54 protein-coding genes, 4 tRNA genes and 1 pseudogene (1 of these 59 only partly in view) are annotated in these 56373 nt (G+C 72.0%); 45 read left to right on the top strand and 14 right to left on the bottom strand.

Annotation, left to right across the window (positions count from 1 at the left end; genetic code table 11):
* The 8 genes from ACSMHG_RS01630 to ACSMHG_RS01595 form a co-directional block, all read left to right on the top strand.
* On the top strand, positions 1–556 hold the 3' portion of the coding sequence (locus tag ACSMHG_RS01630) for an ABC transporter permease (protein ID WP_435741599.1). 248 nt of this gene lie to the left of the window's left edge; 556 of the gene's 804 nt are visible here — the last part of the coding sequence; the start codon falls outside the window, past its left edge; the stop codon is at positions 554–556.
* A gap of 67 nt (positions 557–623) precedes the next feature.
* Entirely contained in the window at positions 624–1232 is a 609-nt protein-coding gene (locus ACSMHG_RS01625; protein WP_435741598.1) for a DinB family protein, read from the top strand.
* 10 nt (positions 1233–1242) lie between these two features.
* On the top strand, positions 1243–1437 hold the full coding sequence (locus ACSMHG_RS01620) for a DUF3046 domain-containing protein (RefSeq protein ID WP_435741597.1): 195 nt from the start codon (positions 1243–1245) through the stop codon (positions 1435–1437).
* 182 nt (positions 1438–1619) lie between these two features.
* Positions 1620–2669 carry a recombinase RecA gene (gene recA / locus ACSMHG_RS01615; RefSeq protein ID WP_435741596.1) on the top strand — a complete coding sequence of 350 codons (1050 nt, stop codon included), beginning with the start codon at positions 1620–1622 and terminating at the stop codon, positions 2667–2669.
* A 54-nt stretch (positions 2670–2723) separates the two neighbouring features.
* A complete protein-coding gene (locus ACSMHG_RS01610) occupies positions 2724–3359 on the top strand; it encodes a regulatory protein RecX (protein WP_435741595.1) in 636 nt (211 codons plus the stop codon).
* A gap of 11 nt (positions 3360–3370) precedes the next feature.
* On the top strand, positions 3371–4252 hold the full coding sequence (locus ACSMHG_RS01605) for a polyphosphate kinase 2 family protein (protein ID WP_435741594.1): 882 nt from the start codon (positions 3371–3373) through the stop codon (positions 4250–4252).
* Positions 4249–5046: a HipA family kinase gene (locus tag ACSMHG_RS01600; RefSeq protein WP_435741593.1), complete on the top strand. Its 798-nt coding sequence runs from the start codon at positions 4249–4251 to the stop codon at positions 5044–5046. The genes ACSMHG_RS01605 and ACSMHG_RS01600 overlap by 4 nt, the downstream gene beginning before the upstream one ends.
* Positions 5043–5423: a DUF3037 domain-containing protein gene (locus ACSMHG_RS01595; protein ID WP_435741592.1), complete on the top strand. Its 381-nt coding sequence runs from the start codon at positions 5043–5045 to the stop codon at positions 5421–5423. The genes ACSMHG_RS01600 and ACSMHG_RS01595 overlap by 4 nt, the downstream gene beginning before the upstream one ends.
* Positions 5424–5441: 18 nt before the next feature.
* Here the strand turns inward: ACSMHG_RS01595 and ACSMHG_RS01590 are convergent, their stop codons facing one another.
* The 5 genes from ACSMHG_RS01590 to ACSMHG_RS01570 form a co-directional block, all read right to left on the bottom strand.
* A complete protein-coding gene (locus ACSMHG_RS01590; RefSeq protein ID WP_435741591.1) occupies positions 5442–6140 on the bottom strand; it encodes a hypothetical protein in 699 nt (232 codons plus the stop codon).
* A gap of 120 nt (positions 6141–6260) precedes the next feature.
* A complete protein-coding gene (locus ACSMHG_RS01585; RefSeq protein ID WP_435741590.1) occupies positions 6261–7004 on the bottom strand; it encodes a sirohydrochlorin chelatase in 744 nt (247 codons plus the stop codon).
* Positions 7005–7086: 82 nt separating this feature from the next.
* A complete protein-coding gene (locus tag ACSMHG_RS01580; protein WP_435741589.1) occupies positions 7087–7833 on the bottom strand; it encodes a phosphoadenylyl-sulfate reductase in 747 nt (248 codons plus the stop codon).
* The gene (locus ACSMHG_RS01575) at positions 7830–8030 is read right to left on the bottom strand and encodes a hypothetical protein (RefSeq protein ID WP_435741588.1); all 201 of its coding nucleotides are present in this window, start codon (positions 8028–8030) and stop codon (positions 7830–7832) included. Before ACSMHG_RS01575 ends, ACSMHG_RS01580 begins: the two co-directional genes overlap by 4 nt.
* A complete protein-coding gene (locus tag ACSMHG_RS01570; protein ID WP_435741586.1) occupies positions 8027–9733 on the bottom strand; it encodes a nitrite/sulfite reductase in 1707 nt (568 codons plus the stop codon). The genes ACSMHG_RS01575 and ACSMHG_RS01570 overlap by 4 nt, the downstream gene beginning before the upstream one ends.
* Before the next feature lie 349 nt (positions 9734–10082).
* Here ACSMHG_RS01570 and ACSMHG_RS01565 point away from each other — a divergent pair, with 349 nt between their 5' ends.
* Positions 10083–11525, top strand: a complete 1443-nt coding sequence (locus tag ACSMHG_RS01565) for a glycine hydroxymethyltransferase (RefSeq protein ID WP_435741585.1) — start codon at positions 10083–10085, stop codon at positions 11523–11525.
* A gap of 45 nt (positions 11526–11570) precedes the next feature.
* Here the strand turns inward: ACSMHG_RS01565 and ACSMHG_RS01560 are convergent, their stop codons facing one another.
* Both ACSMHG_RS01560 and ACSMHG_RS01555 read right to left on the bottom strand, forming a co-directional pair.
* Entirely contained in the window at positions 11571–12452 is an 882-nt protein-coding gene (locus ACSMHG_RS01560) for a DUF559 domain-containing protein (protein ID WP_435741584.1), read from the bottom strand.
* Positions 12453–12519: 67 nt separating this feature from the next.
* Complete coding sequence (locus tag ACSMHG_RS01555) at positions 12520–14169, bottom strand: acyl-CoA dehydrogenase family protein (RefSeq protein WP_435741583.1); 1650 nt, start codon at positions 14167–14169, stop codon at positions 12520–12522.
* Positions 14170–14186: 17 nt separating this feature from the next.
* Here ACSMHG_RS01555 and ACSMHG_RS01550 point away from each other — a divergent pair, with 17 nt between their 5' ends.
* From ACSMHG_RS01550 to ACSMHG_RS01535, 4 genes are all read left to right on the top strand, one after another.
* Positions 14187–15200 (top strand): YihY/virulence factor BrkB family protein, encoded by a 1014-nt coding sequence (locus ACSMHG_RS01550; RefSeq protein WP_435741582.1) that lies wholly within the window; start codon positions 14187–14189, stop codon positions 15198–15200.
* Positions 15201–15216: 16 nt separating this feature from the next.
* Positions 15217–16335, top strand: coding sequence for a potassium channel family protein (locus ACSMHG_RS01545; protein ID WP_435741744.1), 1119 nt, complete (start codon positions 15217–15219; stop codon positions 16333–16335).
* Positions 16336–16382: 47 nt separating this feature from the next.
* Positions 16383–16577, top strand: coding sequence for a hypothetical protein (locus ACSMHG_RS01540; protein ID WP_435741581.1), 195 nt, complete (start codon positions 16383–16385; stop codon positions 16575–16577).
* A gap of 1071 nt (positions 16578–17648) precedes the next feature.
* Complete coding sequence (locus tag ACSMHG_RS01535; protein ID WP_435741580.1) at positions 17649–18836, top strand: phospholipase D-like domain-containing protein; 1188 nt, start codon at positions 17649–17651, stop codon at positions 18834–18836.
* Positions 18837–18867: 31 nt separating this feature from the next.
* On the opposite strand, the gene ACSMHG_RS01530 is transcribed toward ACSMHG_RS01535, so the two are convergent.
* From ACSMHG_RS01530 to ACSMHG_RS01510, 5 genes are all read right to left on the bottom strand, one after another.
* Positions 18868–19146, bottom strand: a complete 279-nt coding sequence (locus tag ACSMHG_RS01530; RefSeq protein ID WP_435741579.1) for a hypothetical protein — start codon at positions 19144–19146, stop codon at positions 18868–18870.
* 42 nt (positions 19147–19188) lie between these two features.
* Positions 19189–19314 (bottom strand): hypothetical protein, encoded by a 126-nt coding sequence (locus ACSMHG_RS01525; RefSeq protein ID WP_435741578.1) that lies wholly within the window; start codon positions 19312–19314, stop codon positions 19189–19191.
* Between the two features lie 207 nt (positions 19315–19521).
* A tRNA-Val gene (locus ACSMHG_RS01520) sits at positions 19522–19596 on the bottom strand.
* A gap of 16 nt (positions 19597–19612) precedes the next feature.
* Positions 19613–19686 (bottom strand) — tRNA-Cys (locus ACSMHG_RS01515).
* A 43-nt stretch (positions 19687–19729) separates the two neighbouring features.
* Positions 19730–19802 (bottom strand) — tRNA-Gly (locus tag ACSMHG_RS01510).
* 148 nt (positions 19803–19950) lie between these two features.
* Between ACSMHG_RS01510 and ACSMHG_RS01505 the strand changes: the two genes are divergently transcribed.
* From ACSMHG_RS01505 to ACSMHG_RS01475, 7 genes are all read left to right on the top strand, one after another.
* Complete coding sequence (locus ACSMHG_RS01505; RefSeq protein ID WP_435741576.1) at positions 19951–20772, top strand: aminotransferase class IV; 822 nt, start codon at positions 19951–19953, stop codon at positions 20770–20772.
* A 92-nt stretch (positions 20773–20864) separates the two neighbouring features.
* A tRNA-Val gene (locus tag ACSMHG_RS01500) sits at positions 20865–20936 on the top strand.
* A gap of 199 nt (positions 20937–21135) precedes the next feature.
* Positions 21136–22281, top strand: a complete 1146-nt coding sequence (locus tag ACSMHG_RS01495) for an outer membrane protein assembly factor BamB family protein (protein WP_435741575.1) — start codon at positions 21136–21138, stop codon at positions 22279–22281.
* A 107-nt stretch (positions 22282–22388) separates the two neighbouring features.
* Positions 22389–24377, top strand: a complete 1989-nt coding sequence (gene thrS / locus ACSMHG_RS01490) for a threonine--tRNA ligase (protein WP_435741574.1) — start codon at positions 22389–22391, stop codon at positions 24375–24377.
* A gap of 21 nt (positions 24378–24398) precedes the next feature.
* Positions 24399–25388 (top strand): glycoside hydrolase family 25 domain-containing protein, encoded by a 990-nt coding sequence (locus ACSMHG_RS01485; protein ID WP_435741573.1) that lies wholly within the window; start codon positions 24399–24401, stop codon positions 25386–25388.
* Positions 25389–25483: 95 nt separating this feature from the next.
* Positions 25484–26455: an AurF N-oxygenase family protein gene (locus tag ACSMHG_RS01480; RefSeq protein ID WP_435741572.1), complete on the top strand. Its 972-nt coding sequence runs from the start codon at positions 25484–25486 to the stop codon at positions 26453–26455.
* An 11-nt stretch (positions 26456–26466) separates the two neighbouring features.
* Positions 26467–28167 (top strand): FAD-dependent oxidoreductase, encoded by a 1701-nt coding sequence (locus tag ACSMHG_RS01475; protein ID WP_435741571.1) that lies wholly within the window; start codon positions 26467–26469, stop codon positions 28165–28167.
* Here ACSMHG_RS01475 and ACSMHG_RS01470 read toward each other — a convergent pair.
* Positions 28148–28285 carry a hypothetical protein gene (locus tag ACSMHG_RS01470; protein WP_435741570.1) on the bottom strand — a complete coding sequence of 46 codons (138 nt, stop codon included), beginning with the start codon at positions 28283–28285 and terminating at the stop codon, positions 28148–28150. The two genes, ACSMHG_RS01475 and ACSMHG_RS01470, sit on opposite strands and share 20 nt — an antisense overlap.
* Before the next feature lie 114 nt (positions 28286–28399).
* Between ACSMHG_RS01470 and ACSMHG_RS01465 the strand changes: the two genes are divergently transcribed.
* From ACSMHG_RS01465 to ACSMHG_RS01365, 21 genes and pseudogenes are all read left to right on the top strand, one after another.
* Entirely contained in the window at positions 28400–29122 is a 723-nt protein-coding gene (locus ACSMHG_RS01465) for a TetR/AcrR family transcriptional regulator (RefSeq protein ID WP_435741569.1), read from the top strand.
* Entirely contained in the window at positions 29119–29688 is a 570-nt protein-coding gene (locus ACSMHG_RS01460) for an HIT family protein (protein ID WP_435741568.1), read from the top strand. The genes ACSMHG_RS01465 and ACSMHG_RS01460 overlap by 4 nt, the downstream gene beginning before the upstream one ends.
* Entirely contained in the window at positions 29685–30452 is a 768-nt protein-coding gene (locus tag ACSMHG_RS01455; protein WP_435741567.1) for an inositol monophosphatase family protein, read from the top strand. The genes ACSMHG_RS01460 and ACSMHG_RS01455 overlap by 4 nt, the downstream gene beginning before the upstream one ends.
* Positions 30453–30479: 27 nt before the next feature.
* Positions 30480–31106: a phosphatidylinositol phosphate synthase gene (gene pgsA, locus ACSMHG_RS01450; RefSeq protein ID WP_435741566.1), complete on the top strand. Its 627-nt coding sequence runs from the start codon at positions 30480–30482 to the stop codon at positions 31104–31106.
* A 40-nt stretch (positions 31107–31146) separates the two neighbouring features.
* Positions 31147–32055 carry a pyridoxal 5'-phosphate synthase lyase subunit PdxS gene (pdxS, locus tag ACSMHG_RS01445; protein ID WP_435741564.1) on the top strand — a complete coding sequence of 303 codons (909 nt, stop codon included), beginning with the start codon at positions 31147–31149 and terminating at the stop codon, positions 32053–32055.
* A 67-nt stretch (positions 32056–32122) separates the two neighbouring features.
* A complete protein-coding gene (locus ACSMHG_RS01440; protein WP_435741562.1) occupies positions 32123–33193 on the top strand; it encodes a metallophosphoesterase in 1071 nt (356 codons plus the stop codon).
* Positions 33194–33382: 189 nt separating this feature from the next.
* Positions 33383–33940: an alternate-type signal peptide domain-containing protein gene (locus ACSMHG_RS01435; RefSeq protein ID WP_435741561.1), complete on the top strand. Its 558-nt coding sequence runs from the start codon at positions 33383–33385 to the stop codon at positions 33938–33940.
* 67 nt (positions 33941–34007) lie between these two features.
* Positions 34008–34691, top strand: coding sequence for a signal peptidase I (locus ACSMHG_RS01430; protein ID WP_435741560.1), 684 nt, complete (start codon positions 34008–34010; stop codon positions 34689–34691).
* A gap of 34 nt (positions 34692–34725) precedes the next feature.
* Positions 34726–35322: a TasA family protein gene (locus ACSMHG_RS01425; protein ID WP_435741559.1), complete on the top strand. Its 597-nt coding sequence runs from the start codon at positions 34726–34728 to the stop codon at positions 35320–35322.
* Positions 35319–35849 carry a hypothetical protein gene (locus ACSMHG_RS01420; protein ID WP_435741558.1) on the top strand — a complete coding sequence of 177 codons (531 nt, stop codon included), beginning with the start codon at positions 35319–35321 and terminating at the stop codon, positions 35847–35849. The genes ACSMHG_RS01425 and ACSMHG_RS01420 overlap by 4 nt, the downstream gene beginning before the upstream one ends.
* Positions 35850–35903: 54 nt before the next feature.
* Positions 35904–36479, top strand: a complete 576-nt coding sequence (gene pdxT, locus ACSMHG_RS01415) for a pyridoxal 5'-phosphate synthase glutaminase subunit PdxT (RefSeq protein WP_435741557.1) — start codon at positions 35904–35906, stop codon at positions 36477–36479.
* A 117-nt stretch (positions 36480–36596) separates the two neighbouring features.
* Positions 36597–37367 carry a YebC/PmpR family DNA-binding transcriptional regulator gene (locus ACSMHG_RS01410; protein ID WP_435741556.1) on the top strand — a complete coding sequence of 257 codons (771 nt, stop codon included), beginning with the start codon at positions 36597–36599 and terminating at the stop codon, positions 37365–37367.
* Positions 37368–37527: 160 nt separating this feature from the next.
* Positions 37528–38540 (top strand): annotated as a pseudogene (locus tag ACSMHG_RS01405) (IS481 family transposase).
* A 1668-nt stretch (positions 38541–40208) separates the two neighbouring features.
* On the top strand, positions 40209–40760 hold the full coding sequence (gene ruvC, locus ACSMHG_RS01400; RefSeq protein ID WP_435741554.1) for a crossover junction endodeoxyribonuclease RuvC: 552 nt from the start codon (positions 40209–40211) through the stop codon (positions 40758–40760).
* Positions 40757–41368, top strand: coding sequence for a Holliday junction branch migration protein RuvA (gene ruvA / locus ACSMHG_RS01395; RefSeq protein WP_435741553.1), 612 nt, complete (start codon positions 40757–40759; stop codon positions 41366–41368). Before ruvC ends, ruvA begins: the two co-directional genes overlap by 4 nt.
* A 5-nt stretch (positions 41369–41373) precedes the next feature.
* The gene (gene ruvB / locus ACSMHG_RS01390) at positions 41374–42447 is read left to right on the top strand and encodes a Holliday junction branch migration DNA helicase RuvB (protein WP_435741552.1); all 1074 of its coding nucleotides are present in this window, start codon (positions 41374–41376) and stop codon (positions 42445–42447) included.
* A 124-nt stretch (positions 42448–42571) separates the two neighbouring features.
* Positions 42572–42865: a preprotein translocase subunit YajC gene (gene yajC, locus ACSMHG_RS01385; RefSeq protein WP_435741551.1), complete on the top strand. Its 294-nt coding sequence runs from the start codon at positions 42572–42574 to the stop codon at positions 42863–42865.
* 1 nt (position 42866) lies between these two features.
* Positions 42867–44669 (top strand): protein translocase subunit SecD, encoded by a 1803-nt coding sequence (secD, locus tag ACSMHG_RS01380; protein ID WP_435741550.1) that lies wholly within the window; start codon positions 42867–42869, stop codon positions 44667–44669.
* Positions 44669–45934, top strand: coding sequence for a protein translocase subunit SecF (gene secF / locus ACSMHG_RS01375; protein ID WP_435741549.1), 1266 nt, complete (start codon positions 44669–44671; stop codon positions 45932–45934). Before secD ends, secF begins: the two co-directional genes overlap by 1 nt.
* 49 nt (positions 45935–45983) lie before the next feature.
* Positions 45984–46502: an adenine phosphoribosyltransferase gene (locus ACSMHG_RS01370; RefSeq protein ID WP_435741743.1), complete on the top strand. Its 519-nt coding sequence runs from the start codon at positions 45984–45986 to the stop codon at positions 46500–46502.
* Positions 46503–46530: 28 nt separating this feature from the next.
* Entirely contained in the window at positions 46531–48891 is a 2361-nt protein-coding gene (locus ACSMHG_RS01365) for a RelA/SpoT family protein (RefSeq protein WP_435741548.1), read from the top strand.
* A 164-nt stretch (positions 48892–49055) separates the two neighbouring features.
* Here ACSMHG_RS01365 and ACSMHG_RS01360 read toward each other — a convergent pair whose 3' ends face one another.
* Entirely contained in the window at positions 49056–50285 is a 1230-nt protein-coding gene (locus ACSMHG_RS01360) for a DUF349 domain-containing protein (protein ID WP_435741547.1), read from the bottom strand.
* 112 nt (positions 50286–50397) lie between these two features.
* Between ACSMHG_RS01360 and ACSMHG_RS01355 the strand changes: the two genes are divergently transcribed.
* From ACSMHG_RS01355 to ACSMHG_RS01340, 4 genes are all read left to right on the top strand, one after another.
* Complete coding sequence (locus ACSMHG_RS01355; protein ID WP_435741546.1) at positions 50398–51132, top strand: MBL fold metallo-hydrolase; 735 nt, start codon at positions 50398–50400, stop codon at positions 51130–51132.
* Positions 51133–51135: 3 nt separating this feature from the next.
* Positions 51136–52512: a histidine--tRNA ligase gene (hisS, locus tag ACSMHG_RS01350; protein ID WP_435741545.1), complete on the top strand. Its 1377-nt coding sequence runs from the start codon at positions 51136–51138 to the stop codon at positions 52510–52512.
* Positions 52509–54296 carry an aspartate--tRNA ligase gene (gene aspS / locus ACSMHG_RS01345; RefSeq protein WP_435741544.1) on the top strand — a complete coding sequence of 596 codons (1788 nt, stop codon included), beginning with the start codon at positions 52509–52511 and terminating at the stop codon, positions 54294–54296. The genes hisS and aspS overlap by 4 nt, the downstream gene beginning before the upstream one ends.
* A 174-nt stretch (positions 54297–54470) precedes the next feature.
* A complete protein-coding gene (locus ACSMHG_RS01340; protein ID WP_435741543.1) occupies positions 54471–56126 on the top strand; it encodes a peptide ABC transporter substrate-binding protein in 1656 nt (551 codons plus the stop codon).
* Positions 56127–56373: the final 247 nt, after the last annotated feature.

The raw sequence follows: 56373 nt of genomic DNA, 5'->3' as shown, positions 1-56373 counted from the left end.
GGCGTTCAACGGCGCGTTGCTGGACTCGACGTACAACGTCTTCTTCAAGCTCAAGTACGACAAGCTCTACGACCAGATCCTCGCCACGCCGCTCACGACCGGCGACATCGCGCGCTCGGAGATCGTCTGGGGACAGCTGCGTGGGGGGTCGTACTCCGCGGCGTTCCTGCTCGTCATGCTGGCGATGGGGCTGGTCGACTCGTGGTGGGCGCTGCTGGCGCTGCCGGCGGCGCTGCTCATCGGGTTCGCCTTCAGCGCGGTCTGCATGGCGCTGACCACCTTCATGACGAGCTGGCAGGACTTCGACAAGGTCACGCTGGTGCAGGTGCCGCTGTTCCTCTTCTCGGCCACGTTCTTCCCGATCACGGCGCTGGACGGCTGGCTGCGGTGGGTCGTGGAGTGCACACCGCTCTACCGCGGCGTCGTCCTCTGCCGTGAGCTGACGACCGGCGCGGTGTCGTGGGCGTCGGTGGTCTCGGTGGTCTACCTGGTCGCCATGGGCGCGGTCGGCCTGCTGGTCGTGCGCCGGCGGCTCGACGCGCTGCTGCTGACCTGACCGTGCCTCACCGGCGATCGGCAGGATCCGTGCGGTGCCCGCGCCCGGGACGGTGGAGGATGGCGCCGTGGGCACCTCGAACGGCGTCGAGCCGGACACGAAGGACTGGACCTGGGTGCTGCGTCGCCCCTGCCCCGACTGCGGCTTCGCGGCCTCGGCCGTGGTGCGGGAGGAGATCGGTGCGCGTGTCCGTGAGAACGCCGCCGTCTGGGCAGCGGTCCTGGAGGACCAGGCGGCCACCCGGCGCCCCGCACCGGGCACGTGGTCGGTGAGCGAGTACGCCTGCCACGTCCGCGACGTCCACGGGGTCTTCGGCGAGCGCCTGGCGCTGATGCTGTCCGAGGACCGGCCACGGTTCCCGAACTGGGACCAGGACGCGACGGCGGTCGGCGCGCGCTACGACCTGCAGGAGCCCGGGACCGTGCGCGCCGAGCTGCTCGCCGCCGCCCGGACGGTCGCGGCCGCCTACGACGCCGTGCCCGCGGCCGGGTGGGCCCGGAGCGGCGTGCGCACGAACGGCAGCGAGTTCACGGTCGAGACCCTCGGCCAGTACCACCTCCACGACCTCGTCCACCACGTGTGGGACGTCCGTGATGCGGTTCGACGCTCCGGCCCCGTCCCGGCCCCCGGGGCCGGCGGCGACCCCGCGGGTGGGGCACGCCCGCCCCGGCGGTGATGATGGAGGCATGCGACACACGGAGTTCTGGGCGCGTCTCGAGCATGCCTTGGGCGCCACCTACTACCGCACCTGGGCGGACCAGTTCGTGATGGCCGACCTCGGTGGCCGGACCGCACGGGAGGCGCTCGACGCCGGGGTGCCACCGAAGCAGGTGTGGGCGGCGGTGTGGGCCGCGCTCGAGCTGCCTGCGTCGGAGCGCTGACGCTCGTTCGCGCCCGGCGTGGCGGCGCGGCTCGAACACGTGTTCGGGCTAGGTTGGTCGCACAGGCATGACGCGGGCCGAGGTGGTCCACAGGCGTCGACCGCGCTGACCAGGCGTTGTCGGTGGCTCGTCCTAGCGTCGTCGACGTGCCTGCAACCCGACGAGAGACAAGGAAGAACACCATGGCTGGTGGAGACCGCGACAAGGCGCTGGACGCAGCGCTCGTCAACATCGAGCGGCAGTTCGGCAAGGGCTCGGTCATGCGCCTGGGCGACGAGACCCGCGCGCCCCTCGAGGTGATCCCGACCGGGTCGATCGCGCTGGACGTCGCCCTCGGCCTGGGTGGGCTGCCGCGCGGCCGTGTGGTGGAGGTCTACGGCCCCGAGTCCTCCGGAAAGACCACGGTCGCCCTGCACGCGGTCGCCAACGCCCAGCGCGCCGGCGGCATCGTGGCGTTCATCGACGCCGAGCACGCGCTCGACCCGGAGTACGCCAAGGCACTCGGCGTCGACACCGACGCGCTCCTCGTCTCCCAGCCGGACTCCGGCGAGCAGGCCCTCGAGATCGCCGACATGCTGATCCGCTCCGGCGCGCTCGACCTGATCGTGATCGACTCGGTCGCCGCGCTGGTGCCCCGCGCCGAGATCGAGGGCGAGATGGGCGACAGCCACGTCGGCCTCCAGGCCCGCCTGATGAGCCAGGCGCTGCGCAAGATGACCGGTGCGCTGAACAACTCCAAGACGACCGCGATCTTCATCAACCAGCTCCGGGAGAAGATCGGCGTGATGTTCGGCTCGCCCGAGACCACGACCGGTGGCCGGGCGCTGAAGTTCTACTCCTCGGTCCGGCTCGACGTGCGGCGCATCGAGACCCTCAAGGACGGCACCGACATGGTCGGCAACCGCACCCGGGTCAAGGTGGTGAAGAACAAGGTCGCCCCGCCCTTCAAGCAGGCGGAGTTCGACATCATGTACGGCAAGGGCATCAGCCGCGAGGGCGGCCTGATCGATGTCGGTGTCGAGGCCGGTCTCGTCCGCAAGGCCGGTGCCTGGTACACCTACGAGGGCGACCAGCTCGGGCAAGGCAAGGAGAACGCGCGGAACTTCCTGCGCGACAACCCCGACCTGGCCAACGAGCTGGAGAAGAAGATCCTCGAGAAGCTCGGCGTCGGTCCGACGGTCGACCAGGAGGCCGACCTGCCGGCTGCGCCGGTCGGCGTCGAGGACTTCTAGATCTCGACAGGCTCGATCACCGAATCTCGACAGGCTCGATCACCGAGGTGACCGATGAGTGAGGCGTGCTCGGAGGACCGGCCGGCCCCCGACTGGCTGGGTGACGTCGGTGCCGGGGTGGACGCGTGGACCCGGCGCGCGTCCACGCCGGCACCACCGCCGGAGGACGCGGTCGCGGCCGGGCCCCCGGCGGATGCCGAGGCGGTCGCGCGCAAGATCCTGCTCGACCAGCTCACCGGGCAGGCCCGCTCCCGCAAGGAGCTCGCCGACAAGCTCGCCGCCAAGGACGTCCCGGTCGACCTCGCCACGCGGCTCCTGGACCGCTTCGAGGAGGTGGGGCTGGTCGACGACGCGGCCTTCGCCCGCGCCTGGGTGGGGAGCCGGCAGCCCGGCAAGAAGCTGGCCCGGCGAGCCCTGGCCCAGGAGTTGCGCCGCAAGGGTGTCGACGACGAGGTCGCCCGCGAGGCGCTCGACGAGATCGACCCGGCGGCCGAGGAGGAGGCTGCGCGCGCCCTGGTGCGCAAGAAGCTGCGCTCCCTGGCCCGCGTCGACGACGTCACCGCCACGCGTCGACTCGTCGGGATGCTCGCTCGCAAGGGCTACGGCTCCGGGCTCGCCTTCGCCGTCGTGCGTGAGGAGCTCAGCGCGGCCGGTCGCGACGAGGCAGAGGGGATCGACCCGGCGTCGTGAATGATGGGGCCATGTCCGACTCCAGCGCGCACCAGGTCCACCGGTCCGACCACCCGCTCCGAGTCTCGGCGGGCCGGGTCGACCTCCGGGCGTACCCCACCGACGCGACGCCGGACTTCACGGGCGGCAAGACGGAGGGCAAGGAAGCCCTCGCAGACCTCGGCTCTCCTCTCGCCGAGCTGCAGGAGCGGCTCTTCGCGCAAGGGCGGGCCGGCGCGCCGGCGCCGCAGCGGAGCATCCTGTTGGTGCTGCAGGGCATGGACACCTCGGGCAAGGGCGGCACGCTGCGGCACACGGTCGGGCTGATGGATCCGCAGGGGGTCCGCATCACCTCGTTCAAGGCGCCGACCGAGGAGGAGCAGGCCCACGACTTCCTGTGGCGCGTGCGGCGCGCACTGCCCGAGTGCGGCTACGTCGGGGTCTTCGACCGGTCGCACTACGAGGACGTCCTCATCCACCGCGTCCGCGAGCTGGCACCGGCGGAGGAGATCGAGCGTCGCTACGGCGCCATCGTCGATTTCGAGCGGGAGCTGGTCGACCGGGGCACGGTGGTCGTGAAGTGCCTGCTCCACATCTCGCCCGAGGAGCAGCGCGAGCGCCTGCTCGCGCGGCTCGACAAGCCGAGCAAGCACTGGAAGTACAACCCCGGTGACGTCGACGAGCGTGCTCTGTGGCCGGCCTACCGCGAGGCCTACGAGCTCGCCGTGGAGCGCACCCACAGCGACCACGCGCCGTGGTACGTCGTGCCGGCCGACCGCAAGTGGTACCGCAACCTCGCCGTCGGTCGCCTGCTGCTCGAGGTGCTGACCCGGTTGGACCCCCAGTGGCCCGCGGCCGACTTCGACCCGGAGTCCGAGCGCCGACGGCTGGTGGCGCAGGGACCGGTCACGTGACCGGTCTGCCGTTGGTCTCGGTGACCCGCTACGTCACGCCGCTGCGCGAGGGCGGGAGCCTGCCGGGCATCGTGGAGGGCGACGACCTCGGCACCTACGTCTGCAAGTTCCGCGGCGCGGGGCAGGGCCTGCGGGTGCTCGTCGCCGAGGTGCTCGCCGCCGAGCTGGCCCGCCGGATCGGCCTGCGCACGCCGCGACTGGTCGCGCTCGACCTGGACCCGGAGATCGCGCGGTACGAGGCCGACGAGGAGGTGCAGGAGCTCCTGGTCGCCAGCGTGGGGCTCAACCTCGGGGTGGACTTCCTGCCCGGCTCGTTCGGCTACGACGGCGAGGTCGGCGGCGCCGGCGCCGACCTGGCGGCGAAGGTGCTGTGGCTCGACGCGTTCTGCGCCAACGTGGACCGGAGCTGGCGCAATCCCAACCTGCTCGTGTGGCACGGTGAGCTCTGGGTCATCGACCACGGCGCCTCGCTGTACTTCCACCACGGCTGGCCCGGGGGTGCGCTGGAGCGGGACGGGGCGGCGGCGCGCTTCGCCGCTCAGCCGTGGAGCATGGACGACCACGTCCTGGCTGCGCACGCCGCCGCACTGCCGGCGGCGGACGCCGAGATCACGCGGCTGCTGCAACCGGAGGACCTGCCCGCCGTGGTGACTGCGGTGCCCGACGAGTGGCTCGAGCCGGTCCCCGGTGCGAGCACCCCGGAGGCGGTGCGTGCGGCGTACGTCGAGTTCCTCACGGCCCGCCTCGCGACCCGCACGTGGCTGCCGGCGCCGGCCGAGGGGATGGACCGATGAGTCGCCTGGCCTACCAGTACGTCGTGCTGCGGTGCGTGCCGCGCGTCGACCGGGAGGAGTTCGTCAACGTGGGCGTCGTCCTGTACTGCCAGTCGGCCGACTTCCTCCAGGCCTCGTGGCACGTCGACCGGGACCGGCTCCTGGCCCTCCACCCGCGCCTGGACGTCGACCAGGTCTGCGACGCGCTGGGTTTCGTGGAGGCGGTCTGCACGGGTGAGCCGCGCGGCGGCGCCGCTTCCGGCCATGCAGCCGGGCAGCGCTTCGGGTTCCTCAAGGCCCCCAAGAGCACCGTCGTCCAGCCGGGTCCGGTCCACGGCGGCCTCACGACCGACCCGGCCCGCCAGCTCGAGCACCTGAGGCAGGCGCTCGTGGGCTGACGGGCCGGGGGAGAGGCCTCAGTAGGCGCGCTTGGTGGCGATGTAGGTCGGGCTGGTGCTGGTGGCGAACCCGCCGCCCGCCGGCACGACGACGCGGTAGTGAATCTTGCCGCCGACCCTGGCGGGGGCCTTGACCCGTGCGGTGAAGGCGCTCTTGGCGTTGGTGCGGACCACGGAGAACTTGGTCCACTTCTTGCCGTTCTTGCGCTGGACGACGACCTTCTTCTTCTTGTAGCCGGGCTTGACCTTGCCCTCGATCAGCAGCTTGCCGCTCCGCTCGACCGGCTTGGTGCCCAGGTCGCGCTGGACCTTGAGGCCGGCGCTGTCCTCGGTGGGGGCGTAGGTCTCGTCGCCGGCGTAGAGCACGCGGTAGGTCGCGTTGCCCTTGGCCTTGATCGTCTCGTACAGGTAGGCCGAGTCCGAGGAGGCCACGGTCACCCAGCCGGACTTGCCGGCGAGCTTCCGCTGCACGGTCAGGCCGCCGTTGAAGACCCGCTCGCCGGAGGTCGTCTCGACGTTGATCTGCAGCGACACCGAGTCGTTGAACTTGGGCGCGCCGGGCTGGGTGCGGTAGCTGGAGGGCTCGAGCCAGGGCTCACCGGACGCCCCCACGATCCGGGTCGCCTCGGCCGCGGTGGCCGGCGTGGCGGTGAGGGCGCCCGCAGGGGCGAGGAGGGTGGCAGCGAGGGTGGCGGTCAGGAGGCGTCGTGCGCGCAAGGTCGTTCCCGTTCTAGGTCGTGGCGGTGCGCGACCCGAGCGGGTCGCGGACGGAACCTTCCCCGCTCGCCACGTCCCAAACGGGAGATGAGAGGTCTCTTTCCTCTCGCCCCGACCGGCCTAGACCGGGACCAGCTCGACGGCGCCCACGGCGTACCGCGCCAGGACCGTGCGGGCCACCTCCGGATGGGCGCCGAGCGGCTCCGAGACGGCCACGGCCCCGGCCTCGAGGGCCAGCTCGGCGGCCCGGTCGGGGAGGAAGCCGGGCGCGAGGAAGAGCGAGGCGACCGCGATGTGGCGGCGGCCCTCGGCGCGGAAGGCCCGCACCGCCTCCCCGGCCGCGGGAGGGGCGGCCGAGGCGAAGGCGGCGGTCACGGGGAGCTTGTGGTGGCTGCCCCACAGTCGGGCCATGCGGGCCACGGACTGGTTGGCCAGCGCGTCGCTCGAGCCGGCGGCCGCGAGCACGAGCGCGTCGAGCTCGCGGACCCGCGCACGCTTGAGCGCCTCGCGCATCCGCACGTCGAGGACCTCGAGGAAGCACGGCTCGAGGCCGAGGACGGAGGTGACCCGGACCTTGAGCTGGGGGTGGCGCTCGACGACCTCGGCGACCGCGCGGGGCACGTCGACGGTCGCGTGGTAGGCCTCGGTGAGCAGGAGGGGGACGACGACGATCTCGTCGTACCCGGCGCGGACCAGCTTGTCGACGACCTTGCCGAACGTCGGCCGCGACAGCTCGAGGAACGCCTGCTCGACGCGGAGGTCGGGGCGCATGGCGCGCACCTCGTCGACGAGGGCGGTGATGGTGGTTGCGGAGCGCGGGTCGCGACTTCCGTGGGCCAGCGCCACGAGGGCAGGAGCGGTCACGGTGTGGACCTCCTTGGGAGCGGTGCGGTGACGAGGTGGTGCCCGACCACGCTGTCGGGGAGGGTGCGAGGGGGGAGCGGGCTCACGAGTGGATCCCGCACTCGGTCTTGTTGGTCCCGGCCCAGCGGCCGCTGCGCGGGTCCTCGCCGGGCGCGACGCGCCGGGTGCACGGCGCGCACCCGATGGAGGGGTAGCCGTCGTAGACGAGCGGGTTGACGAGCACGCCGTTCTCGGCGATGTAGCGCTCCATCTGCTCGTCGCTCCACCGCGCGAGCGGCGAGACCTTGACCTTGCCCTTCTTGGCGTCCCAGCCGATGACCGGCGCGATCACGCGGTTGTGGGTCTCCGCGCGGCGCAGGCCGGTGGCCCAGGCGTCGTAGCCGCTCAGCCCCTCGGCGAGCGGTTGGACCTTCCGCAGCTTGCAGCACAGGTCGGGGTCGGTCTTGTAGAGGTCCTTGCCGTGCGCGGCGTCCTGCTCCGCGACGCTCTGCACGGGCGTGATCGTGAGCAGGTTGACGTCCATCGTCGCCGAGACGGCGTCGCGGGTGCCGATGGTCTCGACGAAGTGGTAGCCGGTGTCGAGGAAGACGACGTCGATGCCCGGCACGACCGTGGAGGCGAGGTGCGCCAGCGCCGCGTCGCCCATCGAGGAGGTGACGCAGAACCGTTCGCCGAAGGTGGCGGCGGCCCACTCGATGATCACCTCGGCCGGGGCGAGCTCGAGCTCGGCGCCCCAGTGCGAGACCAGCTCGCGCAGCTCCTCCGGGGTGCGGCCCTCGGTCTGGATGCCGCGGGAGTTGCGTGCGGTCGTGGTCGCTGCGGCGCTCATTCGGTCACTCCCGTGCTCGACGTGCCCGGCCGGACGAGGCCGAGCATCCGCAGGGAGAAGGCCCGCAGGCACGAGCGGCATTCCCAGGAGCCGTGCGGGGAGGTGACCTCGCCGTCCTCGCCGAGGACCTCGTGCGGGCGCAGGTCCTCGTCACCGCAGAACGGGCAGTGGTACGGCGTGCCGGCCCGCTCGGTCATGACGGGCTCGCCGCCAGGGTGCGGTCACCGCGCAGCAGGTCCTCCTCGGCCCGGTGCACCCAGGTGGAGAACGACTCACCCTCGGCGCGGTCGGCGAGGTAGTTCGTGACCACGCTCGCCACGTAGTCGTCGAGGCCGGCGCTGGTGACCTTGTGCGCGCGCAGCTTGCGCCCGAAGTTCGCCCCCAGGCCGGTCGCGCCGCCGAGGTGCACCTGGAAGCCCTCGACCTGCTCGCCCTCGTGCATGACCAGCTGGCCCTTGAGGCCGATGTCCCCGACCTGGGTGCGGGCGCACGCGTTGGGGCAGCCGTTGACGTTCACGGTGATCGGGGTGTCGAGGTCCGGGAAGCGCTGCTCGAGCTCGGCGACGAGCCGGCGGGCCCGCTCCTTGGTGTCGACGATGGCCAGCTTGCAGAACTCGATGCCGGTGCAGGCCATGGTGTTCCGGCGCCAGTTCGACGGGCGGGCGGAGAGGCCGATCTCGTCGAGCTCGGCGACCACCTGCTCGACGCGCTCGGGGTCGACCCCGATCAGGACGATCTTCTGGTACGGCGTGAGGCGGGCGCCGGCGACGCCGTGCTCGGCCATGAGGTCGGCGAGGCGGACGAGCATCGTGCCCGAGACCCGGCCGGCGGTCGGCGCGACGCCGACGTACTTCTTGCCGTCCTTCTGGTCGTGCACGCCGACGTGGTCGCGGTGCCCCACCGGTGACTCCGGCGAGGGGTTGGAGACGAGGGCCCGCTGGAGGTACTCGGTCTCGAGGACCTCACGGAACTTCTCCACGCCCCAGTCGGCGACCAGGAACTTCAGCCGGGCCCGCGAGCGCAGGCGGCGGTAGCCGTAGTCGCGGAAGATGGAGGCGACGCCCTCCCAGACGTCCGGGACGTCGTCGAGCGGGATCCACACCCCGAGCTTCTGGGCGAACATCGGGTTCGTCGACAGGCCGCCACCGACCCACAGGTCGAACCCGGGGCCGTGCTCGGGGTGCACCGTGCCGACGAAGGAGACGTCGTTGGTCTCGGGGGAGACGTCGTGGCCCGGGTGGCCGGTGACGGCCGTCTTGAACTTCCGGGGCAGGTTGGAGAAGTCGGGGTTGCCGATGTAGCGGCGGAAGATCTCGTCCAGTGCCGGGCTGCCGTCGATGATCTCGTCGGTGCTGACCCCGGCCACCGGCGAGCCCAGGAACGGGCGGGGGGAGTCGCCGCAGGCCTCCAGCGAGCTGAGCCCGGCCTCGTCGAGCCGCTCCCAGATGGTGGGCACGTCCTCGACGCGGATCCAGTGGTACTGGATGTTCGCGCGGTCGGTGACGTCGGCGGTGTCGCGGGCGAAGTCCTGCCCGATCGTGCCCAGCGCGCGGACGGCGGCGGGGGAGAGGAGCTGGCCGTCGGAGCGGACCCGCAGCATGAAGTAGCGGTCGTCGAGCTCCTCCTCCGGCACCGTGGCGGTCTTGCCGCCGTCGAAGCCGGGGGCGCGCTGGGTGTAGAGCCCCATCCAGCGGAAGCGCCCGCGCAGGTCGGCGGGGTCGATGGAGTCGAAGCCGCGCTTGGAGTAGATGTGGAGGATGCGCGCCCGCACGTTGAGCGGGTTGTCGTCCTTCTTGGACTGCTCGTTCTTGTTTAGCGGCTCGCGGTAGCCCAGGGCCCACTGGCCCTCACCGCGCTTGGGGCGGGGGCGGGGTGCCGGTCGGCTGGTGGTCTCGGTCACGGGCGTGTCCTTCGCGCTGGTCCGCGCAGGCCCTCGGGGCGGCGCGGGTGGGTGATCGGTCGGGCGTCGTCAGCGCTGGCGACACATCATGCTGCGGGTGCGCCCGAGGTCCACGTGGCGGCGGACCACGAGGTAGGCGTGCGTTGCAGCGGAGACCATGACGTGGAGTCTCAGTCCTCGGACGGCCGTCCCACAAGACGAAATCCCATGATGTGGACTCGCTGTCCGACATGTGGACGACGACGCCGCGTTCCCCGCCTGCGCCGGGGTGCGATGGGGTGCACGTCACACCTGTCCAGCGCGGCCCGACGAGTGGGGCGCGGCCCACGGCGTCACTAGGGTGGTGCCCATGACGGACGCCTCCCGACTCGCCAGCAGCGCCTACTCGCAAGCCCTCGAGCTGATCGCCTCGGTCGAGCCGCGGATCGCCGAGGCGACCCGTCAGGAGCTGGTGGACCAGCGCGCGTCGCTCAAGCTCATCGCGAGCGAGAACTACGCCTCGCCGGCCGTCCTGATGACGATGGGCACCTGGTTCAGCGACAAGTACGCCGAGGGCACGGTCGGCCACCGGTTCTACGCCGGCTGCCAGAACGTCGACACCGTCGAGGCGCTGGCCGCCGAGCACGCTCGCGAGCTGTTCGGGGCCGAGCACGCCTACGTGCAGCCGCACTCGGGCATCGACGCGAACCTCGTCGCCTTCTGGTCGATCCTGGCCCACCGGGTGGAGGGCCCCTGGCTGGAGCGGGCGGAGAAGAAGAACGTCAGCGAGCTCACCGAGGAGGACTGGGAGGCGCTGCGCAAGGAGCTCGGCAACCAGCGGCTGCTCGGCATGAGCCTCGACGCCGGGGGCCACCTGACGCACGGCTTCCGTCCGAACATCAGCGGCAAGATGTTCCACCAGCAGCAGTACGGCACCGACCCGACCACCGGTCTCCTCGACTACGACGCGGTCGCGGCGAAGGCCCGCGAGTTCAAGCCGCTGGTGCTGGTGGCCGGCTACTCGGCGTACCCGCGGCGGGTGAACTTCGCGAAGATGCGCGAGATCGCCGACGAGGTGGGCGCGACCCTCATGGTCGACATGGCCCACTTCGCGGGCCTGGTCGCGGGCAAGGTCTTCACCGGCGACGAGGACCCGGTGCCGCACGCGCACGTCGTCACCACGACCACCCACAAGTCGCTGCGCGGCCCGCGCGGCGGCATGGTGCTGGCCACGGCGGAGTACGCCCCGAGCGTCGACCGCGGCTGCCCGATGGTCCTCGGTGGCCCGCTCTCCCACGTGATGGCCGCCAAGGCCGTCGCGCTCGCCGAGGCACGCCAGGACTCCTTCCGCGGCTACGCCCAGCAGGTCGCCGACAACGCGAAGTCGCTGGCCGAGGGCTTCCTCACCCGCGGGGCGGACCTGGTCACCGGTGGCACCGACAACCACCTCGTCCTGCTCGACGTCTCTTCGTTCGGACTCACCGGCCGGCAGGCGGAGTCGGCCCTCCTCGACGCAGGGGTCGTGACCAACCGCAACTCCGTCCCGAACGACCCGAACGGCGCCTGGTACACCTCCGGCATCCGGCTCGGCACGCCGGCGCTCACCACGCGCGGCTTCGGGCACGACGAGTTCGACCGGGTCGCGGAGCTGATCGTCGACGTGCTGCGCAACACCGAGGCCGGCACCACCAAGGCCGGCGGCCCGTCGAAGGCGTCGTACGCCCTCGGTGACGGGGTGGCGGACCGGGTCAAGGCCGCCTCCGCCGAGATGCTGGACAAGCACCCGCTGTACCCGGGCCTCGAGCTGAGCTGAGCTGACGGTCTGCGGGCGTACCGACCTGCGCAGCCGCCCTGTGCCTCAGGCGGCGGGGCAGCGCGAGCAGCCCACTTCGGTACGTCGGGCGGTCACCGCGCGGAGGACCGCCCGCACGTGGTCGGGGTCGTGCATCACGTCCTCCCAGGCGAACCGGAGCACGACCCAGCCGTCAGCGACGAGAAGGTTGTAGCGACGGGCGTCGCGACGCAGCGCCGCGCGGTCCCCGTGCCACTCGAAGGAGTCCGCCTCGAGCACGATCCGGAGTCGGCGGTCGACGAGGTCGGGGCGCGCCCACGGCGTCACCGAGGTGATCAGTCGCTGGGGTTCGACCTCCAGTCCGTCGATGCCGAGGGCGATGGACCGGAGCACCGACTCGAACGGGTTGGCTGCCTCCGCCCGTGCCTGCGCCGCGAGGGCGCGGACCCGCGCTGCCCCGGTGCCGCGGGCGAGTCGGCCTGCGCGGCGCAGCGCCGCGAGGTCGCCGGCGCGAGCGGCGGAGTCTGCGACGGCCAACGCCTCGTCGTGCGGCAGCGAGCGAAGGCACTGGACGAGGGTGACGTCCTTGGTCGTGGCGAGCCCGTCGACGACGTCGTCCGGGGGGTGGGTGGCCCGGTGGATCACGGCGGACCCGCGCTGCTCGGCGGAGAGCCTTCGGTTCTTCGGGACGGCGACGTGGGGGCGTTGCGGCACCGTCTTGACCGCCCATCCGTGGTGGAGGGCGGCGCTTGTCAGGCAGAGGACGCCGCTCAACGCGTGAGCGGTGGCGACCGCGGTGTCGGTCGAGGAGAGGGCGTACCTGTCGCGCGCCATCCGGACGACGGCGCCGGTCCGTAGCGCACGGTCCAGCTCCGACCGGCTGACGACGGCGAGGAGCTGCGCCCGGGTGGCGACTCCGCCGAGCGCGGTCAGGACGTCCTCGAGCACCCTGCCAGACTGACGCAGGAGCCGACTCGGCGTCGGCGGTCATCCACAGGGGTCGCCCGCCCCGCGCTCAGGGGGCCGGCGTCGTCCGCTCGACGAGGGCGCGCAGGTCACCGCCGGTGAGCGCGCCGTAGGTGCCGTCGTAGGACCCGCCGAGGCGCGAGGCGCAGAAGACGTCGGCCACCTCGGCCGGTGCGAACCGGACCAGCAGCGAGCCCTGCAGCACCGCGGCCATCCGGCCGGCCAGGCGGCGGGCGCCGACCTCGAGCTGGGCCGGGTCCCCGAGCAGCGAGCCCAGCATGTCGAGCACCTGGTCGATCGACCGGTCCAGCCGGCTGTCGGCGCCGCGGGCGAGCCCCACCTCGGTGATCCAGGCGTCGAGGGCCTCGGGCTCACGGCCGAGCGCGCGGAGCACGTCGAGCGCGTTGACGTTGCCCGAGCCCTCCCACACCGAGTTCAGCGGCGCCTCGCGGTAGAGCAGCGGCATGACCGACTCCTCGACGTAGCCGTTCCCGCCGAGGCACTCCAGGGCCTCGGCGACCATGCCCGGGGTTCGCTTGCAGACCCAGAACTTCGCCAGCGGCAGCGCGATGCGCCGCAGCGCCGCCTCGTGGGGGTCGTGCGGCGCGTCGACGGCGGTGGCGAGCCGCAGGGCGAGCGCGGTGGCCGCTTCCGACTCGACCGCCAGGTCGGCCAGGACGTTCTGCATGAGCGGCTTCTCGGCGAGGGTGGAGCCGAAGGCGGAGCGGTGGGCGGCGTGCCACGACGCCTCCGAGACCGCTCGGCGCATCAGCCCTGCCGAGCCGAGCACGCAGTCGAGCCGGGTCGCGGCGACCATCTCGATGATGGTGCGGACGCCTCGCCCCTCGTCGCCCAGCCGGATGGCGACGGTCCCGTCCAGCTCCAGCTCCGAAGAGGCGTTGGAGCGGTTGCCCAGCTTGTCCTTGAGCCGCACGACGTCGAGCTGGTTGCGGGTGCCGTCGGGGAGGACCCGCGGCACGACGAAGCAGGTCACGCCGCCCTCGGCCTGGGCGAGCACGAGGAAGACGTCGTTCATGGGGGCAGAGGTGAACCACTTGTGGCCGTGCAGCGTGTAGCTGCCGTCCGACGTGGGCCGCGCCTGGGTGATGTTGGCCCGGACGTCGGACCCGCCCTGCTTCTCGGTCATCCCCATGCCGGCGAGCGCGCCGAGCTTCTCCGACGGTGCGCGGAGGCGGGGGTCGTACGTCGTGGAGGCCAGCAGCGGCGTCCACTCCTTGGCGAGCGCGTCGTCGGCCCGGAGCGCCGGCACCGCGGCGTACGTCATCGAGATCGGGCAGCCGTGACCGGGCTCGGTGTGCGACCACGCGAGGAAGCCGGCCGCGCGGCGCAGGTGCGCGTGCGCGGCCCCGGCCTCCTGCTGCTCCCAGGGGGCGGCGCCGAGGCCGTGGCCCACGGCGCGCTCCATCAGCCAGTGCCACGACGGGTGGAAGGCGACCTCGTCGATCCGGTTGCCGTACCGGTCATAGGGGGTCAGCCGCGGGTGGAACTCGTTCGCGAGCTGCCCGTGCTCGCGCGCCTCGGCGGAGCCCGCCTCGGCGCCCAGGGGGAGGAGGTCGTCGAGGACCTCCTGCGAGCCGTGCCGGACGACGGCCTCGGTCAGGGCGCGGTCGGCCGCGACGACGTTGTGACCCACCAGCGGCGGCGCCTGGTTCGTGGTGACCCGGATCTCGGTACGCATGTGGTTACCGTAGGCCCATGGACCCGTCGACCGGGCCTCGGACGTCGGGGCGGCGGGCACGCCCCGCGGCGGGCCACCACCCCGGGGGCAGGGGTGGCGCCGGTACGGGCGCGGGCTGGCTCGGCCGCGCCCGGGACACCGTGTGGCGCCTGCTCGTGACGACGGTCGGGTCGTGCCTGCGCTACCGGGTCACCGGGCTGGCCGCCGAGGGCGCGTTCTTCGCCGTGCTGTCGGTCCCGCCGCTGATCTTCGCGATGGCCGGCGCCATCGGCTACGTCACCGACCGCTTCACCGCCGCGCAGATCGAGGACGTGCGACAGGCGGTGCTCGACCTCTCCCGCGAGCTGCTGACCGAGCAGGCGGTCACGAGCATCATCGAGCCGACCATGGAGGACGTGCTCGAGGGCGGTCGCTTCGACGTCATCTCGCTCGGCTTCGTCCTGGCGCTGTGGTCCGGGTCGCGGGCGCTCAACGTCTTCGTCGACACCATCACGATCATGCACGGGCTCGGGGGGCACCGCGGGATCATCAAGACCCGGGCGCTGTCGTTCGTGCTCTACGTCCTGGCGTTGCTGACCGGGATGTTCTCCATCCCGCTGATGGTGGCCGGACCGTCCCTCGTCGCCGACGCGCTGCCCCCTGCGCTGGACTTCCTCCTGCGCTTCTACTGGCCGGCCGTGTGCATCGTCTGCATCTGCTTCCTCGCGACGCTCTACCACGTCTCCGTGCCGGTCCGGACCAGCTGGAGCTTCAACCTGCCGGGTGCGACCTTCTCGCTCGTCGCGTGGATCCTCGGCTCCTACGCCCTGCGCTGGGTGCTGACCGTCACGGCCGCGGACTCCAAGTCGATCTACGGCCCCCTCGCCGCGCCCATCGCGGTGCTGCTGTGGCTCTACATCGTCGCGATCGCCGTGCTGATCGGCGCGGCCGTGAACGCCGCCTTCGACGCCGTCTTCCCCCAGAAGGCGACCGCCCGCGCCCGGCTCGAGCTGGTGACCCGCCTGCGCCACCTCGCGGCCAAGGAGAGGTAGGTTGCCCCGCGTGCCGATGGACCCCGAGCCCGCACCGGGCGTTCCCCGGTCGCCGGACCCCTCGGCGCAGCACCGCGGTCGCAGCAGCCACGTGTCGCTGCCGGAGCGGAACCGGTCGCCGTGGTGGGAGCTCGGGCGGCGCCTGCTGGCTGCCCTCGGGATCCTGGTCGGCACGGTGCTGATCGTCTACCTGGACCGCGACGGCTACCAGGACGGCAACGACCCGGACAACGTCATCAGCGTCATCGACGCGATCTACTACACCACCGTCACGCTCTCGACGACCGGGTACGGCGACATCGCGCCGGTCACCGACACGGCCCGGATGATCAACGCGTTCGTCATCACCCCGGCCCGGATCGCGTTCCTGGTGCTGCTCATCGGCACCACCCTCGAGGTCCTGGCCTCGCAGGGGCGCGAGCAGTTCCGGGTCGCCCGCTGGAGGAGGAAGATGGGACACCACGTCGTCGTCGTCGGCTACGGCACGAAGGGCCGCAGCGCGGTCGACACGCTCGTCAACAACGGCCTGTCGCGGGACAGCGTGGTGGTCGTCGACCCCAGCCCGCTGGCGTTGCAGGACGCCCACGCCGACGGTCTCGCGGTGGTCACCGGCGACGCCACCCGCCGCGAGGTGCTCCGTCGCGCCGGGGTCGCGGAGGCGGAGCAGGTCATCATCACCACCGACCGCGACGACTCCAACGTCCTCGCCACGCTCACGGTCCGGCAGCTCAACCCCGACGCCTGGATCGTCACGGCGGTGCGGGAGCAGGAGAACGCCCCGCTGATGAAGCAGTCCGGGGCGAACTCGGTGATCACCTCCTCCGACGCCGTCGGGCGGCTGCTCGGGCTCTCGACCGTGTCGCCGGCGCTGGGCTCGGTCCTCGAGGACCTGCTGTCCTACGGTGACGGGCTGGAGGTGGCCGAGCGCGACCTCCTCGTCTCCGAGGTGGGCCGGCAGCCGCAGTCGCTCCCGGACCAGGTGATCGCAGTGGTCCGCGACGAGAAGGTCTACCGGTACTTCGACCCGGTGGTCACGCTCCTCGCCCGCGGGGACCGGCTCATCGTCGTCCGGCCCGCGAGGGAGCTGCCGTGGGCGCCGCGGCCGGGCACGCACAACGAGGACGTCGCCGAGTAGGCCCCTGCGGGTCGAACACCTGTTCGATCCTCGCCTATCATCGGGGCATGTCCACTCCGTCGCGCCACTGCTGGGTGGCGGACGGCTCCGGCGGTGGCGCCCGGCGGCCGGGCCTGCTCGTCGAGTGGCGGCAGACGCCCTCGGGCTGGGAGGGCCGGGTGGTGTACGGCGCGCTGCTGCGGCCCGGCGTCTGGGGCCTGGTCGAGGAGTGGCTCCCCGCGGCCCGGCTCACGCCGCTGTGAACGGCGACCCGTCACGGGTGGCCGCGCGAGCGGACGTGGACATGGGTCGAGCCGCCGGCGTCTCGGGTCGCCAGCGGCTCGACGAGCTCGACAGTACCGCCGCCGCCCAGGCGGCGGGCGCGGAACGGCGGAGACGGCCGGCTTCCGCCGGAGGTGGACTGGACCGGTGCGGCACGCCGGCGCGGGGGACGTCCGCGGCGACGGCCCGATCGACCATGCGCATGGCCCGTTCGGGCCATGGAGGTCGACCTCGTCGGTGGTGTCGCAGGTCACAGGCGCTCGTCACCATGGACGGACTGCCTCGGTTCGTTGGGGGAGGGCGGGGCTGTGGGTCCCGGGACGCCATCATCACGTGAATGGCGTCCCGGGAGACCCGCGTCGGCGGCCGGGGCGGTGGCTGCGGCCAGGCCGGTCCAGACCGGCGCCGCTGTGAGCAGGACCGCACGGAGCCGCCGTACCCCCGGCGCGTCGGGCTCGTTGGACACGACAACGCACCGTGCGTCTATGGGGGTCGCACGGTACGTGGGACCTTCCGAGCAGCATCGCTGCAGCACCAACCCCGGGGACCGGCCGAACACGGAACGGCCGCCTCCGGGACCGCTGCGTCGTGGTGCCGCGCGATGGATGGTGCCGGGCGACCGGTCGGGGTGGCCGGACGACCAGCACCGCGTCATCGTTGAAGGTGGACCGGCCCGGGGACGCCGCTGCCCCCGGGCCGGTTCCGTTTTCCCGTGAGCCGGCCGGGGAACCGGACCCCCATGCCCGACATCGGCCTCCCCGCGATCCTCCTGCTCCTGATCGGCCTCCCGCTCGTCGTGTGGGCGGGGGTCTCCGTGCTGCGGCGGCGCTGAGCCGGACGCCCCACCCGGCGCGAGCCCGCAGGGTCCTCGCTCCCTCCGGCCGTCGGCGCCGGGCACGGCACGAGCGGCTGAAGGGCTGAAGGGCGGCGGTGGGTCACCGAACCCGTCCACGGAACGTGAGGAGCCCTTCACCCGCGTGTCATCCGGCTCCCATCCGGGCTCCCTAGGTTCGGCCCGAGGGTCGCAGGTCGCGGCCCCGTGAAGGAGACCCGTGAGTCGAGTCGCCCGTGCCGTCCTGCCCGCCGTCGTGGGAGTCGTCCTCGCAGCCGCCGCGGTGCTCGCCGGCTCGGTCGTCGCGCCGGCGCCCGCGGGGCCGACCGCCGACGCTCCGCCGTCCGAGGCTCCGGTGCAGGCGGCCGTCGAGCGCCGTACGGCGGAGCCCGCGCCGACGGCAGAACCGGTCTTCTCGACCCCCGGTGACGGGGCGGTGCGCGCGAGGATCACCCGCCTGCTGAGGCGTACGCCGCCGGGCGGCACCGTGCGGGCCGTGACCTGGACCTACGACGACCCGCACTGGACCCGTGAGCTGCTCCGGGCCCACCGCCGCGGGGTGACGGTCCGGCTGCTGGTCGGTGGGATCGCCTGCGGCGAGCCGGAGCTGCGTCGCCTGCGGGCCCGGCTCGACCGGCCGTCCTACGCCCGATGCGTGCGGGCCGCCGCGCGGGGGGCGTCGAGGTTCGGCGGTGCCCCGACCAACCTGCACCAGAAGTCCTGGACGTTCACCCGCTCCGGGGATGACCGCTGGGTGAGCGTGGTGACCTCCGCGAACCTGGCCCGCGGCGCCCAGCGGGCCCAGTTCAACGACGCGGTCGTCCTCCGCGGGCGGCGCGACCTGCACGACCGGCTCGCTCGGATCTTCGAGCGCCAGGCGCGCGACCGTGCGGTGGGGCGGCCCTTCCGCCACTACCGGCTCGCCGACGCGGCGCTGATCTTCGGGCCCTGGAACTCGCCCCGGCAGACCGATCCCGTGCTCCGGCGGATCGCGGCGCTCCCGGCGCGGGGGACCACCATCCGGGTGGCGATGTCGAACTGGCAGGACCCACGGGGCGTGCGGATCGCCCGGGTCCTGGCCCGCAAGGAGGAGCGGGGCGCCGAGGTCCGGGTGCTGGCGAGCCGCCCATTCGACCACCGCGTCCGGGTGACGCTGAGGGAGGCGGGCATCACCGTGCGCCGCGGCCACTTCGGCCCGGACCGCTACCACCACCTCAAGGTGATGACCGCCGCGTACGACGTCGACGGCAGGCGGCACCACCGGGTGTGGACCGGCTCGGAGAACTGGTGGTCGCCCTCGCGGGGCCACGACGAGGTCGTCCTGCGGCTCGACGGCCGTGCCGTCCACGACGCCTACAGCTCGTTCCTGGACGGCATCGGCCGTGAGGAGGGGAGACAGCGGGGCTGAGGACGACCTCAGCCGCGGTCGCCCGCCGCGGTCAGCGGTTGACCAGCTTGAAGAAGGTGGAGTCCTCGCCGCTGGCCTTCTGCGCCTGGTAGAGGAAGGCCAGGTCGTTGTCGTCGAAGGTCTCGAACCACTCCTCCCAGCCGATGTGCTCGAGCTGGTCCTCACCGGCGCCGCCGGGGAAGTCGATGCGCAGCACGCCGGTGCCCTCGCCGCCCTCGGTGCCGCGGACCCGGGCGGGCTTGCCGTCGTGCTCCTCGACCCAGCTGCGGATCTCGTCGTGGTCGGTGGTGGTGTGGCTCTCGGAAGCCATGGGTGCTCCTCTCGGTCGGTGTTGCGTGGTGGGTGGTGGTCGTCAGGCGGCCTCGCGGACCGGGCGGGCGGTCCCGCCTACGGCGTACGGCGCCGGGAGCCGCGGCAGGGTGGCCACGACGTCGGGTCGACGGTCGCGGCCGATCACGACGACGGAGGGCGGGACCACGACACAGCGCGGGTACCCGGCTGTGCGCCCTCCATGCGGCGGGGTCGGCGGCGCACCGCGTCGACCGGCTGGTCCATCGGACTGGTGGCCACGTCCATCGGACTGGTGGCCAGTGGGCCCGGGGGCGTCCAGTCCCGCCAAGCACCCATCAGGCGGGCAACGACAAAACGGTCCCTCGCCTGCATCGCAGGTGAGGGACCGTCTCCATGGTGGGCGATACTGGGTTTGAACCAGTGACCTCTTCCGTGTCAAGGAAGCGCGCTACCACTGCGCCAATCGCCCGGGTCTGGAGTTGTGATGGAGGTGGGTACGGGATTTGAACCCGTGTAGACGGATTTGCAGTCCGTTGCCTCGCCTCTCGGCCAACCCACCGTGGAGGTCCTCCATGGAAGGACCCGGTGGAAAGACCTCTCCGAGCGGACGACGAGGCTCGAACTCGCGACCTCAACCTTGGCAAGGTTGCGCTCTACCAACTGAGCTACGTCCGCTTGCTTCCGGCCGGGGCCGGCGTGCGACAGGAACAGTAGCCGATGCCCACGGGGCCGCAAAATCCGGGTGTCCGGGGCGTGGCGCGGGGGCGTCGGGGCCGCCACCACGGCGGCCGTCCGCCCCGCTCGCCTCCCTAGAGTGACGCCCATGCACGCCTGGATCGACGGTCACCTGCTGCCCGACCCGACCGCTCCCGCGGTGGCGGTGAGCGACCACGGCTTCACCGTCGGCGACGGTGTCTTCGAGGCGGTCAAGGTCGTCGACGGGCAGCCGTTCGCACTCGAGCGGCACCTCCAGCGCCTGGTGCGCAGCGCCGAGGGGCTCGGCCTGCCCGACGTCGACCTCGAGGCCGTACGCCGGGGGGTCGCGGCGGTGCTGTCGCCCGAGCGGCTGCCGCTCGGCCGCCTGCGGATCACCTACACGGGTGGCCCGGCGCCGCTGGGTTCCGGTCGGGTCGACGGGCGGCCGACGCTGGTCGTGGTGGCCGACGAGCTGGCGCCGAGCCCGGCGACCACCCGGGTGGCGACGGTGCCGTGGCCGCGCAACGAGCGCGGGGCGCTGGCCGGCCTCAAGACCACGTCGTACGCGGAGAACGTCGTCGCCCTGGCCGAGGCCCGCCGTCGCGGCGCCACCGAGGCGGTCTTCGCCAACGTCGCGGGGAACCTCTGCGAGGGCACCGGCTCCAACGTGTTCTACGTGGTCGACGGCGAGCTCCGGACCCCCACGCTGGCCAGCGGGTGCCTCGCAGGGGTGACCCGGGGCCTCGTGCTCGAGTGGTGCGGCGGTCGCGAGGTCGACGAGCCGGTGGAGACCGTGCAGCGGGCCAGCGAGGTCTTCCTCGTCTCCACGACCCGCGACGTCCAGGCCGTGTCGCACTGGGACGACCGCGAGCTCCCGGCCCCGGGACCCGTGACGAGGGAGGCGGCCCGGGTGTGGCGCGAGCGGGAGCCGGAGCTGCTCGGCCGCTGAACGGGTCGGCGCGGATCGGCCCGGATCGGCCGGTTGGGACCCGCGGGCGGGCATGGGCTACAGTTTCCGCCGCACCTGATGGGTGCAGGCACGGGCGATTGGCGCAGTGGTAGCGCGCTTCGTTCACACCGAAGAGGTCACTGGTTCGAACCCAGTATCGCCCACCGTCGACGAGCGGCGCCCGGTCCGGGCGCCGCTCGCGCTGTCTCGGGGCGGGCGGTCTCGGGGCGCCGCCTGCCATTCCTTGTCCGTCGGCTCGGTTTCTTGTCCTTCGGCCCCGTTTGTGGGTCGTGCGCGCCGGGCAGGGGTGGGAACCACCCCCCCCGCGGCACGATGCGCGCACGGAATCACTGGAGTCGACCCTTGAAGCTCTTCCGCACGGCCCTCCTGCTCCCGTTGGTGACCGCCCTGGTCCTCGCCGTCCTGGCGCCACCGGCCCATGCTCGGGCCCTCCGTCCGACGCCGGACCGCTCGGTCTCGTTCGACGGCGCGGTGGAGGCGATGGCGGTCCGCGGGTCGACCGTCTACGTCGCCGGCATCTTCCGGCACGCCCTCCGCGGTTCCGAGAAGGTCGCCCGCAGGCACGTCGCGGCGGTCGACGCCCGGACCGGCCGGCTGTTGCCGTGGCGGGTGCGGGTCAACGGCCCTGTGCACACCGTCGCCGTCTCCCGCGGCCACGTCTACCTCGGCGGCGAGTTCACCAGGGTCGGGCGTCGGGCCGTGGCCGGCGTGGCCCGCGTCTCCGCGGAGACCGGGAAGGTCGACCGCCGGTTCCGCCCGCGGGTGAGCGGCGCGGTCCACGCCTTCGCCTTCGTCAAGCACCGTGTCTTCCTCGGCGGCGAGTTCAACGCCGTCAACGGGCAGCACCGCACCCGGCTGGCGGCCGTCACCCGCAAGGGGGCCTTGAAGGCCTGGTCCCCGCGTGCCGACAACACGGTCCAGGTCCTCCGTGCGCGCGACGGGCGGGTCTACGCCGGTGGCCTGTTCGGCGCGATCAACGGGAACGACGCGCACGGCTACCTGGTGGCGCTGAGCAAGCGCACCGGCGGCGTGGTGCGGGCCTTCGACGCCGAGCTGCCCGTGCCGGCCCTCGACTTCCGCTTCGCCGGGCGACGGCTCGTCGTCGCGGGCGGGGGGCGGGGCGGTCGCCTCACCGTCCTCGGCGGCAACGGTGCGCACCGGTGGACCACCACCTTCGACGGCGACGCCGCTGCGGTGCAGGTCTTCGACCGGAGGATCTACGTCGGCGGCCACTGGGAGTACCTGTGCTCCTCCAACCGCGTGGCCGAGTCGAACGGCGACTGCCTCGACGGCAAGGTGCACCGGCCGCGGCTGGCCGCGTTCCGGATGAACGGGGAGCGGACCCAGTGGGCGCCGCACCCGGACTCGGTGGAGGGCGTGTGGGCGCTGGGCTCCTCGGCCGGCCGGCTCGTCGTGGGCGGGAACTTCGACCACTTCCGCGACGGGGCCGTCACGCAGCGCAAGCTCGCGTTCTTCTCGCGCGGCTGACCGTCCGCGGCCGCCGGGTCGATATCGGCGAGAGGCCGAGGGGTTGCGGTCGATACGATCGAGCGCCCGGCCGCCGCGGCCGGGACCCCGACGCCCAAGGAGCAGCCGTGCCCGACATCCAGGTCGTCCTCGTCCACGCCGACGCGCGTGAGGAGCGGACGACCACGACGGGCACCAAGGCCTGGGAGCTCTTCGCCGAGGACCCGGCGGTCATCGTCGCGCGCGTCAACGGCGAGCTCCGCGACCTCTCCCACGAGCTCGCCGACGGCGACGAGGTCGAGGGCGTGGCCATCGACAGCCCCGACGGCCTCGACGTGCTGCGCCACTCCACCGCCCACGTGCTGGCCCAGGCCGTCCAGGAGCTCTTCCCGCAGGCCAGGCTCGGCATCGGGCCGCCGGTGACCGACGGCTTCTACTACGACTTCGACGTCGAGACGCCGTTCGTGCCGGACGACCTCGAGAAGATCGAGTCCCGGATGCGCAAGATCATCAAGGAGGGCCAGAAGTTCTCGCGCCGGGTCACCAGCGACGCCGACGCGATCAACGAGCTGGCCGAGGAGCCCTACAAGATCGAGCTGATCGGGCTCAAGGGGTCCGGGAAGTCCGACGACGCCGCCGAGGGTGCCTCCGTCGAGGTCGGCGCCGGCGAGCTGACGATCTACGACAACGTCCGCCGCAACGGCGACGTGGCGTGGAGCGACCTCTGCCGCGGCCCCCACCTGCCGACCACCAAGCGGATCCCGGCCTTCAAGCTGATGCGCACCGCCGCGGCGTACTGGCGCGGGGACGAGAAGAACAAGCAGCTCCAGCGTGTCTACGGCACCGCCTGGCCCTCCAAGGAGGACCTCGAGGCCTACCTGCACCGCCTGGAGGAGGCCGAGCGGCGCGACCACCGCAAGCTCGGCCGCGACCTCGACCTCTTCTCCTTCCCCGACGAGCTCGGCTCCGGCCTGCCGGTCTTCCACCCCAAGGGTGGCGTCATCAAGCGGGAGATGGAGGACTACGTCCGCCGCCGGCACATCGAGGAGGGGTTCGACTACGTCGGCACGCCGCACATCAGCAAGGACGGCCTGTTCCACACCTCGGGCCACCTGCCGTACTACGCCGACACGATGTTCCCGCCGATGGAGCTCGAGGGCGCGAAGTACCAGCTCAAGGCGATGAACTGCCCGATGCACAACCTCATCTACGCCTCGCGCGGGCGCTCCTACCGCGAGCTGCCGCTGCGGCTCTTCGAGTTCGGCCACGTCTACCGCTACGAGAAGTCCGGCGTCGTGCACGGCCTCACCCGCGTCCGCGGCTTCGCGCAGGACGACTCGCACTCCTACGTGACCCCCGAGCAGGCGCCCGGCGAGATCAAGCACCTGCTCGACTTCGTGCTCGGCCTGCTGCGCGACTTCGGGCTCGACGACTTCTACCTCGAGATGTCCACGCGCGACGACTCCAAGCCGGAGAAGTTCATCGGCTCCGACGAGCAGTGGGAGACCGCCACCACCGTGCTCCGGCAGGTCTGCGAGGACTCCGGCCTCGACCTCGTGCCCGACCCGGGCGGCGCTGCGTTCTACGGGCCCAAGGTGTCGGTCCAGGCACGCGACGCCATCGGGCGGACCTGGCAGATGTCGACGATCCAGTACGACTTCAACCAGCCGCACCGGTTCGGGCTGGAGTACCAGGCCGCCGACGGCAGCCGGCAGGAGCCGGTGATGATCCACTCGGCGAAGTTCGGCTCGATCGAGCGCTTCCTCGGCGTGCTGGTCGAGCACTACGCCGGCGCGTTCCCCCCGTGGCTCGCGCCGGTGCAGGTGCAGGCGATCCCGATCGCCGAGCGGCACGAGGAGTACCTGTGGGACCTCGCCAAGCGGATGCGCACCGAGGGCCTCCGGGTCGAGGTCGACGACTCGACCGACCGGATGCAGAAGAAGATCCGCAACGCGCAGCTGCAGAAGGTGCCGTTCATGCTGATCGCGGGCGACGACGACCTCGCGGCCGGCGCGGTCTCCTTCCGCTACCGCGACGGGCGCCAGGACAACGGCGTGCCGGTCGAGGAGGCGATCGCCCGGGTCCGGGAGGCCGTCGCCTCGCGCGAGCAGGTCTGAGGACCGCCGGGGGAGAGGCTGATGGCGCCGCGCACGACGGTCGGGTCGCTCGTCCTCCTGGTGTCCCTGGCGCTGCTCGCGGGCTGCGGCGGCACGCCCGACCGGCCGGCACCGTCCGCCGAGGAGACCCCGGCCTCCTCGGGCGGTCCGGGGCGCGGTGCGCGGACGCCTGACCAGGAGCCGACGTCGCTGCCGGTGCTCCCCGACGACCTCGAGGACGAGGCGGCGATGGCCGATCTCGCCGCGCGGGCCGAGCAGGAGGCGGGGCGGGCGCCGGAGGCCCCGGAGGGCCCGATCGAGGGCGGCGACATCAGCTGGCCGCAGTGCCCGCGGGGGATGGGGATTCCCGAGCGGCGGACACTGGGCCTGCCCATGCCGCTGCCGAGCGCCGAGTTCGTGATCATGGGACTCACCAACGGGCCGGCGTTCTTCCCCAACCCGTGCCTGGCCGACCAGGTCGCCTGGGTGCGCGAGCGGGGCCTGCTGGCCGGGGCCTACGCGGTCGCGAGCTACCCCGACGACCGTACGCTGGCGGCGTACGGCGACGAGGGTCCGTTCGACGGGGCCGCCGACCACGACGACCTGCGCAACGTGGGCTACCAGCAGGCGCTGTTCAACATCACGCAGATGCGCGAGGCCGGCCTGCCGTCGCCGATGATCTGGATCGACGTCGAGCCGGTGCGCGACTGGGAGTGGTCCGCCGACCTCGAGGCGAACGCCGCGGTGGTGGAGGGGCTGCGTCGCGGCTACCTCGACAAGGGCTACCGGATCGGCATCTACTCCACGCCTGCGCTGTGGGCCGCCGCCGTCGGCGACCTCGCCCTCGGGGTGCCCGAGTGGCGGGCGGCCGGACCGACCTCGCGGGCCGAGGCCCTCGAGCGGTGCGGTCCCGCGTGGGTGGTCCAGGGCGGCCGCGCCGCGATCGGCCAGTGGGTGGAGGGCAACCGCGACCTCAACGTCACGTGCCCCGGCGCGGAGGGGGAGGTGCTCGGCTGGTTCCACCGCTTCTGATCCCGGCCCGCGCACCGGCTGTCCGACGGCGTTACCCGCGACACGCGGTCGCAGACACTATTTACACGGACGTGGTGTCGCACTAACGTCGGGGCATGACCACGACGGACCCGCGGACCAGCTCGTACGACGACACCCTCCGGACCCTGTCCGAGGCGTCGGTGCACCAGCACTTCGACGCGTTCCTCGACATCCCGTGGGACGACCCGGCCTACGCGGTCGACCGGCAGGACCCGCGCTGGGTGCTGCCCGGCCACGACGTCCTGGGCCGCCACCCGTGGTACCGCTCGCTGCCGCACGAGCGCCAGGTCGAGATCGGGCTCTACCGCCAGGCCAACATCACCAAGGTGGGCCTGCAGTTCGAGCAGATCCTGATCAGCGGCCTGATGAACTACGCCTTCGGCCTGCGCAACGGCAGCCCCGAGTTCCGGTACTCCACGCACGAGGCGACCGAGGAGTGCCACCACACGCAGATGTTCCAGGAGTTCGTGAACCGCTCCGGGCAGGACGTCGCCGGCGGTACCTGGACGTTCCGGGCGGTCGCGCCGTTCCTCCCGCTGTTCGCGAAGTGGGTGCCGTTCGGGTTCTTCTACGGCGTCCTCGCCGGCGAGGAGCCCATCGACCACGTGCAGAAGTCGATCCTGCGCGCCGGTGACGACATGCACCCGCTGCTGCGCCGGATCATGCAGATCCACGTCGCCGAGGAGGCCCGCCACATCGGCTTCGCCCACCAGTACCTCGAGCACACCGCCCCGCGGCTGCGCCGCTTCGACCGGCTCGTGCTGTCGTTCGTGGTGCCGCTCATCATGCGCTGGCTCTGCGACCAGATCCTCAAGCCCGGCCGCAAGGCGCGGCGCGACATGGGGATCCCGCGCAGCGTCGTCCGCGACATCTGGTGGCGCCAGCCGGAGTCCCGCAAGTTCCTGCGCGACCTCTTCGCCGACGTCCGGATGCTCGCCGAGCGCACCGGCATGATGAACCCGGCCTCGCGCGCGCTCTGGCGGCTGCTGGGGATCGACGGCCGCAGCTCCCGCTTCCGCAGCGAGCCCGCCTCCGCGGCGTCCTGAGCAGGACAGCCGTGCCCTACGTCGTCACGCAGTCCTGCTGCGCCGACGCCTCGTGCGTCGTCGCCTGCCCGGTCAACTGCATCCACCCCGCGCCCGGCGAGCCCGGTTTCGCGACCGCGGAGATGCTCTACGTCGACCCGCGCTCCTGCGTGGGCTGCGGCGCGTGCACGACCGCGTGCCCGGTCGGGGCGATCGTGCCGGACACCGCCCTCACCCCCGAGCAGGAGCCCTTCCGCGCGATCAACGCGGCCTACTACGACGTCTTCCCGCACGCGGACCGGACTCCACTGGCCCTCGTGCCGGCGCAGCGCCGACTGCGCCGCCCGCGCGAGGTGCGCGTGGCCGTCGTCGGCGCCGGACCGGCGGGCCTCTACACCGCCGACGAGCTGTTGAAGCACCCGGAGATCGCGGTGGACGTGCTCGACCGGCTGCCGGTGCCGTACGGGCTCCTGCGCGCCGGCGTCGCGCCGGACCACCAGCAGACCAAGGGGGCTGAGCGGCTGTTCCGCGCCATCGAGTCGCAGCCCCGCTTCTCCTACCTGCTCGGCGTCGAGGTGGGCCGCGACGTCAGCCACGCCGAGCTCGCCGAGCGGTACGACGCCGTGGTGCACGCCGTCGGCGCCTCGGGCGACCGGCGGCTCGACGTGCCGGGGGAGGACCTGCCGGGTTCGTGCTCGGCCACGGCGCTCGTCGGCTGGTACAACGGCCACCCCGACCACGCCGACCTCGCGGTCGACCTGTCGCACGAGCGCGTCGTGGTCGTCGGCAACGGCAACGTGGCGCTCGACGTGGCCCGCGTCCTCACCGCCGACCCCGACGAGCTGGCGCGCACCGACATCGCCGACCACGCCCTCGCCGCCCTGCGCGGCAGCCGGGTGCGGGAGGTCGTGGTGGTCGGTCGCCGCGGGCCGGCCGAGGCGTCGTTCACGACCCCGGAGCTGATCGGGCTCGCGGGCCTGGCCCAACGTGGGGCCCAGCGCGGGGCCCAGCCGGGCGGGGTCGACGTCCTGGTCGACACCGGCGGTGCGGAGATCCGGGGCGACGACACCCGGGCGCAGGTCCTGCGGCGGCTGGCGTCCGCGACCCCGCACCCGGGCCGGCGTCGCATCGTGCTGCGCTTCCTCGCCTCGCCCGTCCGGGTCCTGGGAGCCGAGCGCGCGGAGGGCGTCGAGCTGGTGCGCAACGAGCTGGAGCCGGACGCCGACGGGGTCCCGCGCGCCCGGCCGACCGGCGACCGCGCGGTCCTGCCCGCAGGCATGGTGCTGCGCTCGGTGGGCTACCGCGGCACCCCCGTCGACGGGCTGCCGCACGACCCGGTGACCGGCACCGTCCCGAACGATCGCGGGCGCGTGGCGCCCGGCAGCTACGTCGTGGGCTGGGCCAAGCGCGGGCCCTCCGGCTACCTGGGCACGAACAAGTCCTGTGCCCAGGAGACCGTGGACCGGATCCTCGACGACCTCGACGCCGGCCTGCTCGACCTCCCGGCCGGCAGCAGCGTCGGCCGGGATGCCGGGCAGGGGGACCTCCGCGCCCTCCTGGCGGACCGCGGCGTCCGGGTCGTCGACCGCGACGGGTGGCAGGCGATCGACCGCGAGGAGCGCCGTCGCGGGGAGGCCGCGGGTCGGCCCCGCGCGAAGATCAGCGGGCTCGAGGAGCTGAGATCGGTGGCCGACCGTCGCGGTCGGCGGTTGCTCAGCGCTTCTTCTCGCTGAGCTTCTCCATCGAGCTGCTGGCGTCGGAGGCTACCTTCGCCCGCTTCTCGCCCCGCTTCTCCTTGATGGACTTGCCGGACTTTTTCGACATGGCTTGGCGCGGCGACTTGTCGCTCATGGCAGATCCCTCGATGGGGGGCCTGGGTGGCCCCGTCCTGTGACTGTACGCCTGTGGCCGCCGGTTAGTCTGACCCCGGCCAGGTCAGTGCGACGGATACGGAGCGAGGTCGAGATGGCGTCCAGCGAGCAGCCTCGTCCGGACGGACGGCAGGCGCGCTGGGACCGGCACAACCAGGAGCGGCGCCAGAAGATCCTCGACGCGGCCATCGCGGTGATCGAGGCCGGTGAGCCGGGGGCCGAGCTGCACGTCCAGCAGATCGCCGACCGTGCGGGGCTGAGCCGCACGGTGGTCTATCGGCACTTCGCCGACCGGGGCGACCTGGACCGGGCGGTGCAGGCGGAGATCCTCGACGGCCTCTGGGCCGAGCTGCTGCCCTCGGTCACCCTCGACGGCACCATCCCGCAGATCGTCGAGCGCATCGTCGCCACCTACGTCGGCTGGGCCGTCGCCCACCCGGCGCTGCACCGGATCGCCGAGGACGGTGACGACTCCCACGGTGCCCTCCAGCAGGGTCTCGCCCACATCGCGGCCCAGGTCTGCGAGCTGATCACCACGGCCGTGGAGATCCTCGACCTCGAGATCAGCGACGAGGAGCGCGCGGCGATCGACCCGCTGGTCTTCGGTCTGGTCGGCGCGGTCTTCGGCGCCGTACGCCGGTGGATGGCCCGGCCCGAGCGGGTCCCGGCCGCCCCCAAGCTGGTCGAGCTCGTGACCCGGTCGGTGTGGTTCATCCTCGAGGGCCACGGCCGCGCGCTCGGCGTCGAGCTCGACCCCGAGCAGCCGGTCGAGGAGCTCCTCGCCTCGGCCGCCTCCGGCGCGGAGGTCACCGGGTGATCGAGGACGCGCAGGCGGGGGCGGACCCCCTCCGGCAGGACGGGATCGGCCGCCCCGACGAGCTGGACCGGCTCTGGACGCCGCACCGGATGGCCTACATCCGCGGCGAGAACAAGCCGGCCGACGCCTCGTCGGGGGAGTGCCCGTTCTGCCGGGTGCCCTCGCTCACCGACGACGAGGGCCTGCTGGTCCACCGCGGGCGGCTCGCCTTCGTGGTGCTCAACCTCTACCCCTACGCGCCCGGGCACCTCATGGTCTGCCCCTACCGCCACATCGCCGACTACACCGAGACGACCGACGAGGAGGCCGCCGAGATCGCCGACCTCACCCGGGACGCGATGCGGGTCGTCCGGTCGGTCTCGGGCGCGGGCGGGTTCAACATCGGCATGAACCAGGGCCACATCGCCGGCGCCGGCATCGCCGCGCACCTGCACCAGCACGTCGTGCCGCGCTGGCCAGGCGACCAGAACTTCATGCCGATCATCGGGCGCACCAAGACGCTCCCCGAGCTCCTCGGCGACACGCGGGCGCTCCTCGCCGATGCCTGGCCCGGCGACCGGTCATGAGCCTCGAGGACGACGCCCGGCTGGCCGCGACGCTGGTCCGCGACGCCGCGGCGCTCGCCGGCCGGATGCGCCGCGACGGGCTGCAGCTGGACTACAAGACGTCGGTCTCCGACGTGGTGACGGCCGCCGACCGCGCGGCCGAGGAGCTCGTGACCGGGCGGCTGCGGGCGGACCGCCCCGGCGACGCGGTGCTCGGCGAGGAGCACGGGGCGGTGGCCACGAGCAGCACGGGCCGCTCGTGGGTGGTCGACCCGGTCGACGGCACGTACAACTTCGTCAACGACCTGCCCTGGTGGTGCTCGGCGGTGGGCCTGCGCGACACCGACGACCTGCTGCTCGGCGCCGTCCACGACCCCCTGGCCGACCACACCTACGTCGGCGGGCCGTCCCTGCCCAGCACCTGCGACGGCCGGCCGCTGGCGCCGCTCGAGGACCGGCCGCTCGGCGAGCTCGGCGTGGCGACGTACCTCCACCCGCCGTTCCTCGAGGGGGAGGTCGGCGCCGCCTGGCGCCGGGCCGCCGCCGGAGCCGCGGCGCTGCGCTGGCTGGGCTCGATGAGCATGGACCAGGTCGGCGTCGCGACCGGCCGGATCGGCCTGGTCTTCCAGCACTCCGTCGCGCCGTGGGACGAGCTGCCGGGCGGCGCCATCATCCGGGGCGCCGGGGGAGTGACGCGCCACGTGCAGGTGGCCGGCAAGGACTGGTACGTCGCCGGACCTCCCACCGCGGTCGCGGAGGTCTGCGCGCGGCTGCGCGACCAGTAGCGGGCGTGCCTTAACCTGCTCCTCGCCATGCTGGAACGTTTCCGCGCCTTCTGGACGCGCCTCCTCGACCCCGTCGCCCGCCTGCTGCTGAGGCTGGGGGTGAGCCCCGACGCCGTCACCCTCGTCGGCACCGTGGGCGTGAGCGTGGGTGCGCTGGTCTTCTTCCCCCAGGGGGAGCTGCTCATCGGGGTCCTGGTGATCACGGCCTTCGTCTTCAGCGACCTCGTCGACGGGCACATGGCCCGCCTGACCGGCCGCTCGAGCAAGTTCGGTGCGTTCCTCGACTCCACCCTCGACCGGATCGGTGACGGCGCCATCTTCGCCGGGCTGGCCCTCTACTTCGCCGGGGAGGGCGACAGCACCCTCTATCTCTCCCTCTCGCTGGTCTGCCTGGTGATGGGCGCGGTGACGTCCTACGCCCGGGCGCGCGCCGAGGGCCTGGGCTTCAGCGCCAAGGTCGGCATCGCCGAGCGCGCCGACCGCCTCGTGACCATCCTGGTGATGACCGGCCTCGGCGCGATCTTCGACCTGCCGGTGCTCATGCACGTCGCGCTGTGGGCGCTGGCGATCGCCTCGACGGTGACGGTGGTCCAGCGGATCTGGGTCGTGCGCCAGCAGGCCCTGGCGCTGCCGCCGGAGTCCGCGGCGCCGTAGCCGAATCGGCAGCACGGGTAAACCCTCGTACGCTCCGCCCATGACCGACGAGACAACCACCAGCGCTCCTGCCACCGGCACCACCCGCGTCAAGCGCGGCATGGCCGAGATGCTCAAGGGCGGCGTCATCATGGACGTGGTCACCCCCGAGCAGGCGAAGATCGCCGAGGACGCCGGTGCCGTCGCGGTGATGGCGCTCGAGCGGGTGCCGGCCGACATCCGCGCCCAGGGCGGGGTCTCGCGGATGTCGGACCCGGACATGATCGACGGGATCATCGAGGCCGTCTCGATCCCGGTGATGGCCAAGGCGCGCATCGGGCACTTCGCCGAGGCGCAGGTGCTCCAGGCGCTGGGCGTCGACTACGTCGACGAGTCCGAGGTGCTCACCCCGGCCGACTACGCCCACCACATCGACAAGTGGGCGTTCACGGTGCCGTTCGTGTGCGGCGCGACCAACCTCGGGGAGGCGCTGCGCCGGATCACCGAGGGCGCGGCGATGATCCGGTCCAAGGGCGAGGCCGGCACCGGTGACGTGTCGAACGCGGTGACGCACATGCGGGCCATCCGCGCCGAGATCCGCCGGCTGGGGTCGTTGAGCCGCGACGAGCTGTACGTCGCCGCGAAGGAGCTGCAGGCGCCGTACGACCTGGTGGTGGAGGTGGCGGAGACGGGCAAGCTCCCGGTGGTGCTCTTCAGTGCCGGCGGGATCGCGACGCCCGCGGACGCGGCGCTGATGCGACAGCTGGGCGCGGAGGGCGTCTTCGTCGGCTCGGGCATCTTCAAGTCCGGCAACCCGGCCCAGCGGGCCGAGGCCATCGTCAAGGCGGCCACCTTCCACGACGACCCGGCCATGGTCGCCAAGGTCTCCCGCGGGCTCGGCGAGGCGATGGTCGGCATCAACGTCGAGGAGATCCCGCAGCCGCACCGGCTCGCCGAGCGCGGGTGGTGAACCGCTGACCCGGGCGCCGGACGTCCTCGCGCTGCTGCTCCTGCTGGCCCTGGTCGGCGGGTGGGCGGTGTGGCTGCACCGCCGGTTGACCGTCGTCACCCGCGCCCCCCGATGGGCGAGGTGGACGTCGCTCGCCGTCGTCGGTGGCGGTCTGCTGCTGTACGCCGCGGCCAACGCCGCCTACCGCACCCTCGACCCGGCGCCGCTGCGGCCGGCGCTCTGGCTCGGCCTGGCCTGGCTCAGCGTGGCGTGGTACCTCAGCCTCGGATGCCTGCTCCTCGCGGCGGCCGCGCTCGTCCTGCGCCTGCTGGGCCGGCCTGCCGCCCGGGCGCGGCTCCTGGCGGGGGGCACCCCGCTGGTGGTCGTCGCCTCGCTCGCGGTCACCGCCGTCGGCGCCTACGTCGCCCAGCGGCCCGGCGTCGCGTCGTACACGGTGTCGGCGGAGGTAGTGCCCGACGGCTGGGACGGCGCCCGGGTCGTCCTGGTCACCGACCTCCACGTCGGCGTGGTGCACGGTCGCTCGTGGACCGAGCGCGTCGTCGCGCTCGTGGAGGCGCAGCAGCCCGACCTGGTGGTGCTCGGCGGCGACCTCGTCGACGGCCGCGAGCGCTTCACCGGCCCCGACCTCGCCCCGTTCGCCGCGCTCGACCCGCCGCTGGGGGTGGTCGCGGTCTCCGGCAACCACGAGGTCGAGTCCGGCGACGCCGAGGCGTACCTCGGCCGCCTGGAGTCGCTGGGGATCGACGTGCTGCGGAACGAGGCCGTCGTGCTGCGCCGCGGCGGGGACCCGCTGACCGTCGCCGGCGTGCACGACGCGACCGGCAGCGCCTCCCTCGAGCCGGACCCCGACGCTGCGCTCGCCGGCACCGCACCCGGTGACTTCGTCGTCTACGTCGCGCACCAGCCGCGGCAGGTCGAGCCGGGCCGGGGCGTGGACCTCCAGCTCTCCGGGCACACCCACGGCGGCCAGCTGTGGCCCTTCGAGTGGGCGGTCCCCCTGGAGCAGCCCACGGTCGGTGGGGTGGACGTCGTCGACGGCGTCACGATCGTGACGTCACGAGGCGTCGGCACCTCGGGGCCGCCGGTGCGCACGGGTGCGCTGCCGGAAGTCGTCGTGGTCACGCTCCGCACGCCTTGAGAGCTGCCCCGCTCAGGTCCGTTCCTCCCCCCGGTCCAGCGGTGGGCGGTCCGACGCCAGGCTGCTCCCTCCAGCAACTTGAGCCACTCTTGCAGGGGTAAGAGGGTTCCTCAGACCAGTCCTTCGGGTCGCTGCGGGTGCACTGGGTTCATCGCCAACGTCCGACCCCCACGAACGGAGGAAACGTCGATGAACAAGACCGCCAAGGGTGCTCTCGCCGCCGGAACCGCTGTCGTCCTCCTCATGGGTGGCGCCGGGTCGCTCGCCTACTGGACCACCACCACCGAGAACGGCACCGGCGGCTTCAGCTCCGGCAGCCTGACCCTGGACTCCTCGTCCTGCACCGCGGCCACGTGGATGCGGGCCAACACTCTCCAGCAGGCGTCCCCGGTCGTGCATGCCGAGGGCGACGTGATCGTCCCGGGGGACTCGCTGACGAAGACGTGCACGGTCACCGTCGGTGCGACCGGCAAGAACCTGCGTGCGGCGCTCGCGGTGACCGACGGGGAGCTGACCGTCACCGACACGACAGCGACTGCCGGATCGGGCTACACCGTCACCAGCTCGTTCACCCGGGGCGACCAGCCGCTGGCGTTCATCACGGACGAGGACGCCGACAAGACCATCGACGTCGTCATCACGGTCACCCTTCCGGGCGGATCCGGCAACGACACGATGACCGACCAGATCACGCTGTCGGACTTCGTCGTGACGGCGACCCAGGAGTCGGCGCCGGCCGCCGCTTAGGCCACCCCGGCCACCGCGGCCACCCCCGTGGAGTGCCGACACCCGGAACCGACAGGACGGACTGACCATGAGCAGCTACGTGTGGGACGCCACGCTCCTGCGCGGCACCCCGCCCCGGCCCGCACGCAGGCTCGGTGTGGTGGTCCCCGCCGCTCCGGACGTCCCCCAGGAGCCGGGCCGTGGACCCCGCTGGCGCGCAGCCGTCGGGTTCGCGGCCCAGGTGGTCGGCTGGGTGCTGATCCTGGCGCTGCTCGGAGTGCTGGCCGCTGCGGTGCTCGTGCCGCGGGCCGTGGGCGGCACGCCGTTCACCGTGCTCACCGGTTCGATGCAACCCGGGCTGCCACCCGGCACCCTGATCGTCACGCGGCCGGCCGACCCCGAGGACATCCGGATCGGCGAGGTCGTGACCTTCCAGGTCGAGTCCGGCGAGCCGCAGGTGGTCACCCACCGCGTCATCGCGGTCCGGACCGGGGGAGCGGGCACGCCGGAGTTCCTCACCCAGGGGGATGCGAACCAGGTCCCCGACGAAGGCTGGCGGCCGGCCGGGTCGGTCCGCGGCGTGCTCTGGTACGCACTGCCGAAGGTCGGCTACGCCAACCACGTTCTCACCGGCGACCAGCGGCAGCTGGCCGTGCACGTCGTCGCCGGCGGTCTCCTCCTCTACGCGCTCGGCCTGTTCGCGGGTGACGCCCGCGGCCGTCGCCGCAGCCGGCAGCAACCGCACCACCACGTCGCGCGCCACGCGCGGTGACCATGCACGCCCCTCCACCCCCAGAGGAGACCCCGTGAAGCACGCAGCCCGACGAGCAGAGCGGCAGCCCCGCCGCCACGCGCGTCTCGCGGCCGGTGTCGCGGCACTCCTCGGCGCGGTCGTGGTGCTGATGGGCGGCCAGGGAACGTTCGCGTTCTGGACCGACCAGGCGTCGGTGACGGGCGGCAGCTTCGTCGCCGGCAAGCTCGACCTCACGGTCGACGGCCAGCAGGGTGCGTCCGCACCCCATGTCAAGGCCGACCTCGCGATGGGCAGCATGCTGCCCGGGGAGAGCGTGGCCCGGGTGATCACCGTCGCCAACGTCGGCGACGCCCCGCTGACGTGGGTGCCCCAGGTCACCAAGGGCGGCGGCCTCGGCCCGGCGCTCACGGTGGAGATGACGGTCGGCCCGAGCACGTCCGTCACCAACTCCACGACCTACCCGCGGGTGGGGACGTGCTCCGGCGGCACCGTGATGAACGCCGGTGCCACCTCGGGGCGCCTCTCGAGGGGGGAGTCGCGACAGCTCTGCGTCCGGGTGGCGCTACCGGCCGACACCGGCAACGGGTTCCAGGGTGCGAGCGGCGGTTCGGTGACGATCTCGTTGAACGCCAGCCAGGTGCTTCCATGATGCCCGCGAGGGCCGGTCTCCTCGAGCGCGGCGCGCTGCTCGTGCTGGTGACGGGGGCGCTCGTCCTCGTGCTGACGGGCCTGCCGCGCACGACCGCTGCCTTCACCGACTCGGCATCGATCCGGTCGGGGACCTTCGCGTCCGGCGCGGTGCAGCCGGTGACCGGCGCGAGGTGCGCCGACCCCTCCGGCACCAGTGCTGTCGTCCGGTGGACGAACGTCGACACCCGGTACAGCTACCTCCTCGAGGCCGTCCGTGCCGACGGGACGGTGCTGGGATCGACCCTGGTCCTCAACAACGGCACGTCCGGCACGGTGCAGCAGCTCGAGATCTCTCCCGGCGACCTGGATCTGCCCCCCGCCACGAGCTACCGACTGACCGACTTCGTCGTGCGGGTGCGCAGCCAGCTGACCGCAACCAACGCCAGCCCGTCGCCTTGGCGCGGGAGCGTGGTCGAGGTGCCCATCGCCGTCAGCCTGGTCAACATCCTGCTGCTGTTCCCCACCACGCACGTGCAGTGCGGGTGAGGTCGCTCCCAGGCTCCGGTGTCCGCGCTCGACCCCGCGGCTAGCCTTCGGTGCGTGCCACCGACCGTCGGAGTCCTCGCCCTCCAGGGCGACGTGCGGGAGCACCTCGCGGCCCTGACCGGCCTGGGGATCGAGGCGGTCACCGTGCGGCGGCCCGAGGAGCTGGCCGCGGTGGACGGCCTGGTGCTGCCCGGTGGTGAGTCGACGACGATGGCGAAGCTGCTGCGCACCTTCGAGTTGATGGAGCCGCTCCGCGAGCGCGTCGGACGCGGGCTGCCGGTCTTCGGGACCTGCGCGGGGATGATCCTGCTCGCCGACCGCGTGCGCGACGGCGCGGCGGGGCAGGAGACGGTGGGAGGCCTCGACGTGACGGTGCGCCGCAACGCGTTCGGGCGGCAGGTGGACTCCTTCGAGGCCGACCTGCACGTGGGTGGCCTCGACGAGCCGGTCCACGCCGTCTTCATCCGCGCGCCGTGGGTCGAGGAGGTCGGCGGTGGGGTGGAGGTGCTCGCCCAGGCGGCCGAGCACCCCGTCGCCGTACGGCAGGGGCGTCTGCTCGCGACCTCCTTCCACCCCGAGGTCGGTGGCGACGGGCGCCTGCACCGGCTCTTCCTCGACCTCGTCGGCTGACCACCCGCGGGACGCCATCCGGATCGAGCAAGCGGGTGCTCGGTCCGCATGACGCCAGCGGCCGCCGCTAGAGTTGTCGGTCGTTGCAGCACACGACCGGCGCGGGAAGAGGGACGCATGTCTGGCCACTCCAAGTGGGCGACCACCAAGCACAAGAAGGCCGCCATCGACGCCAAGCGCGGCAAGATGTTCGCCAAGCTGATCAAGAACGTCGAGGTGGCGGCCCGGATGGGCGGCGGAGACCCCGCCGGCAACCCGACCCTCTACGACGCCATCCAGAAGGCGAAGAAGTCCTCCGTCCCCAACGACAACATCGACCGGGCCGTCAAGCGCGGCTCCGGTGCGGAGACCGGCGGCGCGGACTACACCACGATCACCTACGAGGTCTACGGCGCCTCGGGCGTCGGCCTGCTGGTCGAGTGCCTGACCGACAACAAGAACCGCGCCGCGATGGAGGTCCGCACGGCGGTCACCCGCAACGGCGGGACGATGGCCGACCCCGGGTCGGTCTCCCGGCTCTTCAACCGCAAGGGCGTCGTCCTGGTCGCGAAGGCGCAGGAGGGCGGCAAGGAGGCCGGTGAGGACGACGTCCTCGAGGCGACGCTCGACGCCGGCGCCGAGGAGGTCAACGACCTCGGCGACCAGTTCCAGGTCATCTCCGAGGCCACCGACCTCGTCGCCGTCCGCACCGCGCTGCAGGAGGCCGGCCTCGACTACGAGTCCGCGGACGTCCAGTTCGTGGCGAGCATGGACATCCCCGTCGACGCGAGCGCGGCCGGCAAGGTGTTCAAGCTCATCGACGCGCTCGAGGACCTCGACGACGTGCAGGAGGTCTACAGCAACGTCGACGTCCCCGCGGACGTGATGGCCGAGCTCGAGGACGCTTGAGCCGTACGCCGCGGGCAACCGAGACACCTCGGCTAGCTGTGATGCCCAGACACGTTGGTCGAGATCCTGCGACGACACGGTCTGACCTGAAGATGAACGAAGGCCTCCCCGGTGTGGAGTGGAGCTGTCTAGGAACCGCTCCCTCACCCAGGAGGCCTTCGTGTCCCACGCTACCCATGCCAACGCAGCGCTGACCCCACGCGCGGCTTCGACTCGCGCGCCTGATCGTCGACCACGACTGGCCGCTGGCTCGTGCTGCCGAGCGTTACGACGTCTCGTGGCGCACGGCCAAGTAGTGGGCCGACCGCTACCGCGACGAAGGCCCCGGCGGCATGCACGACCGGTCCTCGGCACCACATCGCCAGCCGAACCGGACGCCGGCCCCAGTGATGCGCAGGATCGTGCACCTGCGCTGGAAGCAGCGGCTCGGCCCGGTCGAGATCGCCCGACCGGCTCGACATGGCGTCCTCGACCGTGCATGCCGTGCTCGTCGGATGTCGGGTCAACCGGCTCACCCACATCGACCGCGCGACCGGTGAGCCGATTCGCCGCCATGAGCACGCGGCGCCGGGCGATCTGATCCACGTCGATGTCAAGAAGCTCGTCAAGATCCCCGACGGCGGCGGATGGCGCTACTTCGGCCGCCGGCAGGGAGAAAGAAACCGACCAGCGACTGTGGCGCGCGCACCGGCACAGCACGCAACAAGCATCGCGAGCCAGAAATCGGAACCTGCTACCTGCACACCGTGATCGACGACCATCCACGCATCGCCTACGTCGAAGCTCGCGATGACGAAACCAAGGAGACCGCCGGTCGACGTTCTCGGGAACGCCGTGGCCTGGTTCGCCGACCGTGGCGTCATCGTCAAGCGAGTCCTCAGCGACAACGGCAGCTGCTACAAGTCCTCCCTCTGGCGCGACACCTGCGCCGATCTGGGCATCACTCCGAAGAAGACCCGGCTCTACCGGCCCCAGACCAACGGGAAGATCGAGCGCTTCCACCGCACCCTCGCCGAGGGCTGGGCGTTCAAGAAGTTTCACAACTCGGAGTCAGCCCGGCTCGCCGCCCTGCCAGCATGGGTCCACGAGTACAACCACCACCGGCCGCACTCAGCAATCGGGAAGGCTGCACCCATCACCAGGTTGAACAACCTGGCGGGGCATCACAGCTAGCCCGGTGCCGCATCTACTTCGGCATATCGCGGAGTCGCCGTGGGTGCGCTTATCAGAAGGGCGAGCCCGGTCATGGGCTTGCCAAGACGTTGGCGCGTACGGTGGCACTGCACCCTTCGAAGCGACACGTCGCGCCATCAGGTCCCGCCATCCTCGCGACGGCGCCTCGTTGCGCGCTATGCGTAGCGGATGGCCCATGCCTCGCCAGGGCCTGGATCAGTCGACAATGCCATAGTCGGCGAAAGTCGCACACGGCCTTAGTGATGGAATCTCTCTTCTTCCCTTGACCCTCGGGTCTGCCTCGCGTACGTTTCTCGAAAGCAGTATAAGACTGCTCTCGGGATGGAGTTCGGATGCATTTCAAGCACGGTTTTGCCCTTGGTGTCGCTGCCTTCAGTGTGGCGATCTCGTCAAGTTTTGGCACGAGCGCGAGCGCTCAATCTGCGGAGGACACGCGACCTGTCGCTCGTGAGATATCGTCTAAGGTCTCATCTGCGGCATCGTGCAGTGAGTGGAAGTCGGCAGTCGCCGGTTATGGGACTTGGGCGGTGTCGCGAGACGACTGCCTGACGATCGGACCCGACTTCACTGGACATCAGGTGGGGTACACGTGGCAGGTTCCGCCCTACAGCAATGGTCGGATTTGTGTAGAGGGACGCGGGCACCGGTGGTCCAACAAGAAGCAGGATTACGTGAACCGCTGGTACTCGCTAGGCTGCGGAACGAGTGGCTCCGGCCGTGTTGATTGGGGTAGCCCCGGTCACCGTGGTGTCGCGGGAAGGAAGACGGTGCGGGCGATGGTTCAGCCTGGTTTCCTTGGCGGCGCTTACCGCTGGCAGTAGGGATTTCATCTCATTGTCAGAATAGGCGGCGGGAGGTTTTCGTGGTCGGCGTGGTTCCGAAGGCGGGACCACGCCGGCTCGCAATCGGGTCCTCCATGCCATAATCAGGGGCCATCTGCGTGTCGAGCGAGCGACCGGGGTGTTATTTGCAGTTGAGGCCTGCGGATGCAGGTCAGCTATGCGGGGTTCCCCGGGCGGCAGAGGTCCGGGGTGAAGTCAGGGACAGTTTCTCGGTTGGGCGTTCGAGTGACGCCGTGAATACCTGGAGTTGGCGGAAATTGCTTTGTGAACGTCTGCATACGGCTCGTGCCCGGAAGCGGACGTCGGTTCCGTGAATGGTAGGACCCTCGCGCCGTTCGTCATGCCAGCCGACAAGGCTTACGTGATCACGAGCGCCGCGCGGCTCTGCCGACCTTCCGTCCGGGTGCGCCGGCAACCACGAGCGTGGATGAAACCGGGTGCCTTGATAGCCGGCGGGTGTGAACTGCTCGATGTGCTCGCGTGCCCTCGCCTGGGAATGATCCTTGCTCAGCCCGGTCATGCCGGGTGCGCAGTGGCCTCTCCAATTGACGTGTTCAGACCCAATCGCTTAGCGGGGTCGCCACCGCCGAGGTGAGCGCTGGTTGCGCGGCGCTCCGGCGGCAGGTCGGTATACGCCGGCGCTCGGGCACGGCCGATGGATGCCGCCAATGGACCCTGTTGGCGCTGTCGGGCCCCAATCGAATCGCTGCCAAGAAATGAAACGTGTCGGGCGTGCGTGTCTGGCGGACTCGGTGGATGCGCAGGTTAGCCTTCTCCCGAACAGGAGTTCGAGGGAAGGTTTGCCATGCGCGTGCTCGGGATCGACCCCGGCCTGACCCGCTGCGGCATGGGCGTGGTCGAGGGGAACGTCGGCCGGCCACTGACCCTGGTCGACGTCAACGTCCTGCGGACCAGCTCCGACCGGCCGGTCGCGGAGCGCCTGGTGACCATCGAGAAGGGCGTCGACGCCTGGCTCGACGAGCACCAGCCGGACGCAGTCGCCGTCGAGCGCGTCTTCGCCCGCTCCGACGTCAGCACCGTCATGGGGACGGCACAGGCGAGCGGGATCGCCATGGTCTGCGCCGCCCGACGTGGCCTCCCGGTCGCCCTGCACACCCCCAGCGAGGTCAAGGCCGCGGTCTCGGGGAACGGCCGCGCGGACAAGGCCCAGGTCGGCCTGATGGTCGCCCGCATCCTCCGGCTGGGCGGCGTGCCGAAGCCCGCCGACGCCGCCGACGCCCTCGCCCTGGCCATCACCCACATCTGGCGCGGCGGCGCCCAGGCCCGCATCGACGCCGCCGTCGCCGCGGCGCGTGGTCTCGACGAGCTCGACCAGCGACAGAGGAGCACCAGTTGATCGCCTTCGTCCGCGGCCAGGTCGCCACGGTCACCCTGTCCAGCGCCGTCGTCGAGGTCGGTGGCGTGGGGCTGGAGCTGCTCTGCACCCCGGGCACCCTCGCCGGCCTGCGCCCCGGGCAGGCCGCGACCCTGCCGACGAGCATGGTCGTGCGCGAGGACTCCCTGACCCTGTTCGGCTTCGCCGACGAGGACGAGAAGGCCGTCTTCGAGCTCGTCCAGACCGCCTCGGGCGTCGGCCCGAAGCTCGCCCAGGCGATGGTCGCGGTCCTCAGCCCCGACGACCTGCGCCGCGCGATCGCCGCCGACGACGTCAAGACCCTGACCAAGGTGCCCGGTGTCGGGCAGAAGGGCGCGCAACGCATCATCCTCGAGCTCAAGGACCGCATCGGCGCGCCCACCGGCGGTCCCGCGCGCACCGCTCCGGTGGCCGGCGAGGCGCCGTGGCGCGACCAGGTCCGCCAGGGCCTGGTCGGGCTGGGCTGGTCGACCAAGGACGCCGAGAAGGCCGTCGACGCCGTCGGGCCCCAAGCCGAGGGCCAGCCCGGCGACGCCCCCGACGTCGCCGCGCTCCTGCGGGCCGCGCTGCGCACGCTGAGCAAGGCCTGAGCCCGGTGCCCTTCCACGAGGACGAACTCGACACCGCCGAGGACACCCACCTCCGGTCGCTGACCGCCGCCGAGGCCGAGGGTGACGAGCGGGCCGTGGAGGCCGCGCTCCGTCCACGCAGCCTCGACGAGGTGGTCGGCCAGGCACGCGTGCGGGACCAGCTCGGCCTGGTCCTGGAAGCGGCGCGGCGCCGCGGGCGGGCGCCGGACCACGTGCTCCTCAGCGGTCCACCCGGGCTCGGCAAGACGACCCTCGCGATGATCATCGCCGCCGAGATGTCCGTGCCGCTGCGGCTGACCAGCGGCCCCGCGATCACCCACGCCGGCGACCTGGCCGCGATCCTCAGCGGGCTGAACGAGGGCGACGTGCTCTTCGTCGACGAGATCCACCGCATGTCCCGGCCGGCCGAGGAGATGCTCTACATGGCGATGGAGGACTTCCGGGTCGACGTGGTCATCGGGAAGGGGCCGGGTGCGACGGCCATCCCGCTCGACATCCCGCCGTTCACGCTGGTCGGGGCCACCACGCGCGCTGGGCTCCTGCCCGGACCCCTCCGCGACCGGTTCGGCTTCACCGCCCACCTGGAGTTCTACGAGCCGGCCGAGCTCGACCTCATCGTTTACCGCTCGGCGGGGTTGCTCGGGGTGGAGCTCACCGACGACGGCAGCGCCGAGATCGCCATGCGGTCGCGGGGGACCCCCCGGATCGCGAACCGCCTGCTGCGCCGGGTGCGGGACTACGCCCAGGTCCGTGCCGACGGCACGGTGACCCGACCGGTCGCCGAAGCGGCACTCGACCTCTACGAGGTCGACCAGCTGGGTCTGGACCGCCTCGACCGGGCGGTGCTCGACGTGCTCTGCCGCCGCTTCGGCGGCGGGCCGGTCGGTGTCTCGACCCTCGCGGTGGCCGTGGGGGAGGAGCGCGAGACCGTCGAGGAGGTCGCCGAGCCGTTCCTGGTCCGCAACGGCTTCCTCTCTCGCACGCCGCGCGGTCGGGTGGCGACGCCCGCGGCCTGGGCGCACCTCGGGCTCGCCGCGCCGGCGGCAGCGGCTGACGAGGGCACCCTCTTCGACGACTGAGGGGCACCCGCCGGCGCCGCGGGATTCGTCCGTTCGGGTGGTCGGCTAGGTATGCTCTCCCGTCGGCTGCCCCGGGACTCGCCCGGCTGCGCGGCCTCCCCGTCACCGCTCGAGAGGTCTCGTTGTGCAGGAGCTCGCCTCCCTGTTGCCCCTGGTGGGCATCGCACTCCTCTTCTGGCTCCTCATCATCCGGCCGGCTTCCCGGCGCCAGAAGGAACTCGCCCGCATGCAGTCGTCGTTGACGGTAGGAGACGAGGTCGTCCTGACCTCCGGCTTCCTCGGTACCGTCCGCGAGCTGCATGACGACACCGTCCGGCTCGAGCTCGCCGAGGGCGTCGTCGTGACGGTCGCCCGCGGTGCGATCGGCACGATCGCCCCCCAGCAGGGGCTCGTCGACGACGAGCCGAAGGAGATCTGAGATGGCACGCAAGCCCCTCCCGGGACGCACGCTGGTGGCGTTCTTCGTCGGAATGGCCCTGCTCTACGGCCTGGTGGCCCTGGCCGGTGACTGGAAGCCCCAGCTCGGCCTCGACCTCCAGGGCGGCACCCGGATCACCCTGGTCGCCACCGACGAGGAGCCGGCCGCCGACAGCCTCGAGCAGGCGCGCCAGATCATCGACAGCCGAGTCAACGGCGGCGGCGTCACCGAGGCGGACGTCGTCGTCGAGGGCGACAACCTGATCGTCGTCGAGATCCCCGGTGCCCAGCGCCGCGACCTCATCGAGACCGTGAAGCGGCAGGCGCAGCTCCGCTTCCGCCTGGTCGCCTGCTCCGAGGTCGTCCCGGGCCCGTGCGCCACCGGTGCGCCGGCCCCGACGGTGGACCCGAGCACCGGTCTGCCCGAAGGCTCGACCGTCGAGGTCCAGCCGAACTCGGGTGGCGACCAGGGCGGCAACGGCGCAGGCAACGGAGCCGGCAACGGCGCAGGCAACGGCGCAGGCAACGGAGCTGGCAACCAGGATGGCGCCAGCAACCGGGCGCCGGTCGGCTTCGCCCGCGCCGGTCTCCCGGCGGCGGAGCCGAGCGACGCGCCCTCGGAGGACGCCACCGAGGAGCCGAGCGAGGGCCCGTCCCAGGGCGTCCAGCCGATCGAGCCGCCGGAGGGTGGTGAGCAGGTCGACCAGCCGCTGCAGTGGGTCGACTCCCCGAACCAGGCCGCCATCGAGGCGTACAACGAGTTCCAGTGCCCGCCCGAGGACGAGGGGCTCAGCGTCGTTGACGACCCCGACCGGCCGCTGGTCACCTGCGAGTACTCCGAGGAGGACGAAAGCCTCCCGCCCGTCAAGTACCTCCTCTCCGCCGCGGCGATCGAGGGCACCCAGCTCACCGACGCCGCCGCCCAGATCCCCCAGACCGGCACCGAGTGGGTCGTCACGCTGAGCTTCAACGGCGAGGCCACCGAGACCTTCGCCGACATCTCGCGAAAGCTGTTCAACAACGGCGGCCAGTTCGCGGTCGTGCTCGACGGCGAGGTGATCTCCGCGCCGAGAATGGACAACGTCATCAGCAACGGCGAGGCGCAGATCTCGGGCAGCTTCACCGAGGCGAGCGCCCAGAGCCTGGCCACCAGCCTGAAGTTCGGCGCGCTGCCGATCGCCTTCCAGGACGACGTGTCGACCGAGACCATCGGTCCCTCGCTCGCCGGCAACCAGCTCGAGGCGGGGCTGTGGGCCGGCGCCGCCGGCCTCGGCCTGGTGATGCTCTACTGCCTGCTCTACTACCGCGGGCTCGGCCTCGTCGTGCTCGGCTCCCTGGCCGTCGCGGCCCTGGTCACCTACGCGCTGGTGCTGCTGCTGTCGGAGACCGCGGGCTTCACGCTGACGCTGCCGGGCATCGCCGGGTTCATCATCGCGGTCGGTGTCACCGCCGACTCCTTCATCCTCTTCTTCGAGCGCATCCGGGACGAGATGCGCGAGGGCAAGTCGATGCGGGTCGCGGTGGAGACCGGCTGGAAGCGCGCGCGGGTCACCCGGCTCGCAGCGAACACGGTCTCGCTGCTCTCGGCGGCGGTGCTCTACATCTTCGCGACCGGCGCGGTGAAGGGGTTCGGCTTCGCGCTCGGCCTCTCCACGCTGATCGACCTCGCCGTGCTGTTCTGGTTCACCAAGCCGGCGGTGTCGTACCTCGCGCGCTACCGGTTCTTCAACGGCGGCGGCCGCCTCTCCGGCCTCAGCCCCGAGACGCTCGGCATGGACCGGGTCCCCGCAGGAGGTAGGGCCTGATGGGCAAGTTCTCCCGGCTCGGCAACGAGCTCTACAACGGCGGCCGGTCGATCGACTTCATCGGTCGCAAGCCGCTGTGGTACGCCATCACCGCGGCCCTCGTCGGGCTGGCGATCGGCATCGTGGTCGTCAAGGGCCTCAACTTCGGCATCGAGTTCACCGGCGGCACCCAGTTCCGGGTCGCCGCCACCGAGCCCGCGACCCAGGAGGACGCCGACGCGCTGCGTCAGGCGATCGACGACGCCGGCATCGAGGGAGCGGGCAACGCGGTGGTGACGACCGCGGGCAACTCGCTGCTCGTGCAGACCGAGGACCTCTCGCCGGAGGCGAACGAGGCCGTCACCAGCGTCATCGCCGAGACCGTCGACGTCGCGGACCCGGTCAACGACATCTCCCAGGACGAGATCGGCGCGAGCTGGGGCCAACAGGTCGCCGAGCGCGCGATCATCGGCGTCGCCGTCTTCCTCGGCCTGGTGATGATCTTCATCTGGCTGTACTTCCGCGAGTGGAAGATGTCGATCGCGGCCATGGTCGCGCTCTTCCACGACATCGCCATCACCGTCGGCGTGTACGCGCTGTCAGGCTTCCCGGTCACGCCGTCGGCCGTCACGGGACTCCTGGCCATCCTCGGCTTCTCGCTCTACGACACCGTCGTCGTCTTCGACAAGGTGCGCGAGAACACCAACGAGTACCGCCAGCCGGGCCAGTCGTACGCCGACGCGGCGAACCTCGCCGTCAACCAGACCCTCGTGCGCTCGATCAACACCGGCATCGTGGCGCTCATCCCGATCGGCGCCATCCTCTGGGTCAGCACCATCCAGCTCGGGGCCAGCTCGCTGCAGGACCTGGCGCTCTCCCAGTTCGTGGGCATGGCCGCCGGCGTCTACTCCTCGGTGTTCCTGGCGCCGCGCGTCCTCGTGCACCTGAAGTCGAACGAGACCGAGATCAAGCTGCAGGAGCGACGCGCCAAGGCACGTGCCCGTGCCGCTGCGGACCCGTACGCCTCGGTGCCGTCGTTCGCCGACGACATGCCGGTCGCCGACGAGCCGGCGTGGGACCCCGAGCGCGACGAGGAGCTCCTCGGCGGGGAGCGCCCCGAGGACCAGCGCCCGACCGCACCTCCCGCCGCACCGGCCGCGGGTCACCCCGAGGCTTCCGGTCGCGGCCGGGTCGTGCCGCCCGCCAAGGGTGAGGTACGTCCGAGCGGTGCCGCGGGGCGGGTGCAACCGACCCGGCAGACCCGGTCCAAGCGCGGCAAGGGCTGAGGTGTCGCGCGCAGCCGCGGGTGCCCACGCCGCAGCGGGGCGAGCCGCGCTGGACCGGCTCGTCGTCGACGTCCCCGACTTCCCCGAGCCGGGGATCGTCTTCAAGGACGTCACCCCGCTGCTGGCCGACCACGACGGCCTGACCGCCGTGGTCGAGGCCCTCGCCGACGCCGGCCGGGACGCGGAGGGCCGGACGGTGGTCGACAAGGTCGTCGGCATGGAGGCCCGCGGCTTCATCCTCGCCGCACCGGTCGCCCTCGCCCTCGGAGCCGGGTTCGTGCCGGTCCGCAAGGCGGGGAAGCTCCCGCGCGCGACGCACGCGGTCTCCTACTCCCTCGAGTACGGCGAGGCGACGCTCGAGCTGCACCGCGACGCCCTCTCCGCGGGGGAGCGGGTGCTGCTCGTCGACGACGTGCTGGCGACCGGCGGCACCGTCCGCGCCACCCGCGAGCTGATCGAGAGGTGCGGTGCCGAGCCCGCCGCCGTCAGCGTCCTGCTCGAGCTGGGCGCCCTGGGCGGCCGGGAGCTGGCCGGTGACCTGCCGGTGCACAGCCTGGCCGTCATCTGAGCTCGGCGCCTGTGCCTAGACTGCTGTGGTGACCGAGGACCGCACCCCGGCCCCGGGTGGGGGGCGCGCACCGGCGAAGCCGCGGCCGCCCCGGCCGCGCCCGGCGGAGGGCGCCGGTGCTCCGCCGTCCTCGACCCGCGGCATGCGGGCCCGGCTGGCCCGGATGGGCACGAAGAACCAGCCGGGCAACCCCGTGCTGGAGCCGCTCTTCCGCGCGGTCCGGGCGAACCATCCCAAGGCCGACCTGGCCCTCCTCGAGCGCGCCTACACGGTCGCGGAGGAGATGCACGGCAGCCAGATGCGCAAGAGCGGTGACCCCTACATCACCCACCCGCTCGCGGTCACCACGATCCTCGCCGGCATCGGCATGACCGAGCCGACGCTGGTCGCGTCGCTGCTCCACGACACGGTCGAGGACACGCCGTACACCCTCGACCAGCTGCGCAAGGACTTCGGCGACGAGGTCGCCCAGCTCGTCGACGGCGTGACGAAGCTGGACAAGGTCGTCTACGGCGACACCGCCGAGGCCGAGACGATCCGCAAGATGATCGTCGCGATGTCGCGCGACATCCGGGTGCTGGTCATCAAGCTCGCGGACCGGCTGCACAACATGCGCACCCTGCGCTACGTCAAGCAGGAGACCCAGGAGCGCAAGGCCCGCGAGACGCTCGACATCTACGCGCCGCTGGCCCACCGGCTCGGCATGAACACCTTGAAGTGGGAGCTGGAGGACCTCGCTTTCGCGACGCTCCACCCGAAGATCTACGACGAGATCGTCCGGATGGTGGCCGAGCGGGCGCCGTCGCGCGACCAGTTCCTCGCCGAGGTGATCAGCCAGGTCGAGAACGACCTGCGCGAGGCGAAGGTGCGGGCGACCGTCACCGGCCGGCCCAAGCACTACTACTCGATCTACCAGAAGATGATCGTCGGAGGCCGCGACTTCTCCGACATCTACGACCTGGTCGGCATCCGGGTCCTCGTCGACGAGGACCGCGACTGCTACTCGGTCCTCGGCGTGCTCCACTCGCGGTGGAACCCGGTCCTGGGTCGGTTCAAGGACTACGTCGCGATGCCGAAGTTCAACATGTACCAGTCGCTGCACACGACGGTCATCGGCCCGGCGGGCAAGCCGGTCGAGGTGCAGATCCGGACCTTCGCGATGCACCGGCGCGCGGAGTACGGCGTCGCGGCGCACTGGAAGTACAAGGAGGACGGCCGAGCCGGCGTCGACACCGACCGCCGCGCCGACGCACAGTCCTCGTCCGGGGGCGACATGACCTGGGTCCGGCAGCTGCTGGACTGGCAGAACGAGGTGGAGGACCCGGGCGAGTTCCTGGAGTCGCTGCGGTTCGAGATCAACCGGGCGGAGACCTACGTCTTCACCCCCCGCGGTGACGTGATCGCGCTGCCGGCGGGCTCGACGCCGGTGGACTTCGCCTACGCCGTGCACACCGAGGTCGGCCACCACACGATCGGGGCGCGCGTCAACGGACGCCTCGTCCCGCTGGAGTCGACCCTCGAGAACGGCGACGTCGTCGAGGTCTTCACCTCGAAGTCGGAGAACGCCGGTCCCTCCCGCGACTGGCTCACCTTCGTCCGGTCACCCCGGGCCCGCTCCAAGATCCGTCAGTGGTTCTCCAAGGAGCGCCGCGAGGAGGCGATCGAGCAGGGCAAGGAGCAGATCGCCAAGCTCATGCGCAAGGAGGGGCTCCCGCTCAAGCGGCTGATGTCGCACGAGTCGCTGATGCTGGCCGCCGAGCACTTCAAGATCGCCGACGTCTCGGCCCTCTACGCTGCGGTCGGGGAGGGCAACCTCTCCGCGCAGGCGGTGGTCAAGCGGGTCATCGAGGTGCACGGCGGCAGCGACGCCGCCCAGGAGGACCTCGCCGAGGCGGTCACCATCACGGGTCGTCGCGGCCGGTCGAAGGTGGCGACCGGCGGTGACGCCGGCGTCATCGTGAAGGGCGCGCCCGACGTGTGGGTGAAGCTGGCCAAGTGCTGCACGCCCGTGCCGCCCGACGACATCCTCGGCTTCGTGACCAAGGGCGGCGGGGTCTCGGTGCACCGGCAGGACTGCACGAACGCCGCCTCGCTGAAGAGCCAGCCCGAGAAGCTGCTCGACGTCGAGTGGGCGCCGACCGGGTCGTCCACCTTCCTGGTCAACATCCAGGTCGAGGCGCTGGACCGGGCGCGGCTGCTCTCGGACATCACGATGGTGCTGTCCGACGCCCACGTGAACATCCTGAGCGCCAGCCTCTCCACCACCCGGGACCGGGTGGCGAAGACCCGGTTCACCTTCGAGATGGCCGAGGCCAAGCACCTCGACACGGTGCTGCGGGCCGTCCGCGGCGTGCCCGGGGTCTTCGACGCCTACCGCGTCACGTCCTAGCGGCTGGCCGGTCGGCTGGTTGAGGGAGTCGGCTGGTTGGTGAGGTTCCGCTGGGAACCGTCTCGAAACCGGCCATCGTGGGGGTGGGGTTTCGAGACAGGCGCTGCGCGCCTTCCTCAACCGGCGGGGTCGGCGCTGGGCGCCTTCCTCGACCGTCGGTCGGCTCAGCCGGAGAACTCGGCCGAGGCCTTGCGAGCCATCTCCAGGAACTGCTGGCGCGAGGCGAGGTCGTCCTCGAGCTGGCGCACCTTCTTCTCGTCCCCGGCGGCCCGGGCGCGGTCCAGTTTCGCCTGCACCTCGGCGATCGCCGACTCCAGCTTGAGCACCATGTCCGACGCGCGGGCGGACTTCTCCGGGTCCGAGCGCTTCCACTGGTCGTCCTCGACGGAGCGGATGGCCTGCTCGACCTTCCGGATGCGGCCCTCGAGCTCCTTCATCCGGTCCCGCGGCACCTTCCCCGCGGCGTCCCATCGCTCGGCGATGTCGCGGAACGCCCGCTTGGCGGTGTCCAGGTCCCGCACCGGCAGCAGCGCCTCGGCCTCGACCAGCAGCTGCTCCTTGACCTCCGCGTTCGCGGCGAACTCCTGGTCCTGCTCAGCCGCGGCGGCGTCGCGCGCGCCGAAGAACTGGTCCTGCGCCCCGCGGAACCGCTTCCACAGCGCGTCGTCGACCTCCTTCGGCGCCGGCCCGGCCGCCTTCCACTCCCGCATCAGGTCCCGGTAGCGGCCCGAGGTGGGGCCCCACTCGGTGGAGCCGGCGAGCGCCTCGGCCTCCACGACCAGCCGCTCCTTGACCTGCCGCGCCGCGTCGCGCTTCTCGTTCTGCTCGGCGAAGTGCGCCTTGCGGCGCCGGGTGTAGGCCGTACGGGCGGTGGAGAAGCGCTTCCAGAGGGCGTCGTCGGAGGGCCGGTCGATCCGGGGGAGCGCCTTCCACTGCTCGAGCAGGTCGCGCAGGCGGTTCGCGCCGTGGCGCCAGTCGGAGCCCTCGGCGATCTTCTCGGCCTCGCCGACCAGCTTCTCCTTGGCCGCCTTCGCCTCGGCGGACCGCGCGGCCTTCTCCGCCTTGCGCTGCTCGCGCTGGCTCGCGATCACCGGCGCGAGCGCGTCGAGGCGGGCCCCGAGCGCGGCCAGGTCACCGACCGCGTGCGCGTCGGTCACCTGCGCACGGACGGTCTTGACGGACTCGGTCGCCTCCTCGGGGGACAGCACCCCCGAGCGGACCCGCTGCTCGAGCAGCTCGACCTCGAAGGCGAGGGCGTCGTAGCGCTCGGTGAAGAACGTCAGCGCCTCCTCGGGCGTGCCCTCGGGGTACTGGCCGACGGAGCGCTCCCCGTCAGCGGTCCGGACGTAGACGGTGCCGTCGTCGTCGACTCGGCCCCACTCATGGCTCGTCACTGCTGGTCCCTCGCGTCGGTGGTCGGCGCGCGGCTCGCACGCACGGGCGCCATGCTAGTCACCCGGCCGCACCGGTGCGGGCGCAGCCGACCGTGCCCGGTAGCCTGAGCCGGTGCTGATCGCCGGATTCCCCGCGGGTCCCTGGGGGACGAACTGCTACGTCGCCGCCACCGGCGCGGGCACCGAGTGCGTCGTCATCGACCCCGGCAAGGACAGCGCGGAGGGTGTGGCCCAGGTGGTCCGCGAGCACCGGCTCAAGCCGGTCGCGGTCCTGGTGACCCACGGCCACGTCGACCACATGTGGTGCGTCGCTCCGGTGGCCGGGACCTACGACGCCACCGCGTGGATCCACCCCGACGACCGGCACCTGCTGACCGACCCGATGGCCGGCATGTCCCGCGAGACGACTCAGATGCTGCTCGGTGGCAGCTACGAGTGGGCCGAGCCGGACGACGTCCGGGAGCTCTCGGACTCCCAGGAGCTCGAGCTGGCCGGCCTCCGGTTCGTCGTCGACCACACCCCCGGCCACACCGAGGGCTCGGTCACCTTCCGCACGCCGTACCAGGAGCAGGGCCCTGCGACCGGCTCAGGACCAGACGTCAGCGAGGTCATGTTCTCCGGAGACCTGCTCTTCGCCGGCTCCATCGGTCGCACCGACCTTCCCGGCGGAGACCACCCGACGATGCTGCGGAGCCTGCGGGAGAAGGTGCTCACGCTGCCCGACGACATCGTCGTCCTGCCGGGCCACGGCGAGCAGACCTCCGTCGGGCGCGAGCGCGCCACCAACCCGTACCTGCTCGACCTCATCGACGGCGGCCCGGCCGGCCGCGTCACCCGGGGGCTCTGAGCCGTGGCCAAGCCGACCCCGCTGAGCGGGTTCCCCGAGCTGTTGCCGGAGCAGCGCGTCGTCGAGCAGCAGGTCGTCGACACGCTGCGACGCGTCTTCGAGCTGCACGGCTTCGCCGGCATCGAGACGCGCGCCGTGGAGCCGATGGACCAGCTGCTGCGCAAGGGCGACACCTCCAAGGAGGTCTACGTCCTGCGGCGGCTGCAGGAGAGCGACAGCGCGACCGACTCCGGCCTCGGCCTCCACTTCGACCTCACCGTCCCCTTCGCGCGGTTCGTCCTCGAGAACGCCGGCAAGCTCGAGTTCCCCTTCCGCCGCTACCAGGTGCAGAAGGCGTGGCGGGGCGAGCGGCCGCAGGAGGGTCGGTTCCGCGAGTTCACCCAGGCCGACATCGACATCATCGGCAAGGACGAGCTGCCCTTCCACCACGACGTCGAGGTCGCGCGAGTGATGGTGGAGGCGCTGTCGACCCTCACTTTCCTGCCGCCGTTCCGGCTGCAGGTCAACAACCGCAAGCTGATCCAGGGCTTCTACGCCGGTCTCGGCGCTCCGGACCCGGCCGAGGTCATGCGCCTGGTCGACAAGCTCGACAAGCTCCCCGTCGAGAGCGTGCACGGCCTGCTCGTCGACGAGGCCGGCCTCACCCCGGAGCAAGCCGACCGCTGCCTCGAGCTGGCGACGATCCGGAGCAGCGACGACTCCTTCGTCGACCGCGTCCGCGCGCTCGGTGTCACCGACCCGCTGCTCGAGGAGGGGCTGGCCGAGCTGGCGGAGCTGGTGCGCCGGTGCGCGCCGCTCGCCGGCGAGAAGGTCACCATCGAGGCCGACCTCTCCATCGCCCGTGGCCTGGACTACTACACCGGGACGGTCTTCGAGACCCGCCTCGAGGGGAGCGAGTCCCTCGGGTCGATCTGCTCCGGCGGGCGCTACGACGCCCTGGCCAGCGACGGCCGGACGACGTACCCGGGTGTCGGCATCTCGCTCGGCGTCAGCCGGGTGCTCGTGCCGCTGCTCAACCGCGGGGTGCTCGTGGCCGACCGGAAGGTCCCCTCCGCCGTGCTCGTCGCCCTGACCAGCGAGGAGACGCGGGCCGAGGCCGACGACGTCGCGACCGCGCTGCGCCGCAACGGAGTCGCCTGCGAGGTGGCGGCCGCGGCCCAGAAGTTCGGCAAGCAGATCCGCTACGCCGAGCGCCGGGGCATCCCGTACGTCTGGTTCACCGGCGAGGACGGCCACCAGGTCAAGGACATCCGCACGGGGGAGCAGGTCGCGGCCGATCCGGCCACCTGGACCCCGCCCACCGACGACCTCCGACCGAAGGTGGTCTCGACACGCTCGACCACCGAACGCACCGACCGACCCAAGGAGCAGCAGCAGTGATCCGCACCCATGACGCCGGCGCCCTCCGCGCCGAGCACGTCGGCCAGACCGTCACCCTCGCCGGGTGGGTGGCCAACCGACGCGATCACGGGGGCGTCGCCTTCATCGATCTGCGCGAGGCCAGCGGCGTCGTCCAGGTCGTCATCCGCGACGAGGAGGTCGCCCACCAGCTGCGCGCGGAGTACTGCCTCAAGGTCGTCGGCGAGGTGACCGCGCGCAAGGAGGGCAACGAGAACCCCAACCTCGCGACCGGCGCCATCGAGGTCGTCGCGAACGAGGTGCAGGTCCTCAGCGCCGCCGCACCGCTGCCCTTCCCGATCAGCGACCACGTCGACGTGGGGGAGGAGGTCCGGCTGCGCCACCGCTACCTCGACCTCCGCCGCTCGGGCCCCGCCTCGGCCATCCGGCTGCGCAGCAAGGTCAACAAGGCCGCCCGAGACGTGCTCGACCGGCACGGCTTCGTCGAGGTGGAGACCCCGACGCTGACCCGGAGCACCCCGGAGGGCGCCCGCGACTTCCTCGTCCCGGCGCGCCTGCACCCCGGCAGCTGGTACGCCCTGCCGCAGAGCCCGCAGCTGTTCAAGCAGCTGCTCATGGTCGGCGGCCTGGAGCGGTACTACCAGATCGCGCGCTGCTACCGCGACGAGGACTTCCGTGCCGACCGGCAGCCGGAGTTCACCCAGCTCGACATCGAGATGTCCTTCGTGGAGCAGGAGGACGTCATCGCGCTGATGGAGGACGTCCTGGCGCAGATGTGGGCCCTCATCGACGTCGAGATCCCGCGCCCGATCCCGCGGATGACCTACGCCGAGGCGATGGCGCGGTTCGGTTCGGACAAGCCCGACCTGCGGATGGGCCAGGAGCTGGTCGAGTGCACCGACTACTTCAAGGACACGCCGTTCCGCGTCTTCCAGGCGGAGTACGTCGGTGCCGTCGTCATGCCGGGCGGCGCCTCCCAGCCGCGCAAGCAGCTCGACGCATGGCAGGAGTGGGCCAAGCAGCGCGGCGCCCGCGGCCTGGCCTACGTGCTGCTCCAGGAGGACGGGACGCTCGGTGGGCCGGTGGCGAAGAACCTCTCCGAGGAGGAGAAGGCCGGCCTCGCCGCGCACGTGGGTGCGCAGACCGGCGACTGCGTCTTCTTCGCCGCGGGCGCGACCAAGTCCAGCCGCGCCCTGCTCGGCGCCGCCCGGCTGGAGATCGGCCGGCGCTGCGGGCTCATCGACGAGTCGGCGTTCGCCTTCACCTGGGTCGTCGACGCACCCCTCTTCGAGCCGGCCAGCGAGGCGGTCGCCAGCGGCGACGTCGCGGTCGGCGCAGGAGCCTGGACGGCGGTGCACCACGCGTTCACGAGCCCGAAGCCGGAGTTCCTCGACTCTCTCGAGTCCGACCCGGGCAGCGCACTGGCCTACGCCTACGACATCGTCTGCAATGGCAGCGAGCTGGGCGGCGGCTCGATCCGTATCCACCGCGAGGACGTGCAGAAGCGCGTCTTCTCGGTGATGGGCATCGGCGAGGAGGAGGCGCAGGAGAAGTTCGGCTTCCTCCTCGACGCCTTCAAGTACGGCGCCCCGCCGCACGGTGGCATCGCGGTCGGGATGGACCGGATCTGCGCGATCCTCGCCGGCGCCGACTCGATCCGCGACGTCATCGCCTTCCCCAAGTCCGGTGGCGGCTTCGACCCGCTGACGGCCGCCCCGGCGCCGATCACGCCGGAGCAGCGCAAGGAGGCCGGCGTCGACGCCGTGCCCGAGAAGACGCCCGAGAAGACGCCCGACGAGAGCTGAGTCCTGCGGGCCCGCGGCCCCTGCATGCACAACTCGGTAACGATTACGCCGGTGTGTCCACGGGTCGAGACCAAACCGTTACGCCGGGGTGATCGCAAGGTGAAGGCCGGTCCCCTAGAGTTCCCGGCGCGGTCCGCAATGGTCTGGACCGTGCAACCACGAAAGGGAGAACAGATGCGACGTGTTCCACGCTCCATCGCCCTCGCTTCCTCCACGATCTTCCTCGCCGCGTCCCTCGCGGCGTGCGGCGGGGACGACGGCGGCAGCGGGTCCGAGAACAACGGTGGCGACCAGGCCGGCGGTGAGATCACCGTCCGGGGATGCAACCCGGAGAACCCCCTCGTCCCCGGGAACACCGCAGAGACCTGCGGCGGCAACGTCCTCGACGTGACGACGGCCAAGCTCATCAAGTACGGCACCGAGGACGCGGCGCCGACCATGGACATCGCCGAGTCGATCGAGACCGACGACAACCAGAACTTCACGGTGAAGCTCAAGGACGACTACATGTTCTCCGACGGCACCCAGGTGACCGCGCAGAGCTTCGTCGACGCCTGGAACTACAACGCCTACGGCCCCAACGCCTACCAGGGCAGCTACTTCTTCGAGCCGATCCAGGGCTACGACGAGCTGCAGTGCACCGGTGACGGCGACGACCCGTGCGCCGGCAACGGCATGCCCGCGGCCGAGGAGCTCACGGGCCTCGAGGTCGTCGACGACCTGACCTTCACCATCCAGACGAAGCAGAAGGTGTCGAACCTGCCGCTGCGCCTGGGGTACACCGCCTTCGCGCCGTACCCCGAGGTCTTCTTCGAGGACCCCGAGGCCTTCGGCCAGAACCCCGTCTCCGCCGGGCCCTACGCAGTGACCGAGTTCACCCAGAACGAGCGCATCGTGGTGGAGAAGAACGAGGACTACTCCGGTGAGTTCCCGGGCAACGTCGACAAGATCACCTTCCAGATCTACAACGACCCGGCCGCGGCCTACGCCGACGTGGTGGCGGGGAACCTCGACGTGACCGACGAGATCCCGACCAACGTCCTCCAGGACGACATCTGGCTCGAGGACCTCCAGGACCGGGGCACCAGCCGCGAGCAGGGCGTCATCCAGACCATGGGCATCGACCCGACGGTCGACCAGCGCCTCGACGACCCGCGCCTGCGCGCCGCCATCTCGATGGCGATCGACCGGGAGACGATCACCGAGCAGATCTTCGCCGGGGCCGCTGCGCCGGCCGACGGCTGGGTCTCCCCGGTCGTCGACGGCTACATCGAGGGCCAGTGCGGTGAGAACTGCACGTACGACCCCGAGGCCGCGAAGGCGCTGTGGGACGAGGCCGGCGGCATCCAGGGCGGCCTGACCCTGACCTACAACGGTGACGGCGACCACGGTCCGTGGACCGAGGCGGTCTGCAACTCGATCCGCGAGGCGCTCGACGTCGAGTGCACCCCGTCCCCGACGGTCGACTTCGCCACCTACCTCACTGACCTGGGCAACCGCGAGGTCGAGGGCCTGTTCCGCATGGGTTGGCAGATGGACTACCCGTCCATCGAGAACTTCCTGGTGCCGCTCTACTCCGAGGGCGCGTCGTCGAACTACTACGGCTTCGCGAACGAGGATTTCCAGCGCCTGACCACCGAGGCCGCCGCGGCGCCGTCGGTCGAGGAGGCCAACGAGCTCTACCAGGAGGCCGAGCGGGTCCTCGCCGAGGACATGCGGGTCATCCCGCTGTGGTTCACCACCGGTCAGGTCGGCTGGTCCGAGGACGTCGCGGGCGTGGAGCTCAACGCGTTCGGCGTGCCGGACTACGCCAACATCGAGCTGAACTGATCCTGCTCGATTGATCCAAGCGTGGGGGGGGGGGGGGGGGGGGGGGGGGGGGGGGCGGCCCCCCCGCGGCGGGGGCCCCCCCCCCCCCCCCCCCCCCCCCCCCCCGCGGCACGGGGAGAAGACCTCCGTCGTGCGCGAGCCCGCCACCAACCCGTACCTGCTCTACCTCATCGACGGCGGCCCGGCCGGCCGCGTCACCCGGGGGCTCTGAGCCGTGGCCAAGCCGACCCCGCTGAGCGGGTTCCCC

Source organism: Nocardioides ureilyticus, assembly GCF_051280745.1.
Taxonomy (GTDB): Bacteria; Actinomycetota; Actinomycetes; order Propionibacteriales; family Nocardioidaceae; genus Nocardioides.
The sequence above is the reverse complement of the archived record's forward strand: the minus strand, read 5'-3'. Positions and strand labels throughout refer to the sequence as shown.

Excerpts from the sequence above, each read along its gene's own strand:
- ACSMHG_RS01620 (WP_435741597.1), top strand. The coding sequence starts at position 1,243 with ATGCGACACACGGAGTTCTGGGCGCGTCTCGAGCATGCCTTGGGCGCC.
- recA (WP_435741596.1), top strand. The coding sequence starts at position 1,620 with ATGGCTGGTGGAGACCGCGACAAGGCGCTGGACGCAGCGCTCGTCAAC.
- ACSMHG_RS01610 (WP_435741595.1), top strand. The coding sequence starts at position 2,724 with ATGAGTGAGGCGTGCTCGGAGGACCGGCCGGCCCCCGACTGGCTGGGT.
- ACSMHG_RS01605 (WP_435741594.1), top strand. The coding sequence starts at position 3,371 with ATGTCCGACTCCAGCGCGCACCAGGTCCACCGGTCCGACCACCCGCTC.
- ACSMHG_RS01595 (WP_435741592.1), top strand. The coding sequence starts at position 5,043 with ATGAGTCGCCTGGCCTACCAGTACGTCGTGCTGCGGTGCGTGCCGCGC.
- ACSMHG_RS01580 (WP_435741589.1), bottom strand. The coding sequence starts at position 7,833 with ATGAGCGCCGCAGCGACCACGACCGCACGCAACTCCCGCGGCATCCAG.
- ACSMHG_RS01575 (WP_435741588.1), bottom strand. The coding sequence starts at position 8,030 with ATGACCGAGCGGGCCGGCACGCCGTACCACTGCCCGTTCTGCGGTGAC.
- ACSMHG_RS01565 (WP_435741585.1), top strand. The coding sequence starts at position 10,083 with ATGACGGACGCCTCCCGACTCGCCAGCAGCGCCTACTCGCAAGCCCTC.
- ACSMHG_RS01555 (WP_435741583.1), bottom strand. The coding sequence starts at position 14,169 with ATGCGTACCGAGATCCGGGTCACCACGAACCAGGCGCCGCCGCTGGTG.
- ACSMHG_RS01550 (WP_435741582.1), top strand. The coding sequence starts at position 14,187 with ATGGACCCGTCGACCGGGCCTCGGACGTCGGGGCGGCGGGCACGCCCC.
- ACSMHG_RS01545 (WP_435741744.1), top strand. The coding sequence starts at position 15,217 with ATGGACCCCGAGCCCGCACCGGGCGTTCCCCGGTCGCCGGACCCCTCG.
- ACSMHG_RS01540 (WP_435741581.1), top strand. The coding sequence starts at position 16,383 with ATGTCCACTCCGTCGCGCCACTGCTGGGTGGCGGACGGCTCCGGCGGT.
- ACSMHG_RS01530 (WP_435741579.1), bottom strand. The coding sequence starts at position 19,146 with ATGGCTTCCGAGAGCCACACCACCACCGACCACGACGAGATCCGCAGC.
- ACSMHG_RS01505 (WP_435741576.1), top strand. The coding sequence starts at position 19,951 with ATGCACGCCTGGATCGACGGTCACCTGCTGCCCGACCCGACCGCTCCC.
- ACSMHG_RS01485 (WP_435741573.1), top strand. The coding sequence starts at position 24,399 with ATGGCGCCGCGCACGACGGTCGGGTCGCTCGTCCTCCTGGTGTCCCTG.
- ACSMHG_RS01480 (WP_435741572.1), top strand. The coding sequence starts at position 25,484 with ATGACCACGACGGACCCGCGGACCAGCTCGTACGACGACACCCTCCGG.
- ACSMHG_RS01470 (WP_435741570.1), bottom strand. The coding sequence starts at position 28,285 with ATGAGCGACAAGTCGCCGCGCCAAGCCATGTCGAAAAAGTCCGGCAAG.
- ACSMHG_RS01465 (WP_435741569.1), top strand. The coding sequence starts at position 28,400 with ATGGCGTCCAGCGAGCAGCCTCGTCCGGACGGACGGCAGGCGCGCTGG.
- ACSMHG_RS01455 (WP_435741567.1), top strand. The coding sequence starts at position 29,685 with ATGAGCCTCGAGGACGACGCCCGGCTGGCCGCGACGCTGGTCCGCGAC.
- pgsA (WP_435741566.1), top strand. The coding sequence starts at position 30,480 with ATGCTGGAACGTTTCCGCGCCTTCTGGACGCGCCTCCTCGACCCCGTC.
- pdxS (WP_435741564.1), top strand. The coding sequence starts at position 31,147 with ATGACCGACGAGACAACCACCAGCGCTCCTGCCACCGGCACCACCCGC.
- ACSMHG_RS01435 (WP_435741561.1), top strand. The coding sequence starts at position 33,383 with ATGAACAAGACCGCCAAGGGTGCTCTCGCCGCCGGAACCGCTGTCGTC.
- ACSMHG_RS01430 (WP_435741560.1), top strand. The coding sequence starts at position 34,008 with ATGAGCAGCTACGTGTGGGACGCCACGCTCCTGCGCGGCACCCCGCCC.
- ACSMHG_RS01420 (WP_435741558.1), top strand. The coding sequence starts at position 35,319 with ATGATGCCCGCGAGGGCCGGTCTCCTCGAGCGCGGCGCGCTGCTCGTG.
- ACSMHG_RS01410 (WP_435741556.1), top strand. The coding sequence starts at position 36,597 with ATGTCTGGCCACTCCAAGTGGGCGACCACCAAGCACAAGAAGGCCGCC.
- ruvC (WP_435741554.1), top strand. The coding sequence starts at position 40,209 with ATGCGCGTGCTCGGGATCGACCCCGGCCTGACCCGCTGCGGCATGGGC.
- secD (WP_435741550.1), top strand. The coding sequence starts at position 42,867 with ATGGCACGCAAGCCCCTCCCGGGACGCACGCTGGTGGCGTTCTTCGTC.
- secF (WP_435741549.1), top strand. The coding sequence starts at position 44,669 with ATGGGCAAGTTCTCCCGGCTCGGCAACGAGCTCTACAACGGCGGCCGG.
- ACSMHG_RS01340 (WP_435741543.1), top strand. The coding sequence starts at position 54,471 with ATGCGACGTGTTCCACGCTCCATCGCCCTCGCTTCCTCCACGATCTTC.